The 53,802-nt window shown below is 61.7% G+C and carries 67 protein-coding genes and 1 tRNA gene (1 of these 68 only partly in view); 13 read left to right on the top strand and 55 right to left on the bottom strand.

The window, feature by feature from the left end:
• The 10 genes from ribA to nrdR form a co-directional block, all read right to left on the bottom strand.
• Positions 1–54: the 5' portion of a GTP cyclohydrolase II gene (gene ribA / locus HMPREF3173_RS13965; RefSeq protein ID WP_043210209.1), read on the bottom strand. Its footprint begins 561 nt before the window's first position; 54 of the gene's 615 nt are visible here — the first part of the coding sequence; its start codon is at positions 52–54; its stop codon lies off the left edge, out of view.
• Between the two features lie 141 nt (positions 55–195).
• Entirely contained in the window at positions 196–945 is a 750-nt protein-coding gene (locus tag HMPREF3173_RS13960) for a substrate-binding periplasmic protein (protein ID WP_070573937.1), read from the bottom strand.
• Between the two features lie 15 nt (positions 946–960).
• Positions 961–1,464 (bottom strand): phosphatidylglycerophosphatase A family protein, encoded by a 504-nt coding sequence (locus tag HMPREF3173_RS13955; RefSeq protein ID WP_070573935.1) that lies wholly within the window; start codon positions 1,462–1,464, stop codon positions 961–963.
• Positions 1,461–2,423, bottom strand: a complete 963-nt coding sequence (gene thiL / locus HMPREF3173_RS13950; RefSeq protein ID WP_070573933.1) for a thiamine-phosphate kinase — start codon at positions 2,421–2,423, stop codon at positions 1,461–1,463. Before thiL ends, HMPREF3173_RS13955 begins: the two co-directional genes overlap by 4 nt.
• 18 nt (positions 2,424–2,441) lie before the next feature.
• Positions 2,442–2,942 (bottom strand): transcription antitermination factor NusB, encoded by a 501-nt coding sequence (gene nusB / locus HMPREF3173_RS13945; RefSeq protein WP_043210218.1) that lies wholly within the window; start codon positions 2,940–2,942, stop codon positions 2,442–2,444.
• Entirely contained in the window at positions 2,939–3,415 is a 477-nt protein-coding gene (gene ribE / locus HMPREF3173_RS13940; protein WP_043210219.1) for a 6,7-dimethyl-8-ribityllumazine synthase, read from the bottom strand. The genes nusB and ribE overlap by 4 nt, the downstream gene beginning before the upstream one ends.
• 91 nt (positions 3,416–3,506) lie before the next feature.
• Positions 3,507–4,598, bottom strand: coding sequence for a bifunctional 3,4-dihydroxy-2-butanone-4-phosphate synthase/GTP cyclohydrolase II (gene ribBA, locus HMPREF3173_RS13935; RefSeq protein ID WP_043210223.1), 1,092 nt, complete (start codon positions 4,596–4,598; stop codon positions 3,507–3,509).
• Between the two features lie 18 nt (positions 4,599–4,616).
• Entirely contained in the window at positions 4,617–5,282 is a 666-nt protein-coding gene (locus HMPREF3173_RS13930) for a riboflavin synthase (protein WP_043210224.1), read from the bottom strand.
• Between the two features lie 43 nt (positions 5,283–5,325).
• The gene (gene ribD, locus HMPREF3173_RS13925) at positions 5,326–6,456 is read right to left on the bottom strand and encodes a bifunctional diaminohydroxyphosphoribosylaminopyrimidine deaminase/5-amino-6-(5-phosphoribosylamino)uracil reductase RibD (RefSeq protein ID WP_070573931.1); all 1,131 of its coding nucleotides are present in this window, start codon (positions 6,454–6,456) and stop codon (positions 5,326–5,328) included.
• A gap of 2 nt (positions 6,457–6,458) precedes the next feature.
• The gene (gene nrdR, locus HMPREF3173_RS13920; protein WP_043210325.1) at positions 6,459–6,923 is read right to left on the bottom strand and encodes a transcriptional regulator NrdR; all 465 of its coding nucleotides are present in this window, start codon (positions 6,921–6,923) and stop codon (positions 6,459–6,461) included.
• A 105-nt stretch (positions 6,924–7,028) separates the two neighbouring features.
• Between nrdR and HMPREF3173_RS13915 the strand changes: the two genes are divergently transcribed.
• Genes HMPREF3173_RS13915 through trxA form a run of 3 tightly spaced genes read left to right on the top strand, consistent with a single transcriptional unit; the run spans position 7,029 to position 9,048 of the window.
• A complete protein-coding gene (locus HMPREF3173_RS13915) occupies positions 7,029–7,484 on the top strand; it encodes a hypothetical protein (RefSeq protein WP_070573929.1) in 456 nt (151 codons plus the stop codon).
• A complete protein-coding gene (locus HMPREF3173_RS13910; RefSeq protein ID WP_070573927.1) occupies positions 7,485–8,144 on the top strand; it encodes a class I SAM-dependent methyltransferase in 660 nt (219 codons plus the stop codon). It begins immediately after the preceding gene.
• 31 nt (positions 8,145–8,175) lie between these two features.
• Complete coding sequence (gene trxA / locus HMPREF3173_RS13905; RefSeq protein WP_070573925.1) at positions 8,176–9,048, top strand: thioredoxin; 873 nt, start codon at positions 8,176–8,178, stop codon at positions 9,046–9,048.
• Positions 9,049–9,150: 102 nt separating this feature from the next.
• On the opposite strand, the gene HMPREF3173_RS13900 is transcribed toward trxA, so the two are convergent.
• Entirely contained in the window at positions 9,151–9,495 is a 345-nt protein-coding gene (locus tag HMPREF3173_RS13900; RefSeq protein WP_070573923.1) for a hypothetical protein, read from the bottom strand.
• Between the two features lie 134 nt (positions 9,496–9,629).
• On the opposite strand from HMPREF3173_RS13900, the gene HMPREF3173_RS13895 reads away from it, so the two are divergent.
• The 5 genes from HMPREF3173_RS13895 to HMPREF3173_RS13875 all read left to right on the top strand — a co-directional run bounded on the left by HMPREF3173_RS13895 (position 9,630) and on the right by HMPREF3173_RS13875 (position 13,493).
• The gene (locus tag HMPREF3173_RS13895) at positions 9,630–10,202 is read left to right on the top strand and encodes a DUF2796 domain-containing protein (RefSeq protein ID WP_070573921.1); all 573 of its coding nucleotides are present in this window, start codon (positions 9,630–9,632) and stop codon (positions 10,200–10,202) included.
• Positions 10,203–10,913, top strand: a complete 711-nt coding sequence (locus HMPREF3173_RS13890) for an ABC transporter ATP-binding protein (RefSeq protein ID WP_043210239.1) — start codon at positions 10,203–10,205, stop codon at positions 10,911–10,913.
• Positions 10,913–12,178, top strand: a complete 1,266-nt coding sequence (locus tag HMPREF3173_RS13885; protein WP_070573919.1) for an ABC transporter permease — start codon at positions 10,913–10,915, stop codon at positions 12,176–12,178. The genes HMPREF3173_RS13890 and HMPREF3173_RS13885 overlap by 1 nt, the downstream gene beginning before the upstream one ends.
• Before the next feature lie 9 nt (positions 12,179–12,187).
• Complete coding sequence (locus HMPREF3173_RS13880; protein ID WP_070573916.1) at positions 12,188–12,700, top strand: DUF3299 domain-containing protein; 513 nt, start codon at positions 12,188–12,190, stop codon at positions 12,698–12,700.
• Positions 12,701–12,809: 109 nt separating this feature from the next.
• On the top strand, positions 12,810–13,493 hold the full coding sequence (locus HMPREF3173_RS13875) for an OmpW/AlkL family protein (RefSeq protein WP_043210247.1): 684 nt from the start codon (positions 12,810–12,812) through the stop codon (positions 13,491–13,493).
• On the opposite strand, the gene HMPREF3173_RS13870 is transcribed toward HMPREF3173_RS13875, so the two are convergent.
• On the bottom strand, positions 13,481–14,698 hold the full coding sequence (locus HMPREF3173_RS13870; protein WP_070573969.1) for an MFS transporter: 1,218 nt from the start codon (positions 14,696–14,698) through the stop codon (positions 13,481–13,483). The genes HMPREF3173_RS13875 and HMPREF3173_RS13870 overlap by 13 nt on opposite strands.
• A 136-nt stretch (positions 14,699–14,834) precedes the next feature.
• Here HMPREF3173_RS13870 and HMPREF3173_RS13865 point away from each other — a divergent pair, with 136 nt between their 5' ends.
• Positions 14,835–15,281, top strand: coding sequence for a winged helix-turn-helix transcriptional regulator (locus HMPREF3173_RS13865; protein ID WP_070573914.1), 447 nt, complete (start codon positions 14,835–14,837; stop codon positions 15,279–15,281).
• Between the two features lie 26 nt (positions 15,282–15,307).
• On the opposite strand, the gene HMPREF3173_RS13860 is transcribed toward HMPREF3173_RS13865, so the two are convergent.
• The 3 genes from HMPREF3173_RS13860 to HMPREF3173_RS13850 all read right to left on the bottom strand — a co-directional run bounded on the left by HMPREF3173_RS13860 (position 15,308) and on the right by HMPREF3173_RS13850 (position 18,087).
• Complete coding sequence (locus HMPREF3173_RS13860; protein WP_070573913.1) at positions 15,308–16,240, bottom strand: NAD-dependent epimerase/dehydratase family protein; 933 nt, start codon at positions 16,238–16,240, stop codon at positions 15,308–15,310.
• Positions 16,233–17,117 (bottom strand): sugar nucleotide-binding protein, encoded by an 885-nt coding sequence (locus HMPREF3173_RS13855; RefSeq protein WP_043210252.1) that lies wholly within the window; start codon positions 17,115–17,117, stop codon positions 16,233–16,235. Before HMPREF3173_RS13855 ends, HMPREF3173_RS13860 begins: the two co-directional genes overlap by 8 nt.
• 157 nt (positions 17,118–17,274) lie before the next feature.
• Complete coding sequence (locus HMPREF3173_RS13850) at positions 17,275–18,087, bottom strand: helix-turn-helix domain-containing protein (protein ID WP_070573912.1); 813 nt, start codon at positions 18,085–18,087, stop codon at positions 17,275–17,277.
• Positions 18,088–18,261: 174 nt separating this feature from the next.
• Here HMPREF3173_RS13850 and HMPREF3173_RS13845 point away from each other — a divergent pair, with 174 nt between their 5' ends.
• Positions 18,262–19,704: an alanine/glycine:cation symporter family protein gene (locus tag HMPREF3173_RS13845; RefSeq protein WP_043210256.1), complete on the top strand. Its 1,443-nt coding sequence runs from the start codon at positions 18,262–18,264 to the stop codon at positions 19,702–19,704.
• Between the two features lie 70 nt (positions 19,705–19,774).
• Positions 19,775–20,764, top strand: a complete 990-nt coding sequence (locus HMPREF3173_RS13840) for an asparaginase (protein ID WP_070573910.1) — start codon at positions 19,775–19,777, stop codon at positions 20,762–20,764.
• 73 nt (positions 20,765–20,837) lie between these two features.
• Here the strand turns inward: HMPREF3173_RS13840 and HMPREF3173_RS13835 are convergent.
• The 8 genes from HMPREF3173_RS13835 to HMPREF3173_RS13795 form a co-directional block, all read right to left on the bottom strand.
• Positions 20,838–20,933: transfer RNA gene (locus HMPREF3173_RS13835), tRNA-Sec, on the bottom strand.
• A 6-nt stretch (positions 20,934–20,939) separates the two neighbouring features.
• Positions 20,940–22,862: a selenocysteine-specific translation elongation factor gene (gene selB / locus HMPREF3173_RS13830; RefSeq protein ID WP_070573908.1), complete on the bottom strand. Its 1,923-nt coding sequence runs from the start codon at positions 22,860–22,862 to the stop codon at positions 20,940–20,942.
• Positions 22,859–24,286 (bottom strand): L-seryl-tRNA(Sec) selenium transferase, encoded by a 1,428-nt coding sequence (selA, locus tag HMPREF3173_RS13825; RefSeq protein WP_070573906.1) that lies wholly within the window; start codon positions 24,284–24,286, stop codon positions 22,859–22,861. The genes selB and selA overlap by 4 nt, the downstream gene beginning before the upstream one ends.
• A 141-nt stretch (positions 24,287–24,427) precedes the next feature.
• Complete coding sequence (fdhE, locus tag HMPREF3173_RS13820; RefSeq protein ID WP_070573904.1) at positions 24,428–25,348, bottom strand: formate dehydrogenase accessory protein FdhE; 921 nt, start codon at positions 25,346–25,348, stop codon at positions 24,428–24,430.
• A 4-nt stretch (positions 25,349–25,352) separates the two neighbouring features.
• Positions 25,353–26,009, bottom strand: a complete 657-nt coding sequence (locus HMPREF3173_RS13815) for a formate dehydrogenase subunit gamma (protein WP_070573902.1) — start codon at positions 26,007–26,009, stop codon at positions 25,353–25,355.
• Positions 26,006–26,956 carry a formate dehydrogenase subunit beta gene (gene fdxH / locus HMPREF3173_RS13810; protein WP_070573899.1) on the bottom strand — a complete coding sequence of 317 codons (951 nt, stop codon included), beginning with the start codon at positions 26,954–26,956 and terminating at the stop codon, positions 26,006–26,008. The genes HMPREF3173_RS13815 and fdxH overlap by 4 nt, the downstream gene beginning before the upstream one ends.
• Entirely contained in the window at positions 26,956–30,024 is a 3,069-nt protein-coding gene (fdnG, locus tag HMPREF3173_RS13805; protein WP_139146855.1) for a formate dehydrogenase-N subunit alpha, read from the bottom strand. The genes fdxH and fdnG overlap by 1 nt, the downstream gene beginning before the upstream one ends.
• 165 nt (positions 30,025–30,189) lie before the next feature.
• Entirely contained in the window at positions 30,190–30,960 is a 771-nt protein-coding gene (locus tag HMPREF3173_RS13795; RefSeq protein ID WP_070573893.1) for an SDR family NAD(P)-dependent oxidoreductase, read from the bottom strand.
• Positions 30,961–31,233: 273 nt separating this feature from the next.
• On the opposite strand from HMPREF3173_RS13795, the gene HMPREF3173_RS13790 reads away from it, so the two are divergent.
• Positions 31,234–32,616, top strand: coding sequence for an aminotransferase-like domain-containing protein (locus tag HMPREF3173_RS13790; RefSeq protein ID WP_070573890.1), 1,383 nt, complete (start codon positions 31,234–31,236; stop codon positions 32,614–32,616).
• 85 nt (positions 32,617–32,701) lie between these two features.
• On the opposite strand, the gene HMPREF3173_RS13785 is transcribed toward HMPREF3173_RS13790, so the two are convergent.
• Together HMPREF3173_RS13785 and HMPREF3173_RS13780 are read right to left on the bottom strand one after the other, a co-directional pair.
• Positions 32,702–33,247 (bottom strand): single-stranded DNA-binding protein, encoded by a 546-nt coding sequence (locus HMPREF3173_RS13785; protein ID WP_043210277.1) that lies wholly within the window; start codon positions 33,245–33,247, stop codon positions 32,702–32,704.
• A gap of 9 nt (positions 33,248–33,256) precedes the next feature.
• A complete protein-coding gene (locus tag HMPREF3173_RS13780; protein ID WP_070573888.1) occupies positions 33,257–34,651 on the bottom strand; it encodes an MFS transporter in 1,395 nt (464 codons plus the stop codon).
• Positions 34,652–34,780: 129 nt separating this feature from the next.
• Between HMPREF3173_RS13780 and uvrA the strand changes: the two genes are divergently transcribed.
• Positions 34,781–37,615, top strand: coding sequence for an excinuclease ABC subunit UvrA (uvrA, locus tag HMPREF3173_RS13775; protein WP_070573886.1), 2,835 nt, complete (start codon positions 34,781–34,783; stop codon positions 37,613–37,615).
• A gap of 74 nt (positions 37,616–37,689) precedes the next feature.
• On the opposite strand, the gene bfr is transcribed toward uvrA, so the two are convergent.
• The 30 genes from bfr to rpsJ form a co-directional block, all read right to left on the bottom strand.
• Complete coding sequence (gene bfr, locus HMPREF3173_RS13770) at positions 37,690–38,154, bottom strand: bacterioferritin (protein WP_012316512.1); 465 nt, start codon at positions 38,152–38,154, stop codon at positions 37,690–37,692.
• A 164-nt stretch (positions 38,155–38,318) separates the two neighbouring features.
• A complete protein-coding gene (locus tag HMPREF3173_RS13765) occupies positions 38,319–39,758 on the bottom strand; it encodes a catalase (RefSeq protein ID WP_070573884.1) in 1,440 nt (479 codons plus the stop codon).
• Between the two features lie 170 nt (positions 39,759–39,928).
• Positions 39,929–40,315 carry a 50S ribosomal protein L17 gene (gene rplQ / locus HMPREF3173_RS13760; RefSeq protein WP_043210290.1) on the bottom strand — a complete coding sequence of 129 codons (387 nt, stop codon included), beginning with the start codon at positions 40,313–40,315 and terminating at the stop codon, positions 39,929–39,931.
• A gap of 42 nt (positions 40,316–40,357) precedes the next feature.
• Positions 40,358–41,359: a DNA-directed RNA polymerase subunit alpha gene (gene rpoA / locus HMPREF3173_RS13755; RefSeq protein ID WP_003255452.1), complete on the bottom strand. Its 1,002-nt coding sequence runs from the start codon at positions 41,357–41,359 to the stop codon at positions 40,358–40,360.
• A 22-nt stretch (positions 41,360–41,381) separates the two neighbouring features.
• Positions 41,382–42,002: a 30S ribosomal protein S4 gene (rpsD, locus tag HMPREF3173_RS13750; protein ID WP_043210292.1), complete on the bottom strand. Its 621-nt coding sequence runs from the start codon at positions 42,000–42,002 to the stop codon at positions 41,382–41,384.
• Positions 42,003–42,017: 15 nt separating this feature from the next.
• Positions 42,018–42,407, bottom strand: coding sequence for a 30S ribosomal protein S11 (gene rpsK / locus HMPREF3173_RS13745; RefSeq protein WP_003255454.1), 390 nt, complete (start codon positions 42,405–42,407; stop codon positions 42,018–42,020).
• An 18-nt stretch (positions 42,408–42,425) separates the two neighbouring features.
• Entirely contained in the window at positions 42,426–42,782 is a 357-nt protein-coding gene (gene rpsM / locus HMPREF3173_RS13740; RefSeq protein ID WP_003255457.1) for a 30S ribosomal protein S13, read from the bottom strand.
• Positions 42,783–42,913: 131 nt separating this feature from the next.
• Positions 42,914–43,030: a 50S ribosomal protein L36 gene (gene rpmJ, locus HMPREF3173_RS13735; RefSeq protein WP_011531897.1), complete on the bottom strand. Its 117-nt coding sequence runs from the start codon at positions 43,028–43,030 to the stop codon at positions 42,914–42,916.
• A gap of 28 nt (positions 43,031–43,058) precedes the next feature.
• Positions 43,059–44,390 (bottom strand): preprotein translocase subunit SecY, encoded by a 1,332-nt coding sequence (secY, locus tag HMPREF3173_RS13730; RefSeq protein WP_043210294.1) that lies wholly within the window; start codon positions 44,388–44,390, stop codon positions 43,059–43,061.
• Positions 44,391–44,825, bottom strand: coding sequence for a 50S ribosomal protein L15 (rplO, locus tag HMPREF3173_RS13725; protein ID WP_003257107.1), 435 nt, complete (start codon positions 44,823–44,825; stop codon positions 44,391–44,393).
• A 3-nt stretch (positions 44,826–44,828) separates the two neighbouring features.
• Entirely contained in the window at positions 44,829–45,005 is a 177-nt protein-coding gene (rpmD, locus tag HMPREF3173_RS13720) for a 50S ribosomal protein L30 (RefSeq protein ID WP_009397493.1), read from the bottom strand.
• Between the two features lie 2 nt (positions 45,006–45,007).
• Positions 45,008–45,508 carry a 30S ribosomal protein S5 gene (gene rpsE / locus HMPREF3173_RS13715; RefSeq protein WP_023382626.1) on the bottom strand — a complete coding sequence of 167 codons (501 nt, stop codon included), beginning with the start codon at positions 45,506–45,508 and terminating at the stop codon, positions 45,008–45,010.
• A gap of 3 nt (positions 45,509–45,511) precedes the next feature.
• On the bottom strand, positions 45,512–45,862 hold the full coding sequence (gene rplR / locus HMPREF3173_RS13710; protein WP_011531893.1) for a 50S ribosomal protein L18: 351 nt from the start codon (positions 45,860–45,862) through the stop codon (positions 45,512–45,514).
• A 10-nt stretch (positions 45,863–45,872) separates the two neighbouring features.
• Positions 45,873–46,406 (bottom strand): 50S ribosomal protein L6, encoded by a 534-nt coding sequence (gene rplF, locus HMPREF3173_RS13705; protein WP_043210302.1) that lies wholly within the window; start codon positions 46,404–46,406, stop codon positions 45,873–45,875.
• Between the two features lie 12 nt (positions 46,407–46,418).
• On the bottom strand, positions 46,419–46,811 hold the full coding sequence (gene rpsH / locus HMPREF3173_RS13700; protein WP_043210304.1) for a 30S ribosomal protein S8: 393 nt from the start codon (positions 46,809–46,811) through the stop codon (positions 46,419–46,421).
• Positions 46,812–47,021: 210 nt separating this feature from the next.
• Positions 47,022–47,327: a 30S ribosomal protein S14 gene (rpsN, locus tag HMPREF3173_RS13695; protein WP_013970638.1), complete on the bottom strand. Its 306-nt coding sequence runs from the start codon at positions 47,325–47,327 to the stop codon at positions 47,022–47,024.
• Positions 47,328–47,340: 13 nt separating this feature from the next.
• Complete coding sequence (gene rplE, locus HMPREF3173_RS13690; protein WP_043210306.1) at positions 47,341–47,880, bottom strand: 50S ribosomal protein L5; 540 nt, start codon at positions 47,878–47,880, stop codon at positions 47,341–47,343.
• A 20-nt stretch (positions 47,881–47,900) separates the two neighbouring features.
• Positions 47,901–48,215, bottom strand: coding sequence for a 50S ribosomal protein L24 (gene rplX, locus HMPREF3173_RS13685; RefSeq protein WP_013970637.1), 315 nt, complete (start codon positions 48,213–48,215; stop codon positions 47,901–47,903).
• An 11-nt stretch (positions 48,216–48,226) separates the two neighbouring features.
• A complete protein-coding gene (gene rplN / locus HMPREF3173_RS13680) occupies positions 48,227–48,595 on the bottom strand; it encodes a 50S ribosomal protein L14 (protein WP_008089810.1) in 369 nt (122 codons plus the stop codon).
• Positions 48,596–48,618: 23 nt separating this feature from the next.
• Complete coding sequence (rpsQ, locus tag HMPREF3173_RS13675; protein ID WP_070573882.1) at positions 48,619–48,885, bottom strand: 30S ribosomal protein S17; 267 nt, start codon at positions 48,883–48,885, stop codon at positions 48,619–48,621.
• Positions 48,886–48,887: 2 nt separating this feature from the next.
• Positions 48,888–49,079 (bottom strand): 50S ribosomal protein L29, encoded by a 192-nt coding sequence (rpmC, locus tag HMPREF3173_RS13670; RefSeq protein ID WP_002555481.1) that lies wholly within the window; start codon positions 49,077–49,079, stop codon positions 48,888–48,890.
• Positions 49,079–49,492, bottom strand: coding sequence for a 50S ribosomal protein L16 (gene rplP, locus HMPREF3173_RS13665; RefSeq protein ID WP_009397508.1), 414 nt, complete (start codon positions 49,490–49,492; stop codon positions 49,079–49,081). Before rplP ends, rpmC begins: the two co-directional genes overlap by 1 nt.
• A gap of 12 nt (positions 49,493–49,504) precedes the next feature.
• Positions 49,505–50,191 carry a 30S ribosomal protein S3 gene (gene rpsC / locus HMPREF3173_RS13660; RefSeq protein WP_003255481.1) on the bottom strand — a complete coding sequence of 229 codons (687 nt, stop codon included), beginning with the start codon at positions 50,189–50,191 and terminating at the stop codon, positions 49,505–49,507.
• A gap of 13 nt (positions 50,192–50,204) precedes the next feature.
• Positions 50,205–50,537: a 50S ribosomal protein L22 gene (rplV, locus tag HMPREF3173_RS13655; protein WP_003103908.1), complete on the bottom strand. Its 333-nt coding sequence runs from the start codon at positions 50,535–50,537 to the stop codon at positions 50,205–50,207.
• Between the two features lie 11 nt (positions 50,538–50,548).
• Positions 50,549–50,824 carry a 30S ribosomal protein S19 gene (gene rpsS, locus HMPREF3173_RS13650; RefSeq protein WP_010486981.1) on the bottom strand — a complete coding sequence of 92 codons (276 nt, stop codon included), beginning with the start codon at positions 50,822–50,824 and terminating at the stop codon, positions 50,549–50,551.
• A 16-nt stretch (positions 50,825–50,840) separates the two neighbouring features.
• Positions 50,841–51,665 carry a 50S ribosomal protein L2 gene (gene rplB / locus HMPREF3173_RS13645; protein ID WP_043210313.1) on the bottom strand — a complete coding sequence of 275 codons (825 nt, stop codon included), beginning with the start codon at positions 51,663–51,665 and terminating at the stop codon, positions 50,841–50,843.
• A gap of 14 nt (positions 51,666–51,679) precedes the next feature.
• Positions 51,680–51,979, bottom strand: a complete 300-nt coding sequence (gene rplW / locus HMPREF3173_RS13640; RefSeq protein ID WP_003255484.1) for a 50S ribosomal protein L23 — start codon at positions 51,977–51,979, stop codon at positions 51,680–51,682.
• Positions 51,976–52,578, bottom strand: coding sequence for a 50S ribosomal protein L4 (rplD, locus tag HMPREF3173_RS13635; RefSeq protein ID WP_043210315.1), 603 nt, complete (start codon positions 52,576–52,578; stop codon positions 51,976–51,978). The genes rplW and rplD overlap by 4 nt, the downstream gene beginning before the upstream one ends.
• A 12-nt stretch (positions 52,579–52,590) precedes the next feature.
• Positions 52,591–53,226: a 50S ribosomal protein L3 gene (gene rplC / locus HMPREF3173_RS13630; RefSeq protein ID WP_043210317.1), complete on the bottom strand. Its 636-nt coding sequence runs from the start codon at positions 53,224–53,226 to the stop codon at positions 52,591–52,593.
• A gap of 81 nt (positions 53,227–53,307) precedes the next feature.
• On the bottom strand, positions 53,308–53,619 hold the full coding sequence (gene rpsJ / locus HMPREF3173_RS13625; protein ID WP_003186070.1) for a 30S ribosomal protein S10: 312 nt from the start codon (positions 53,617–53,619) through the stop codon (positions 53,308–53,310).
• Between the last annotated feature and the right edge of the window lie 183 nt (positions 53,620–53,802).

Genomic DNA, 53,802 nt, shown 5'->3' with positions numbered 1-53,802 from the left:
GAAGATCGCGAAGGGAGTCGGGAGTTTCGAGGCGGCGACAAAGACGACGGGCACGTTGTGCTCCTAAAAGTAGGCAATTTTCAATGGCCCGATTGTATCAGCAGGCTGCAGAGCATGCGCAGGCTGAATATCGCCGCTTAAGATCGAAAAGTTCGATGTTCAGACGCCGGCGCTCTCACAGCGTCTCACGCCATATCAGTACGGCTGGCTCTCTGGCGTGAAAGGGTACGGCTGCTGCCAGCGCTCGAAAATAGGCTTGAGCTCGCCGCTGCGCACCAGTTCCTGCATGCGCCGGTCGAACAGTTCGCTCAGCGCCTTGGCCTTGTCGTTGCGAGCGAAGGCAAGGTACAGCGGCAGCTCCGCAACATGGGTACGACGCCAGCGGTCAGGATCAGGTGCCCGGTCCAAGACATAGTCGACCTCGGTCAAGGCATCGATGTAGAAGTCCACACGATCGTGCTCGAGCATCGGCAGGATACCTTCGCGGCGCTGGACCTCGCGGTACCTTTTGACATGAGGCAGGTAGTTCTGGAATTCATAGCCGCGTACCCAGGCCAGCCGGTACTGGCCGATGCTCTCGGGCGTCGGCACAGGCTTGCTGACCAGGCCCAGGGCATAGATGTGATCCACATCGAAATGCCAGCGGGGATAGAGGTTGTCGTCGTTTTCCTCGTGGTAGGAGCCCACCCAGGCATCGGCTTCGCCGCGCTTGACCAACCCTACCGCCCGGCTGTAAGGCGCGCTCTGGGTCAGTACCTTCACGCCTGCCGGTTCGAAGACCTTGCGCAGCACATCCCACGCCACGCCGGTGCCATCGGCGTTGGTGTAGTCGAGCCACTCTTCGCTGACCAGATGGATCTGCCTGGGCAGGCTTTCAGCCATGACCGCGCTCGCCCCTGGGCCAAGCAGCAACACCATTGCCAGCAGCACCGTCCTTATGCCCATGACCCGCTCCTTAAGTCAGGCAACCACCCATACCAACACCTGCATGCCCAGCCAGGCGAACACACCAGCCAGGATGTCGTCGAGCATGATCCCGACACCGCCGTGCACGTGACGGTCGACCCAGCGGATCGGCCACGGCTTGAGGATGTCGAAGAAGCGGAACATCAAGAACCCCGCCAATAGCCATAGCCAGCCTTCTGGCACCAGCCACAGGGTGATCCACATCCCGACCATTTCGTCCCAGACAATGCCCTCATGGTCGTGCACCCGCAAGTCATTGGCGACTTTTCCGCACAGCCAGAAGCCAAACAGCATGGTGATGCCCAGCAATAGCCAGTAACCCCAGTCCGGCAGCATCTGCCACAGCGGGATGAACGGCAAGGCGACCAGCGAGCCCCAAGTGCCGGGCGCCTTGGGCAAAGTGCCGGAACCGAAGCCAAAGGCAATGAAATGCCAGGGGTTGCGCCAGACCGAAGGCGGAACGAACTCCGCAGGCACCTGGTTGGGGTGGTCGGTCACGGTGTCTCCCTAAAATGTTGATAGCCCCGTTGCGTCGGGGTGATGTCCTGGCCCTGCCGGTCGCGCAGGCTCACACCCTGCCCTTCGCGCACGCGGCCGATGACATGGATGACGCCCGTTTCAGGCAAGGATGAAAGAAGTGCTTCAGGCAGGGTGAACGCCAGTACGTAGTCGTCACCGCCGGTGAGCGCGGCGTACAGGGCCGCCTCGCGCCCCAGAAAGGCTTCCAGGGCCGGCGAGACGGGCACCTGCTCGGCGTCCACCTCCAGGGCAACGCCCGAAGCCTTGGCGATGTGGCCGCAGTCGGCGAGCAGCCCATCGGAGATATCCAGTGCTGCCGTGGCCCGACCGCGCAGCTGCCGGCCCAAGACAAGCTGAGGCATCGGCGACCAGTAGTGGGCAAGCAGCGGCTCGGCGACCTCGACCGGCGCCTGGCGCTGGCCCAGCACCAGCGGCAAGGCACCTGCGGCATTGCCCAGGTGACCGCCGACACACAGCAAATCGCCCGGCCGGGCGCCGCTGCGGCGCAGGGCCTGCCCGGCGGGCACTTTGCCGAACACGGTGACGGTGATGCTCAAGGGGCCGCGGGTGGTGTCGCCGCCGATCAGGCTGACACCGCATCGGTGGGCCATGAGGTTGAGGCCGTCGGCAAACTGCCTGAGCCAGTCGGCGCCAACCCCGGGCAATGTCAGGGCCAGAGTGACACCGATCGGGTCGGCGCCCATGGCCGCCAAGTCGCTGACGGCTACCGCCAGGGAACGCTGGCCAAGCAGCAGCGGATCGCAGGCCGCAGGGAAATGCACGCCTTCGACCAGGGTGTCGGTGGACACCGCCAACTGCTCGCCGACCGGTAGTTCCAGCAGGGCGCAGTCGTCGCCGATGCCAAGGACCACGCCTTCGCCGCCCTGCGCACAGGACGCAGCGGCGAAGTAATGGCGGATCAGCTCGAACTCACCCATGGTCGGAAAGCGCCGCGATCAGCGCTTGTTCGCCTTGACTTCCGCGTCACGCAGCGTCGGAGCCAGCTTGTCCAGCACACCGTTGACGAACTTGTGGCCATCGGTGGCGCCGAAGACCTTGGCCAGTTCCACGCCCTCGTTGATCACGACGCGGTACGGCACGTCGACGCGCTTGATGAACTCCCAGGTGGACAGGCGCAGCACCGCGAGCTCGACCGGGTCGAGTTCCTCAAGCGGCAGGTCCAGGCACGGAGCCAGGGCCTTGTCGATCTCGCCCTTGATTGCCGGAACCCCATGCAGGATCTCGCGGAAATAGGCGCCATCGATATCGGAGAAATCGTTGTCGACCCGGAACTGAGCCTCAATTTCGTTCAGCGAATGCTGGGCCATGTGCCACTGATACAGCGCCTGGGTCGCGAGCTTGCGGGCTTCGCGGCGCTTGGCGCTTTTCGAGGGCTTGCCGGCATCCGCCGCGCGTGGCTCGCGCGGGTTGAAACGATCGCTTTCGTCGCTAATCACTTGGCCTCCAACTGCGCCAGCAGGCTGACCATTTCCAGGGCGGACAGGGCAGCTTCGGCACCTTTGTTGCCGGCCTTGGTGCCGGAACGCTCGATGGCTTGCTCGATGGAGTCGACGGTCAGAACACCGAAGGCCACCGGAACACCGAACTCCATGGACACCTGGGCCAGGCCCTTGGTGCACTCGCCCGCCACGTATTCGAAGTGCGGGGTACCGCCGCGAATCACCGCGCCCAAGGCGACGATCGCGTCGTATTCGCCTTGTTGGGCGACTTTCTGTGCAACCAGCGGGATCTCGAAGGCGCCCGGGGCACGAATGATGGTGATGTCGCTTTCGCTGACACCATGGCGTACCAGGGCATCAACGGCACCGCTCACCAGGCTTTCGACGACGAAGCTGTTGAAGCGGCCAACCACCAAAGCATAGCGACCTTTGGGGGCGATGAAGGTACCTTCGATGGTCTTCAGGGTCATTCCGGTGTTCTCATCTTAAAGAGCGAGGCCGCGCACACGCGGCCTGCGGGAGGGTTTGGACACGAGCGGCAGGACGACAGTTACGCCTGTGTCACTCGGAGGGCACGTATTCTACAACTTCCAGATCGAATCCGGATATCGCGTTGAACTTCATCGGCGAGCTCATCAGGCGCATCTTGCGCACGCCCAGGTCACGCAGGATCTGCGAGCCGGCACCGACGGTGCTGTAGGTGGTCGGGGTCTTGGGCTGGGCGTCACCGGCGCTTTCACGGATGTGCGCCAGCAGCACGTCACCATCCAGCGGGTGGCCCAGCAGCAGTACCACGCCACTGCCGGCCTCGGCCACGGCACTCATCGCGGCACGCAAGCTCCAGCGGCCCGGTTGCTTGACCATCAGCAGGTCACGCAGCGGGTCCATGTTGTGCACGCGCACCAGGGTCGGCTCCTCGGCGCAGATGGTGCCCAGGGTCAGGGCCATATGCACATCGCCTTCCACCGCGTCGCGGTAGGTGACCAGATTGAACTGACCCAGCTCGCTGTCCAGCGGCTGTTCGGCGATACGCTGCACGGTGCGCTCGTGGATCATGCGGTAGTGGATCAGGTCGGCGATGGTGCCGATCTTCAGGCCGTGCTCGGCGGCGAAGGCCTCGAGCTCCGGACGACGAGCCATGGTGCCGTCGTCGTTCATCACTTCGCAGATCACACCGCTGGGCTCGAACCCGGCCATGCGCGCCAGGTCGCAGGCCGCTTCGGTGTGCCCGGCGCGGGCCAGGGTGCCGCCGGCCTGGGCCATCAACGGGAAGATATGGCCTGGGCTGACGATGTCGTCGGCCTTGGCATCGCGAGCGGCGGCCACCTGCACGGTGCGTGCGCGGTCGGCGGCGGAGATGCCGGTGGTAACGCCTTCGGCCGCTTCGATCGATACGGTGAACTTGGTACCGAAGCCCGAACCGTTGCGTGGTGCCATCAGCGGCAGCTTGAGCGTTTCGCAGCGCTCGCGGGTCATCGGCATGCAGATCAGGCCACGGGCGTGCTTGGCCATGAAGTTGATGTGCTCGGCCTGGCAGCACTCGGCGGCCATGATGATGTCGCCTTCGTTCTCACGGTCTTCGTCGTCCATGAGAATGACCATTTTGCCCTGGCGGATGTCTTCCACCAGCTCTTCGATGCTGTTGAGCGCCACTCGGCACCCCCTTCTCAATCAGGATTTCAGGTAGCCGTTGGCGGCCAGGAAGCTTTCGGTGATGCCACTGCCCTTGCTCGACTCAGCAGCCTTGTCGCCCAGCAGCAGACGCTCCAGGTAACGGGCCAGCAGGTCGACCTCAAGGTTGACCCGACGACCTGCGCGGTAGTCGGCCATGATGGTTTCGGACAGGGTGTGCGGGACGATGGTCAGCTCGAACTCAGCGCCATCGACCTCATTGACCGTCAGGCTGGTGCCGTCGACGGTGATCGACCCTTTGTGGGCGATGTACTTGGCCAGCTCCTTGGGCGCACGCACGCGGAACTGGATAGCGCGCGCGTTATCGCTGCGCGAAATGATCTCGCCGACGCCGTCGACGTGGCCGCTGACCAGATGACCGCCCAGGCGGGTGGTGGGGGTCAGGGCTTTTTCCAGGTTGACCCGACTGCCGCTTTTGAGATCGACCATGGCGGTGCGCTTGAGCGTTTCGACGCTGACATCGGCCCAGAAGCCGTCACCTGGCAGTTCCACGGCCGTCAGGCAGACGCCGTTAACGGCGATGCTGTCGCCGAGCTTGACGTCGGCCAGGTCAAGCTTGCCGGTCTCTACATAGACACGCACGTCACCGCCTTTGGGCGTCAGGCTGCGGATGGTGCCGATGGATTCGATGATGCCGGTGAACATGGTGTCCTCCTCGGGAACAGGGCTGCGCGTGGCAAGCCAGGCATTATACGCCGGACGCCGGCAAGGGAATGGCCGTGATCCGCCAGTCATCGCCGACTGCGCGCACCTCGGTGATTTTCAGACGCGGGGCCTCGCTCATCGTTGCCAGCGGCCAGTCCAGCAGCGGGCGAGCACTGCTGCCCAGGAAGGTGCCGGCGACGAACAGCTGGAATTCATCCACCAAACCCAGGCTCGCGAAAGCGCCGACCAGGCCAGCGCCGGCCTCCAGCAGGATTTCGTTGACACCACGGGCAGCCAGGGCCCGCAGCAAGGCTGGGAGATCGACCCGGCCGTGCTCGCCTGGCAGGCTCAGCAACTCGTGGCCAGCCTGGGCGTAGCGAGGGTCGTCGGCGACGGCGGTCACCACCAAGGCCGGGCCAGCCTGGAAGAACGGAGCGTCCAGCGGCAGGCGCAGGCGTCCGTCGATCAGCACACGCAGTGGTGGGCGCGACAGGGCCAGGGCGGCGGTGTCCGGGTCCAGGCCCAGTTCGGCGCCGCGCACGGTCATGCGGGCGTTGTCGGCCAGCACGCTTTCGGCGCTGGTCAGCACCACGCTGGAACGGGCGCGAAGGCGCTGTACCGCGGCGCGCGCGGCAGGGCCGGTGATCCACTGGCTCTCGCCGCTGGCCATGGCAGTGCGACCGTCCAGGCTCATGGCGAGCTTGGCCCGTACGAATGGCAGTCCATGCTCCATGCGCTTGAGAAAGCCCGGATTGAGCGCCCGGGCCTCAGCTTCGAGCACGCCGCTGCTGACCTCGATGCCGACCTCGGCCAGGCGACGCAGGCCTTTGCCTGCCACCTGCGGGTTGGGGTCCTGCATCGCCGCCACGACCCGGGCCACGCCAGCCTGCACCAACGCCTCGGCGCATGGGGGGGTGCGGCCATGGTGGCTGCAAGGCTCGAGCGTCACGTAGGCACACGCACCTCGTGCGCGCTCGCCGGCCTGGCGCAGGGCATGGACTTCTGCATGGGGTTCGCCGGCGCGCACGTGCCAGCCTTCGCCGACCACCTCGCCGTCCCGCACGATCACACACCCCACACGCGGGTTGGGATGGGTGCTGTACAGGCCCTTGCGGGCCAATTCCAGGGCTCGCGCCATGTAGTAGGCATCGAGAATGGCGGTTTGGCTTGGCATGGTCATTCTTTGGCGGGCTCTCGGGCCAGGCGGTCGATTTCTTCGCGGAACTCGTCGAGATCCTGGAAGCGCCGGTAGACCGAAGCGAAACGGATGTAGGCGACTTCGTCGAGCTTGCGCAGCTCGGCCATCACCAGTTCGCCCACCACCAGCGACTTGACCTCGCGCTCACCGGTGGCGCGTAGCTTGTGCTTGATGTGCGCCAGCGCCGCTTCCAGGCGCTCGACACTGACCGGACGTTTTTCCAGCGCTCGCTGCATGCCAGCGCGCAGTTTTTCTTCATCGAAGGGCTGGCGGGTGCCGTCCTGCTTGATCAGCCGGGGCAAGACCAGTTCGGCGGTCTCGAAGGTGGTGAAGCGCTCGCCGCAGGCGACGCATTCACGGCGGCGGCGCACCTGTTCGCCCTCGGCGACCAGGCGCGAGTCGATGACCTTGGTGTCGTTGGCACCGCAAAAGGGACAGTGCATGGTGGCAGGCAACAAAAAAAGGGAGGGCCATGGTAGCGCATCCCACTGGCAAGACAAGCCAAAGGGGTTACCATCCATGGAATTCTGCCTGCGAAGGATTACCCCATGCATTACCGAGCGCTCGTCGTGCTGTGCCTCACCGGCCTGCTCGCCGCCTGCGGCAGCGACCAACCCAAGCCCGAGCAAACTGTCACCGCGCCCCCGGCCAAGGCCGTGAAGAAAAAAGGCGAGGAGCTGGGCCCGCTGCCGGCCTATCAGCGCGAACTGAGCGGCACCTTGCTACAAGTGCCGGCCGGCGCCGAAGTGGAACTGGCGCTGCTGGTCATCGATGAGCGTGGCCGCCCGCAGCGCCTGCTGGCGAGCAGCAACCTCACCGGTACCGGACAGGACCTGCCCTACCGCCTGCGCTTCAGCCCCGAAGCCTTCCCTGCCGGCGCTCGCGTGGAGTTGCGCGGCCGGGCCAGTCGCTCTGGGCAGTTGATCTTGCACCTGCCACCTCTGCGTATCGCCCAGGCCACCACCCAGGCCACTGGTCCCCTGCGCTTCGAGAAGGCGCCCTAGATGCCCCCATTGCATCTGCAGCGGGCCCTGAGCGGTCTGATCGGCGAGGCGCGTCTGGTCGAGAGCGAGCTACCTGACTGCGAACTGAAGCTGTGGCTGATCGACGCCGACAACATGGACCGCGCCTTCAGCCCCGAGGAAACCCGGCGCATCCTCGACGAACCGCCGTACTGGAGCTTCTGCTGGGCCAGCGGCCTGGCCATGGCCCGCTACCTGGCCGAGCAACCGCACTGGGTACGCGGTAAGCGGGTGCTGGACTTCGGCGCAGGCTCAGGTATCGCCGGTATCGCCGCCGCACGTGCAGGCGCACTGGAAGTCGTGGCCTGCGACCTCGACCCATTGGCACTGGATGCCTGTCGCGCCAATGCCGCACTCAACGGCGTGAAACTTGGCTACAGCGGCGATTTCTTCGCAGAACAAGACCGCTTCGACCTGATCCTCGTCGCCGACGTGCTCTATGACCGCGCCAACCTGCCACTGCTCGATGAATTCCTCAGCCGCGGTCGCCAGGCCTTGGTGGCCGATTCCCGGGTGCGCAACTTCGATCATCCGCGCTATCAGGCGCTTGGCGTGCTCGAGGCGCTGACCCTGCCGGACCTGGCCGAGCCACACGAATTCCGCCGGGTCAGCCTGTACCACGCCAGCCGCGAGCCTTTATAGTGGTGCCATTCAAGGATTTGCGAGAGTCGCGATGAACCAAGACACGCCGTACATTTTCGATGCCAGCGATGCCACCTTCCAGCAACTGGTCATTGAGAATTCTTTTCACAAGCCGGTGCTGGTAGATTTCTGGGCCGAATGGTGCGCGCCGTGCAAGGCGCTGATGCCGTTGCTGGCCAAGATCGCCGAGGGTTACCAGGGCGAGTTGCTGCTGGCCAAGGTCAATTGCGATGTGGAGCAACAGATCGTCGCCCAGTTCGGTATCCGCAGCCTGCCGACCGTGGTGTTGTTCAAGGACGGTCAGCCGGTCGACGGTTTTGCCGGCGCCCAGCCTGAGTCGGCCATCCGCGCGATGCTCGAACCCCACGTGCAAATGCCCGCCGCACCGACCGCCTCGCCGCTGGAGCAGGCCAAGGCACTGTTCGCCGAAAGCCGCTTCAGCGAAGCCGAAGCGCTGCTCCAGGCGCTGCTGAGCGAAGACAACGGCAACGTCGAGGGGCTGATCCTCTATGCCCGTTGCCTGGCCGAGCGAGGCGAGCTGGGGGAAGCCCAGGTGGTGCTGGATGCGGTCAAGACCGACGAGCACAAGGCCGCCCTGGCCGGCGCCAAGGCCCAGCTGACCTTTCTGCGTCAGGCCGCCAGCCTGCCGGAAGTTGCCGAGCTCAAGAGCCGCCTGGCGCAGAACCCGAAGGATGACGAAGCAACCTACCAGCTGTGCATCCAGCAATTGGCTCGCCAGCAGTACGAGCCAGCGCTCGAGGGTCTGCTCAAGTTATTCCAGCGCAACCGCGGCTACGAAGATGGCCTGCCACAGAAGGCGTTGCTGCAGGTGTTCGAGCTGCTGGGCAATGATCATCCGCTGGTGAGCGTTTACCGGCGTAAGCTGTCGGCGGCGATGTTCTGATCGTCATTGCGGCTGTTTTGCAGCCCAAGCGCAGGCTACGCCAGCTCCCAATGTGTTGTCGGGATGGCGAAAGCCTGCGATGGGCCGCACAGCGGCCCTCGCTCATCCTACCCAGTAATACACCGGCGCGTCCGGGCCGCTTTCCACCTTCACCTCATTGCTGTGGCGCAAACGCACCAACAGCCGCTTGCCCGCTGCCGTGCTGCCGGCGAGTCCTTCCAGGCGCCCCAGCAACTCCGGCCCGCTGATCTGCACGGCCTGACGCAGCAGCTCACAGGCAGCCAACCATTGCCCATCGTCCTGCTGTGGTGTGGTGGTTGCGTTCGTAGCCGCCGCTTCGGCAACGGCCGGTGCCTCCAGTTGACGTCCCAACTGCGCCCACTCCGCAGGCTCCAGCTCGATGGTCAGGTCCACCGGCCAATCGCCGATTTGTCCACGTATTCTCACGCTACCTTCCTTACCTACAGGGTCGATGGCTTCATGCTCCCATGAACATGAAACCTGCGCCAGGCAGGTGGTCAGCGCCGAAAAACTTGTTATAACATTACGAAACCATTTATTGCCCGCCCCTGGAGTCCTCCATGCGCCGCTTGCTTCTCGCCCTACCCTTCGCCCTGCTTCCCTTGGTTGCAGCCCAGGCCCACGATGATCACGATCATGCCCACGGTACCCTCGGCGCCCATGAACATGGTGTGGCCACACTCAACGTGGTGCTCGATGGCAACACCCTGGAACTGGAGCTGGACAGCCCGGCGATGAACCTGGTCGGCTTCGAGCATGCGGCCACCCGCGACACCGACAAGGCCAAGGTCGCCGCCGTACGCCAGCAACTTGACCAACCGTTGAAGTTATTCGGCGTGGATCAGGCCGCCGGTTGCACGGAGGACGCCCAGGAACTCGGCAGCCCGCTGTTTGGCGATGCACCACACGCTCACGGCGATGACGAGCATGGTCACGAGCACGGGCATGAACACGCCGACGTCAACGCCCATTACCAATTCAAATGCGTAGCGCCTGGCAAGCTCGCCCAGGTAGACCTCGCCCCGCTGTTCCGGGCTTTCCCGGCGACCCAGAAGATCAATGTGCAATTGATTGGCCCGAACGGCCAGAAAGGCCTTCAAGCCTCCCCCACCAACAGCGTGGTCGCGTTCTGAATGAGCCAGGCGCTGATCGACCTGCAAGGGCTGCGGTTCGCCTGGCCCGGCCAGCCACCTTTGCTGGACATCCCCGCGTTTCGCCTGCAAGCCGGTGAAGCGCTGTTCCTCAAGGGCCCTAGCGGTAGCGGCAAGACTACATTGCTCGGCTTGCTGGGCGGGGTGAATCGCCCCGATCAAGGCCGGATCCTGCTGCTCGGCCAGGACCTCGCCGCCTTGGGCCAGGGCGCCCGTGATCGGTTTCGGGTCGACCACACCGGCTATATCTTCCAGCAGTTCAACCTGCTGGCGTTTCTCTCGGTACGGGAGAACGTCGAGTTGCCCTGCCGCTTCTCACGCAGCCGCGCCGCACGGGCGGTCCAGCGCCATGGCAGCATCGACCAGGCGGCCGCCACGCTGTTGGCCCACCTGGGCCTGACTGACCCGGCGCTACTTGCCCGGCGCGCAGACAGCCTGTCAATCGGCCAGCAGCAGCGGGTCGCCGCCGCCAGGGCGCTGATTGGCCAGCCCGAGCTGGTGATCGCCGACGAGCCCACCTCGGCGCTGGATGCCGATACCCGCGAGGCGTTCATCCGCCTGTTGTTCGACGAATGCCGTGCGGCCGGCTCCAGCCTGCTGTTCGTCAGCCATGACCAGAGCCTGGCTCCGCTGTTCGACCGTCATTTGTCCTTGGTCGAACTCAATCGCGCGGCCAAGCCCCAGGAGGCCTGATGTACTTGCTCCGCCTTGCCCTGGCCAGCCTGGCCAACCGCCGCTTCACCGCCTTCCTGACGGCCTTCGCCATCGCACTGTCGGTGTGCCTGTTGCTGGCTGTGGAGCGCGTGCGCACGGAGGCCCGCGCCAGCTTCGCCAGCACCATCAGCGGCACCGACTTGATCGTCGGCGCCCGCTCGGGGTCGGTGAACCTGTTGCTGTACTCGGTGTTTCGCATCGGCAATGCCACCAACAACATCCGCTGGGACAGCTTCGAACACTACGCCAAGGACCCGCGGGTGAAATGGGCCATCCCGATTTCCCTCGGCGACTCCCATCGCGGCTATCGGGTGATGGGTACCACAGGCGATTACTTCGACCATTACCAGTTCGCACGCCAGCAACATCTGGTCCTGAGCCAGGGCCGGCCCTTCGCAGCGGACCCGTTCGAAGTGGTGCTGGGCGCCGAAGTGGCCGAGGCGCTGCACTACAAACTCGGTGACAAGCTGGTGCTGGCCCACGGCGTGGCCGCCATCAGCCTGGTCAAGCACGACGACAAACCCTTTACCGTCGTCGGCATCCTCGAACGCACCGGCACGCCGGTGGACCGCACCCTGCACATCAGCCTGGCCGGCATGGAGGCAATCCACGTCGATTGGCACAACGGCGTTCCAGCCCGTGGCGCCGGACGCATCAGCGCCGACCAGGCGCGCGGCATGGACTTGCAACCTGCCGCGATCACGGCGTTCATGCTGGGCCTGAACAACAAGATCGCCACCTTCAGCCTGCAGCGAGAAATCAACGAATTCCGTAGCGAGCCGCTGCTGGCAATCCTCCCTGGGGTTGCTCTGCAGGAACTCTGGAGCCTGATGGGCACAGCCGAACAGGCATTGTTCGTGGTGTCGCTGTTCGTGGTACTGACGGGTTTGATCGGCATGCTCACGGCGATCCTCACCAGCCTCAACGAGCGCCGCCGGGAAATGGCCATTCTGCGCTCGGTGGGCGCGCGCCCCTGGCACATAGCCGGGCTGTTAGTGCTCGAAGCGCTCGCCCTGGCACTGGCCGGTATCGGTGCCGGGCTAGGCTTGCTGTATGCGGGAATCGCCCTGACCCAAGGCTACGTGCAGGCCAACTATGGCCTCTACCTGCCGCTGGCTTGGCCGAGCGCCCATGAATGGACGCTGCTGGCGATCATCCTGGGTGCCGCGCTGCTGATGGGCAGCGTGCCGGCCTGGCGTGCCTATCGTCAGTCTTTGGCCGATGGCCTGTCGATCCATCTCTGAGAACCGTTCATGCGTCGAAAACTTGTGCTGTTGCTGCTGTTCATTCTGTCCCCTGCCTGGGGCGACGAGCCCAGAACCCTGGACTGGCCTGCCTTGATCCCGGAGGGGACGCCGGCGGTCCCAGCCCAGATGGCACCGCTGCATGATCTGTCACAACTGGGTAACGCCCTGGCCGAATCAGCCCCTGCCGCGCGCCAGCAGGCGCCCCACGCTCCGGTGGTCAAGGCGCTGGATGGCCAGTGGGTCAAGCTGCCCGGCTACATCGTGCCGCTGGAAGTGAGCGAGGAAGGCCGTACCACCGAGTTCCTCCTGGTGCCCTATTACGGCGCCTGCATCCACGTGCCGCCGCCACCGCCGAACCAGATCGTGCATATCGTCAGCGAGATGGGCGTGCGCATCGAAGACCTCTACCAGCCCTACTGGATCGAAGGCCGGATGCAGGTCAAAGCCACCAGCAGTGAACTGGCCGATGCCGGTTACCAGATGGAAGCTGAAAAGATCTACGCCTACGAGCTTCAATGAGCGCTGTTTAGGCGTTGTGACACGTCTTCGTTGAGCTGAATCAACAGTTCGTTTCGGCCGGCTCCTTACCATTGGACTACTCGATTACTTACGTCCTTTGGGAGCTTCCATGAACAAGTCCTTGCTCGGCGCCTCGCTCATTGCCCTGGCGCTCGCTGCCCCCGTCGCCCATGCCCACCAGGCCGGTGACTTCATCATGCGTGCCGGTGCCATCACCGTAGCGCCGAACGAAGACAGCAGCGACCTCAAGCTCGATGGCACCAAGGTATCGGGCACCAAGGCGACCCTGGACAGCGACACCCAGCTGGGCCTGACCTTCGCCTACATGCTCACCGACCACGTCGGCCTGGAGCTGCTGGCTGCCACGCCGTTCAACCACACCGTGGCTGTCAAAGGCCTTGGCCCTGGCCTGGATGGCAAGCTGGCCGACATCAAGCAACTGCCGCCGACCCTGTCGCTGCAGTACTACCCGATGGAGCCTTCCTCGAAGTTCCAGCCTTACGCGGGCGTTGGCATCAACTACACCACCTTCTTCGATGAAGACCTCAGCAGCTCCCGCAAGAAGCAAGGCTTCAGCAACCTGAAGCTGCAAGACTCGGTGGGCCTGGCTGCCCAGCTGGGCATGGACTACATGCTCACCGAGAATCTGCTGGTCAACGCCTCGGTCTGGTACATCGACATCGACACCAAGGCCACCGTGGACGGCCCAAGCGCCCTGAGCGTGGGCAAGACCAAGGTCGACGTGGATGTCGATCCGTGGGTCTACATGGTGGGCCTGGGCTACAAGTTCTGATCCCCACCCGACATGGCGGCCTCGGCCGCCATGTCACGCTTCACGCTCCCGCCAAACTCCAGGCACCCCCAGTAGCCCAAGGCCAAAGCGCTGATCGATGCGCCCAGGCCACACACCGCCAGCCAGCCCCATCGGGCATATACCCAGGTCGCGGCCACCGCCCCTAACCCACTGCCGATCGAATAACAGCACATGTAAGCGCCGATCAGCCGACTCGCCATTTCGCCACGTCCGGCCAGCAGCAGGCTCTGGTTGGTCACATGCACCGCCTGCACAGCTAAATCCAGGATCAACACCCCCACCACCAAGGCCCATAGTGAGTGCTCGAGCAGGGCGCTCGGCAGCCATGACAACGCCAGCAGCCCCAATGCCAGACCAGTGGTACGGTTGCCCAGCCCGCGATCGGCCAGGCGTCCAGCGCACGACGCCGACAAAGCACCGGCCAGGCCCGCCAGACCGAACAGGCCAACCTGGGTAGGGCTCAGGGCCAAGGGCGCAACGCTCAGGGGCAATACCATGGCGCTCCAGAACACGCTGAAGACGGCGAAGACCAGCAACGCGAACAGGCCACGCTGGCGTAACAGCCGATCATGCCGATACAACCCGACCAGCGAGCCCAGCAGTCTCCAGTACCCCGGCCCCTGTTGATTGCGCGCGACAGCAGGCAACGCCCGCCACAACAGCAACGCCATCGCCAGCGACAAGCCGGCCGCCCCGACATAGACACCACGCCAGCCGGTCAGGTCGGCAAGGCCACCTGCGACCAGACGCGCCAGCAGAATACCCACCACCACGCCACTGGTGACCGTGCCCACCACCTGCCCTTGTCTGGACGGCGAAGCCAAGGTTGCGGCATGAGCGACTATCACCTGAACCACCACCGCCATCAGCCCGACCATTCCCATGGCTGCCAGCAGCACGGCCCAGTCCCAGGCCATGCTCACTGCCAGCAATGCCAACGCCGACATCAACAACTGACCAAGAATCAGGCGCTTGCGATCAAGCAGATCGCCTAACGGAACAATCAGTAGCAAGCCAATGGCGTACCCCGCCTGGGTCGCGCCCACCACTAAGCCGATGTAGGCCTGGGGTATCGCCAGGCTGCGCGCCATGGATTCGAGTAAAGGTTGGGCGAAGTACACCGTCGCGACCGCCAGGGCACAGGCGGCCGCGAGCAGCAAGGTCAGCGCCCGGCTTGGCTGCATGTGGCCAGGCGACGCGGATGTCAGGGAAGGCATGGCAAGCTCCTCAGGCAATCTGGTTTCAAATAGAAACCAGCTACTGGCTATTTAGCAAAGCTGGTTTTAATCTGCAACCAGTTATCCCGCACAGAGTACGCCCATGCCCGACGAGAAAAACGACCCCTGCCCGGTGGCCCGTGCCCTGGACGTAATCGGCGACCGTTGGTCGATGATGATCCTGCGAGACGCCTTCGATGGCCTGCGACGTTTCAGTGAGTTCCAGAAAAACCTGGGACTGGCGAAGAACATCCTGGCCTCGCGGCTGAAGCTGCTGGTGGAAAGCGGATTGCTCGAACTGCGGCCGGCGTCCGATGGCAGTGCCTACAAGGAATACGTGCTGACCGAGCAAGGGCGCGCGGTCTTTCCTGTGGTCATTGGCTTACGCCAGTGGGGGGAGCGCTTCCTGTTCAAGGCGGGGGATGAGCGCTCGGTACTGCTTGACAACGCCAACGGCCAACCCATCGAACGCCTGCAGGTGCGGGCCAAGGATGGCCGTTTACTCGGCCCGCAGGACTGTCATCGCCGGCGCGTACGCCATGGGCAATGACCCGTGACGCGCGCTGATCAAGAAGATCAGGCTTTGCCCAACAGCCGGGCCAATCCGTCGACCATCGAGGTAGGCTGCGGGAAGTCGAAACGCGCCAGCAGACGGGAGTTGTCCGCCCGTGAATGGCGGATGTCGCCCGAGCGCGCCGGCCCGTGGTGGATGGCAGGCAAACTGCCGACCACCTTTTCCAGCGCCGCCAGCAACTGGTTCAGCGAGGTCGCCTGGTTCAGGCCGATGTTCACCGCGCCTTCCTCGACCTGTTCAAGTTCCAGCGCCTGGACCATCACCTGGACCAGATCGCCCACGTATAGGAAGTCTCGCGTTTGCTCGCCATCGCCGAAGACCGTGATCGGCAGGCCTTGGGTAGCACGTTCGCAGAAGATACTGATGACCCCGCTATAGGGCGAAGATGGATCCTGGCGCGGCCCGAAGATATTGAAGAAACGGAACACCACCGGCTCCAGCGCGTGCTGACGACGATAGAAGTCCAAGTACTGCTCGCTGGCCAGCTTGTCCACCGCATAAGGGGTCAACGGCGCCTTGGGCGTGTCCTCGGCAATCGATTGGCCCTCGCCGTTGTTGCCATAAACCGCCGCGCTGGAGGCGAACAACACACGCCGCACGCCTTCCAGGCGCATGGCTTCGCAGACATTGAGGGTACCGATGAAGTTGCTTTGGTGGGTACGCACCGGGTCTTCGACCGACGCCTGTACCGACGCGACCGCGGCAAGGTGCACCACAGCGCGACAGCCTGCCGTGGCCCGGCGTACCAGTTCGGCATCGGCGACGTCGCCTTCGATCAGGTCCAGGCCGGGATGGTCCAGACGCAGGTTGGCGCGCTTGCCGGTGGAGAGGTCATCGAGCACCCGTACCGCATAGCCTTTGTCCAGCAACGCATCGCACAGGTGGGAGCCAATGAAGCCGGCACCGCCGGTGATCAGGATGGGGGCGTCAGCCATGTCGGTAGAACCGGTCCAGTAGAGACGGCAAGCCGGCGCGCCAGGCGCGGGGCTTGATGCCGAAGGTGTGAAGAATCTTTTTGCAGGCCAGCACCGCGTTCTGCGGTTCCTCGCTGGCATCGGGGCGCGCGGCATGGGCCTGGGGCGTAGGTGCCTGCACGGCCAGCTTGTGCCACTGCGCCGCCTCGCCGAGGATCGCCTGGCCCAGCGCCAGCGGCGTGGTCGCCTCGTTGCCGGCGTAGTGGTAGGTACCCCACAGCGGTGCGTCGCAATCGAGCTGCTTGAGCACCGAGAGAATCACCCGTGCGGCGTCGTCGACCGGCGTCGGATTGCCGCGGCGGTCATCGGCCAGCAGCAGCTCCTGGGGTTGCTCGGCACGGGTGAGGAAGCGGCCGAGCACGCCGTCGATGCTTTCGTCGAGCACCCAGCCAAAACGCAGCAGCACATGCTGCGGACAGGTCGCCCGAACGCTCTGTTCGATCCGCCAGAGCGCCTGGCCACGCAGGCCCAAGGGCACCGGCTCATCCTTTTCGCTGTAGGCCGTGGCCCTTGAGCCATCGAACACTCGGTAGCTCGAAGGCTGCACGAGAATGATCTGGTGGTGCTGGCAGAGCTCGGCCAGCCGCTCAACGGCCCGCTCCTGCAACGCCAGGCGTTGTTCGCTGACCGACTCGGCCTGGAACCAGTCGAAATAGTACGCCAGGTTGACCACGACATCGGGACGGTGATCGTCAAGCAATTGCGTAAGACTGGCCGGTCCCCAGCCGTTCTCCGGTGGGCGCGGCGCCAGGAATCCGATGTCCTCTTCGGCCCCGAGACGAATCAGCGCTTGCCCGAGGGCATTGCCACCACCCAACAGCATCAGGCGCATACGCATAGAGTCAGCAGATCCGAACAGGTTGATAGAAAGAAGCGGACATTTTGCGGGTTCCTCTCGGGGAAGTCCAACCACAGCACATGCCTGGGCGTGACAGGACATCCGGCGTCGATGACGAATTGCTAAGCAGCGCGGCGCATGCGTCGCGGGACCGCGCTCACTCGATCTCGAACAAGCCGTTGCTGATCGGCCCTGCCTTCAGGCGCTCGCGTACGTCGTCATCAATGCGCGGGTCCTCCGGGCGGTACAGCCTCACCTGGCGGTAGGCGTTGATGCGGTTGATCTCCTCGCCCAGGTACTCCCATACCACGCGGGTACAGGCCGGGTTGCGCCGATCCCCACTGGAGACTCCGGTCTTCAAACCGTTGAGCCGGGTGATGCGGCTCTTGAAGCTGGGGATGAGCACGGTCTGGCTCATCTCGTTGAGCGTCAGTGATTCGTAGTCGATCAGAAAGACCCGGTCCTGCAACTGGAAGGCTGCGCCGAGGTAGCGGCAACGTACCTCTGCATGCAGATCGGTGGCACTGGAGCGCTCCTGTCGCTCCTGGCGCTCGAACAGAAAGCTGCCGCGCTCCTCCCACAGGTGCACCAGCGACACCAGAATCGAGCCTGGGACCGACATGCAGTTGGAATATTCGAAGTAATAGCCGCAATAACGCGACAGATTGCCCGCATGGGCATGCAGCGGCTTGAACAGCTCGCTGATCGGGTCGTTCTGCGGTCCGGATTCGGCCGACAGATTGCGAGCCCCGATCAGGCGGGCGAACTGCTCGGGCGGCAGACCCAATTCGTATTCCTCGACACCGAAGAAGTCGCCGATGCGCTTGAGGTTGTAAGCCGTCGGACGGCTCTGGCCGCTGAGGTACTTGTTGAACTGCGCGCGGTTGATCGAAAGCTGTCGGCAAACCTCTGAAATAGAGCGGTAATGACTGCACGCCAGTTTGAGATTGATAGCGAAATGATCGCCCATGAGAAGGGTCCAGATGATGCGAGTGGTGCAAGTTTAGCATCAAGTCGCATCAATTCAGAGCAACACGCGAAATTGTAACCGTTGTTGTCATGGCCAACCATGCGCCCCCAATAGCGGTGCACTGCCGCCCGCTGGTCTTTCCACACGAACAATAAGAATCGAGGTCATTTTTCAATGCTCGAAGCACTCAACGATTTCCTTTCCGGGAAACTCCTCATCGTGCTGATCGTCGGACTCGGCGGTTACTTCACCATCCGCTCTCGGTTCGTCCAGTTCCGTCATTTCGGCCACATGTTCGGGGTCTTCAAGGAATCCCTCCGCGGCCAGGCAGGCCAACTGAGCTCGTTCCAGGCCCTGATGCTGAGCCTTGCCGGCCGTGTAGGCGCCGGTAACATCGCGGGCGTCGGCATCGCCGTGACCCTCGGTGGCCCAGGCGCCGTGTTCTGGATGTGGGTCACCGCGCTGGTGGGCATGTCCAGCAGCTTCTTCGAATGCACCCTGGCCCAGGTCTACAAGCGCGCCGACGGCGACGGCCTGTACCGCGGCGGCCCGGCGTACTACATCCAGCACGGCCTGAAGCTCAAAAGCATGGCGATCGTGTTCTCGATCCTGCTGCTGGTCACCTACGGCTTCGCCTTCATCGGCCTGCAGTCGTACACCGTGACCCACTCGCTGCAGAACGCCTTTGCCTTCGATCCAAAGCACACCGGCATCGTCCTGGCCGTGCTGCTGGCCATTACCTTCATCGGCGGCATCAAGCGCATCGCCGCGGTGTCGGACCTGCTGGTTCCGATCAAGACCCTGGCCTACATCGGCGTGACCCTGTACGTGATCGGCACCCAGATCGAACACGTCCCAGCCATGCTGGAAACCATCTTCAAGAGCGCCTTCGGCCTCGACCCTGCGTTCGGCGGCCTGCTCGGCAGCGCCATCGTCATGGGTGTGAAGCGTGGCGTGTTCGCCAACGAAGCGGGCCTGGGCAGTGCGCCGAACGTCGCCGCCGTGGCCGCCGTGAAGCACCCGGGCGCCCAGGGCGTGGTCCAGGCCTTCAGTGTGTTCCTCGATACCTTCGTGATCTGCACCTGCACCGCGCTGCTGATCCTGCTGTCGGGCTTCTACACCCCGGGCTTCGAAGGTGATGGCATCGTCCTGACCCAGAACTCGCTGGCCGCCGTGGTCGGTGACTGGGGCCGTCTGTTCGTCAGCATCGCCCTGTCGCTGTTCGTCTTCACCTGCATCCTCTACAACTACTACCTGGGCGAGAACAGCCTGCAGTTCCTCAGCCGCAACCGTGTCGTGCTGATGATCTTCCGCGGTCTGGTACTGGCGCTGGTGGTATGGGGCTCGATGCAAGACCTGTCGACCGTGTTCGCCTTCGCCGATATCACCATGACCTGCCTGGCGTTCGTCAACCTGATCGCTCTGGCCCTGCTGTTCAAGGTCGGTCTGCGCGTGATGCGCGACTACGACGAACAGCGCCGCGCGGGCATCGATCAGCCGGTGTTCGACTCCAGCAAGTTCGCTGACCTGGACCTGGACCGCAACGCCTGGCCGGCCAATCCTCAGGCTGAAACCGCCGCTGACAAAGCCGTCGCCCAAGCTCAGCCACAGCGCTGATATCCTCTGCTGCCCAGCCGCCCCGTCCGGGGCGGCTTTCCTTCTCCGCTCATCGCTACGGATGCTTTCCATGCGTGCAGTCAAGAATCTTCTCGTCCTCTATACCGGTGGCACCATCGGCATGCTGCAGACCCCTGAGGGCCTGGCGCCGGCCAGCGGCTTCGAGGCGCGAATGCGCGAGCACCTGGCGCTGCACGCCGTGGCGCCCCGCCTTCAGTGGTCGCTGCGCGAGCTCGACCCATTGATCGACAGCGCCAACATGCAACAGGCCAATTGGCTGGCCATGCGCGATGCCATCGTCGAGGCGGTGGAACACGACGGCCATGACGGTGTGCTGGTGCTGCATGGCACCGATACCCTGGCCTACAGCGCGGCGGCATTGTCGTTCCTGCTGCTGGGCTTGCCTGTACCGGTGTTGCTGACCGGCTCGATGCTGCCGGCCGGTGCGCCGGACAGCGACGCCTGGGACAACCTGCTTGGCGCCCTGAATTTGTTCGAAAGCGGCCTGGGCGATGGCGTGCAGTTGTACTTCCATGGCCAATTGCTGCATGGCTGCCGGGCCTCGAAGCTGCGCAGCGAAGCCTTCGATGCCTTCGCAGCCCTGCCCCGCCACCGCGAAGGCGAGCGCGCCACGGCGCTCCCGCCGACACTGGACTATCGCCAACGCCGCCAGCCGGTGCGCCTTGCGGTGCTGCCGGTTGTGCCTGGCCTGCAGGCCAGCTTCGTACAGGCGATGCTCGCTACCGGCGTGCAGGGCCTGGTGCTGGAATGCTATGGCAGCGGCACCGGCCCTTCGGATGACCAGGCGCTGCTGGACGCGCTGCACGAAGCCCGCACATGCGGGGTGATGATCGTTGCGATCAGCCAGTGCCCTGAAGGTTCGGTAGTCTTCGATACTTATGCCGCTGGCAGCCGCCTGCGCGATACCGGGTTGGTCAGCGGCGGTGGCATGACCCGCGAGGCGGCGCTGGGCAAGCTGTTCGCACTGCTGGGCGCAGGGTTGGATGTGCAGGCGGCAGAGCACTGGTTTGCCCTGGACCTGTGCGGTGAGCGGGCCTGAAGGCCGCCCAGACTGACGCATTCGCGGCGGTTCGACGCCTCGATAAACCCGCTCCCAGAGGTTCTCGGAGAAATGGCGGAAGGCAGCGGGAGTCGAACCTGCCCGGGAACGGATGCCGTCCCCAACCGGGTTTGAAGCCCGGCCGCGCCACCGGGCGCGATTGCCTTCCTTGTAGTCAGTGCCTGGTCTGCTGCTCGGCCAGTGCACTGTCGGCTCGGATGTAACGCTGGTCGGCGACCCTCCGGGTCAGGCCGATTCGGTCGAAGTATTCGAGGATCTGAACACTGCGTTTGCGACCGATGCCCAACATATCGCGAAACGCGGCCACCTGCACTATCGGCGTGCTGGCCGACAGCTGCAAAAGCATGTCTGCCATGCGCCGGACAGTCGCTTCAGGGTAAAAAAGATCGCGCACTACCTGGTGCACCAGCCCCAGCCGGGCCAGCTTGCGCAGCAACAGGCGCACGTCGGCTTCATCGCGTCCTTGCGCCGCGGCCAACGTCCTGACCCAGGGCGGATCGTACTCCCCCCTCGACAACTCAGGCTCCAGCAACGCCCACAAGGCAGCGTCGGCGTCGCTCAATTGCACTTTGTGTTCCGGCAAATGCAACCACGGCCCGCTACTGACGACTTTGCCGGCTTCGAGCAACTCCTCCAGCAAACTGACGAACGCCGGCCGCTCCGTGGGCAACGCCGCGAACCTGCGCAGGCGGTCGCGATCCGGCCCGAGCTGGTCAGGCTCCTGCTCATGGAACAGCGCCAACTGCATCGTGACCCGCTCTTTCAGCGCCTGCCAGTGGTGCCTGGCGAATAGCAATGGCCCTTGCCGCGTGGCGATGACCTGGACCGTTTCAGGTAATGCCCAGGTTTCGCGTTGTCGGTTGAACTGACGCTCCAAGCGTTGCGGATCCAGCCCGCCAGGAGCGGCATCGAGCAAGGCCGGCAAGGCCTGCTCCAAGGCCTCGGCCTCGCTGAGGGCCTGCAACTGCCGCAGGCGCATTTCACTTCGACGTTGCCGGCTCGGGGCAAAGGGATCGAGCACACGCCCACCGCCCAAGGTACGTTGGGCGCGCTGATCCCTGAGCACCAGCCGATCGCCATGCACCGCCTGCAAAGGTGCGTTGAGTAGCAACTGGGCGAACATCCGTTGCCCTGCCTGCAGTTTCTCCCCCTCGAGCAGCGCGACGCGCGCCGTGACATCCTGAGTGCCCAGATGCACGTGCACGGCGCTGAAATGCTCGAAGGTCCGCGTCTCGCTGGGCAATAACGTAAGATCGATATCCACCCGCATGCTGGGTGCATGCAGCCAGTCCGGTACCAGCCAGTCGCCCCGATGGATCTGCTCCAGCGCCAGGCGCTCGGCGTGGAGGTTAAGCGCCACTCGCTGGCCAGCCTGGGCCACCAACGCGGCCTGGTTCTGCGCGTGCAGCCCGCGCACCCGCACCGGCTTGCCGGCCTTGCCCAGCAGCAAGGTATCGCCCGCGCTGACCTGCCCGGCCAAGGCGGTGCCGGTGACCACGATGCCGGCGCCGGCCACGGCAAACGCCCGATCCACGGCCAGACGGAAACCGCCGCGTGCGCTGCGTTGACCTACAGCCTGTTCAGCGTCCAGCAGCGCCTGGCGCAACGCCTCGACGCCCTCCCCGGTGACGCTGGACAAGGGGAACTGCTTCGCCTGCGCGTAAGGCCCGGGCGCCAGCAGCGCCGATACCTGAGCTTGGACCTGCGTCACCCTCTGCGGCTCGACCCGGTCGCACTTGCTGATCGCCACCAAGGCCTGGGGGATGCCCAGCAGCTCGATGATCGCCAGGTGCTCGCGGGTCTGCGGCATGACGCCGTCGTCCGCGGCCACCACCAGCAACACCAGGTCGATGCCCTGGGCACCGGCGAGCATGTTGTGGATGAAGCGCTCGTGTCCGGGGACGTCGATGAAACCCGTCAAGGGCGCCCCCTCGGCAAGCGCAGCATAGCGGTAGCCGAGATCGATGGTCATGCCCCGGGCGCGCTCTTCCTGGCGATGGTCACCGGCCTGGCCGGTCAGGGCCTGGAGCAGTGCAGTCTTGCCATGGTCGATATGGCCGGCGGTGCCGACGATCACTGGACCGGCCCCAGGCGCAGTGCTGGCAGTTGCGCCAGCCAGTGGGCCTCGTCGTCGAGCTGACGCAGGTCGAGCCACAGGGCGTCGTCATCGATGCGTCCGAGCACCGGCACCGGCAGATCGCGCAAGGCACGCTCCAGCACGTGCAAACTGCGCCCACGCAGCTTCTTCGACACCTGCGGACGCAGGCACAGGGCGGCGCTGGGCAGACGCGCCACCGGCTGGCTACCACTGCCGATCATGCCCAAGGCTGGCTCGACGCTCACGGTCCATTGCGCCCCCAGGCAGGCTGCGAGCGCCGGAGCCAGGCGCTCGGCTTGGGCCGCAATCTCTTGCTGAGGGCGAGTCAACAGGCGCAGGCTGGGCAAGCGCTCGGCCAGCCGATCCGGATTGCGGTACAGCGCCAGCACGGCCTCCAGCGCGGCCAAGGTGATCTTGTCGACCCGCAGAGCGCGCTTGAGGGGGTTCTTCTTGATCTTGGCGATCAGTTCCTTACGCCCAACGATGATGCCGGCCTGGGGTCCACCGAGTAGCTTGTCGCCACTGAAGGTGACGATGTCGGCGCCGTCGGCCAGGGCCTGGCGCACCGTGGGCTCGGCCGGCAGGCCCCAACGGGTAAGGTCGAGCAGGCTGCCGCTGCCCAGGTCCTCCAGCAGAGGCAAACCATGGGCGTGGGCGATGGCTGCCAGCTCGGCGGTCGGTACCTGGGTGGTGAAGCCTTGGATGCTGTAGTTGCTGCAATGCACCCGCATCAGCAAGCCGGTACGCGGGTTGATCGCACCTTCGTAGTCACGGGCGTGGGTGCGGTTGGTGGTGCCGACCTCATGCAGGCGGACACCAGCGCGGGCCATGATGTCGGGGATACGGAAGGCGCCGCCGATTTCGATCAGCTCGCCCCGGGAGATGATGCCCTCCTTGCGCGCGCCCAGGCTGTTGAGTGCCAGCAGCACGGCAGCGGCATTGTTGTTGACCACCGTCACGGCCTCGGCCCCGGTGAGCTCGCGGATCAGGCCTTCGATCAGGTCGTCGCGATCACCCCGTTTGCCGGTGGCCAGGTCGAACTCCAGGTTCAGCGGGTGGCGCGCGGCGATCTGCATGGCCTCCACCGCCTCCTCAGGCAACAGCGCTCGGCCCAGGTTGGTGTGCAGCACCGTGCCGGTAAGGTTGAAAACACGGCGGACCTGGCTGCGCTGCTGGATGGCCAGGCGTTCGCCGGCGCGGCCATTGAGGACATCCGGCGCCAGCTCGACTGCACTCATCTGGCCAAGGCGAACGGGTTCGCGCAGATCGCCAAGCAGCTGACGCAGGGTGGCTAGCACGGCCTCGCGGCCATGGCGCTCGATCAGCGGCTCGCAGGTGCGGTGGCGTAGCAGGGTGTCGATGGACGGCAGGCGTGGGGTGTCGCTGGCGGGGCTCGAGGACATGCAGTACTACCTTAAACTGATCCTTAGTCTGGTGTGCCCTGCTAGCGGGCAAACCCGCTCCCACCGCAATGCGCTAAACCTTGTGGGAGCGGGCTTACCCGCGAACAGGGCAACTCGATGTTGCAGTGTAGACACTCTCCTCTATCCCGGCGCCAGCATCAGGTTCGGCGCCAGCCGCTGGAAGCCCTCCTCGTCCAGGCGGATATCCAGCGCCAGGCTCGCCAGGTCATCGGCCAGCGGCTCGGCCGCGGCGTCGTTTTCCAGGTAACTCTGCTTCAGGTAATGCTGGCATCCTGGGCAGCATTCGGCGCGCAGTGGCGCCTTGCCCGGCGCGTGCCGGTCATCCTCCAGGTTGGTGTAACGCAGGTCCTTGCTCGACTCGCAGTACACACACTTGACCCGCACCACATGCCACTCGCAGGCACACAGTGAACAGACCAGGTATCGCAGGCCATTATGCTTGCCGCGGTTGCGCACCACCCCGGCCATGGCCGGTGATCCACAGGCCGGACACTGGGCCAGGCTGTCGGCGGGCTTGAGTTCAGGCTCCGGCAGCGCCAGCAGCCAATAGGACCAGGCCGCCTGCAGCGCCGCGCCGATGAAGGGCACCAGCGCCGCCGGTACGGCATCGTATTGACCGGCCAGCAGGGCGATGGCCCAGCCTTTGCGCTGGCTGTCGTCGCTTTCCCGCAAGGATCGCAGCGCCTCGCCCAAGGGCCCGTCGGACGCCTCATCGAAGTACTCGAGCAGCGCCTGCAGCCAAGCCAACCAGGGCCCCTCGCGTACCAGGCTGTCGGCTGCCAGCGGCGGCAAGCCATGACTTATGCACAGCCGCTGGCGCTCGTCTGCCACCGGCAAGTCACCGGGCGGGTTATCCACAAGCTGCTGCTGGAGGCGGCACAACCGCGCGACCAGCATCAGGTACTGGCCAAGGGCATTGCCCTCGGCCAGGTGCTCCAGGCGCTCGGCGCGCCGTTCGAACAGGTTGGCGGGCGGCAGGTTCAGAAACGGCGGCGCCACGGCCGACGCTTCGATCTGCCCAGGTTCAAGTATCGTGCTCAAGCGCTCATCCTTCTTTTCGTCCGTGATTGCCCGGTGTCTTGTCGCCGGTCACGTCGCGATACCACAACTCATGGTGCTTGCGTGCCCAGGCGCGGCTGACCGAGCCGTGCAGCATGGCGCCTACCGAGCCTTTGATCCAGATGCCAGCATAGATGTGCACGATGATGCTGAGGATCAGCACGAACGCCGCCAGCGCATGAAGCAAGGTCGCCAGGCGAATCGCTCCGATGTCGAAGTACTGGCTGAACCAAGCGCGCCAGATCACCACGCCACTGACCAGCAGCACCAGCATGCACAGCAGCAAGGTCCAGAACAGCAGCTTCTGCCCAGCGTTGTACTTGCCGATCGGTGGAACGCCCTCCTCCTCGTTGCGCATCACCCGGTCGATGCGGCGCAGCCACAAGCGATCGTTGGCGGTGATGAAGTTGGCGCGCCAGAACCGTAGCACCAGCCCCAGGAAGAACACGAACATCGCCACGCCCAGGAACGGGTGCAGGATGCGCGTCCACGGACCACCGCCGAACAGATGGCTGAGCCAGAACAACGCCGGATGGAACAGCGCCAGCCCAGACAGCCCGGCCATCACGAACAGGATCGCGACGATCCAGTGGTTGCTGCGCTCATTGGCGTTGTAGCGCAGGATCGGTTTGTTGTCGCTCATGGCCGCGGCCCCCCTTGCCCGCCGGGCTTGGTCGGATCATAGACATGCACCGACGGGTCCACCTGATGCACGCTGTCATCGGCAGGCGCCAGGGCATCGTCCTCCTCGACCCGCTGCGGGCCGACCCGCACATAGTGGAAGAACCCCGCCAGCACTGCCGCGCCCATCGCCAGCAGCGCCAGCGGTTTGCTGATGCCTTTCCACAGCCCCACCAACGGGCTGATCACCGGCGCATCCGGCAGCCCGGCGTACAACTTGGGCGTATCGGCGTGGTGCAGCACATACATCACGTGGGTACCGCCGACGCCGTCCGGGTCATACAAGCCGGCCTTGTCGAAGCCCCGGGACTTCAGGTCTACGATGCGCTCGGCGGCATGCACCTTCATTTCATCCTTGCTGCCGAAGACGATCGCCCCGGTCGGGCAGGTCTTCACGCAGGCCGGTTCCAAGCCCACGGCCACACGGTCGGAACACAGGCTGCACTTGTAGGCCTTGTGGTCTTTCTGCGAAATCCGCGGGATGTTGAACGGGCAGCCGGTGATGCAGTAACCGCAGCCGATGCAGTGATCCTGGTTGAAATCGACGATGCCGTTGGCGTGCTTGATGATCGCCCCTGGGCTCGGGCAGGCCTTCAGGCAACCTGGCTCGGCGCAGTGCATGCAGCCATCCTTGCGGATCAGCCACTCCAGGTTGCCATCGTCGCGCTCGTGCTCGGTGAAGCGCATCAGGGTCCAGGTTTCGGCGGTCAGGTCCTGGGGGTTGTCGTAGGTGCCGTGGTTGTGGCCGACCTCGTCACGCAGTTCGTTCCACTCCGAGCACGCCACCTGGCAGGCCTTGCAGCCGATGCACTTGGTCGTGTCGATCAGCTTGGCGACTTCCTGCTGCTGGCGCACCGAAGACGGTACGGTCGTGGTGGCCGAGCGGGCGATGATGTCTTGCTGGGCCATTAGATTTTCTCCACGTTGACGAGGAACGACTTGGATTCCGGCGTCTGGGTATTGCCATCACCCAGGAACGGCACCAGGGTGTTGGTCAGGTAGCCATGCCGGGTGATGCCGGTGAAACCCCAGTGCAGCGGAATGCCAATTTGGTGAACGGTCTGGTTGTTGACCTTCAGTGGACGGATCCGCTTGGTCACCACCGCCACCGCCTCGATATACCCACGCTTGGAGCTGACCCGCACCCGGTCGCCCGCCTTGATGCCTTTCTCGTTGGCCAGCACCTCGCCGATCTCGACGAACTGCTCGGGCTGGGCGATGGCGTTGAGGCGGCAGTGCTTGCTCCAGAAGTGGAAGTGCTCGGTCAATCGGTAGGTGGTCGCCGCATAAGGGAACTCGTCGGCCTTGCCCAGGGTGTCCCACACCGAGTCGAACACGCGCCCGGCCGGGTTGCTGATGGCCTTCTTGTTCTGCGGGTTGAGCGGGTTGATGCCGATGGGCGTCTCGAACGGCTCGTAGTGCTCGGGGAACGGACCCTCGGCCATCTTGTCGATGGCGAAGAACCGCGCTACCCCCTCGGGGTTCATGATGAACGGGTTCATCCCCGCTTCCGGCGGCGAGTCGACCTTGAAGTCCGGCACGTCGGTCCCCGTCCAGGCCTTGCCGTTCCACCACACCAGGCGTTTTTTCTCCGGATCCCAAGGCTTGCCTTGCGGGTCGCTGGAAGCGCGGTTGTAGAGGATGCGGCGGTTGGCAGGCCAGGCCCAGGCCCAGTTCTGCACCTGATGCATGCCGTAGGGGTCGCTGTTGTCGCGCCGAGCCATCTGGTTGCCCTGCTCGGTCCAACTGCCAGCGAAGATCCAGCAGCCTGACGCCGTACTGCCGTCGTCCTTGAGCTGGCCGAAGCCTGCCAGTTGCTGGCCGGCCTTGAGCGTGGCGCCGGTAGGGTCGGTGAAGTCGCTGACCGCCCAGCCGTTCATTTCCTTAGCCAACTCCTCAGGCGAAGGCTCTTCGGGAATCTTGTAAGGCCAGTTGATGTTGAGCAGCGGATCCGGATACGCACCGCCCTCGGTCTTGTAGCGATGACGCAAGCGCAGGAACAGCTCGCTCATGATCTGCACGTCGGTGCGGGTCTCGCCCGGCCCGTCGGCGCCCTTCCAGTGCCACTGCAGCCAACGGCTACTGTTGACCAGCGAGCCATCCTCCTCGGCAAAGCAGGTGGTGGGCAGGCGGATCACCTCGGTCTGGATGTTGGCGGTATCGACATCGTTGAAGGGGCCTGCATTGCGCCAGAACTCGGACGTCTCGGTGGCCAGCGGATCCATGATCACCAGCCACTTGAGCTTGGCCAGTGCAGCGGTGACGCGGTTCTTGTCCGGCAACGCGGCGATCGGGTTGAAGCCCTGGCAGAAGTAGCCGTTGACCTTGCCCTGGCTCATCATCTCGAACATGCGCAGCACGTCGTAGGCCCCCACATCGAGCTTGGGCAGCCAGTCATAGCCCCAGTGGTTCTCGGCGGTAGCGTTGGGGCCGTACCAGGCCTTCATGAGGCTGACGTGGAACTTGCCGTAGTTCTGCCAGTAGGACAACTGCCCCGGGCGCAGCGGTTTGGAGGCGCGCTTGTCGATAAAGGCGGCGTAGTCCTGCTCGGCATCGCCGGCCAGGGTCAGGTAACCGGGCAGCGAGTTGGACAGCAGCCCCAGGTCGGTCAGGCCCTGGATGTTGGAGTGACCGCGCAGGGCGTTGACCCCGCCACCCGGCATGCCGACGTTGCCCAGCAGCAGCTGGACCATGGCCGCGCTGCGGATGATCTGCGCACCGATCGAATGCTGCGTCCAGCCCAGCGCATAAAGGATCGTCATGGTCTTGCCCGGCTGCGAGCAGGTGGCGATCTCTTCCCACACCTTCATCATGGCGTCCTGGGGCATGCCACAGGTCATGCTCGCCACTTCCGGGGTGTAGCGGCTGTAGTGCTGCTTCATCAACTGGTAGACGCAACGCGGGTGCTGCAGGGTCGGATCGACCTTGGCAAAACCATCCTCGCCCAACTCATAGCCCCAGCCGGACTTGTCGGCGTAGATGCGTTTGTCCGCATCATAGCCACTGAACAGCCCGTCCTCGAAGCCATAGCCTTCTTTGACGATGAACGACACGTCGGTGTAGTTGCGCACGTATTCGTGCTGGATCTTGTCGTTGCTCAGCAGGTAGTTGATCAACCCGCCCATGAAGGCGATGTCGGTTCCGGTACGGATCGGCGCGTAGTAGTCCGCCACCGAGGCGGTACGCGTGAACCGCGGGTCGACCACGATCAGCCGCGCCTTGTTGTGCGCCTTGGCCTCGGTCACCCACTTGAAGCCGCACGGGTGCGCTTCTGCTGCGTTGCCACCCATCACCAGGACCAGATTCGCGTTGGCGATATCGGACCAGTGGTTGGTCATGGCACCACGGCCGTACGTCGGGGCAAGACTTGCCACCGTCGGGCCGTGTCAGACACGCGCTTGGTTATCGAACCCCAGTACACCCAATGAACGGACGACCTTGTGCGTCAGATAGCCCGCTTCGCTGGAAGCGGCGGACGCTGCGAGAAAGCCCACGCTGAGCCAACGGTTGACCGTCTGCCCTTGGGCGTTCTTCTCGATGAAGTTGGCGTCGCGGTCCTTTTTCACGAGATCGGCGATGCGATCGAGCGCCTCGTCCCAACTGATCCGGGTCCACTCCTTGCTGCCAGGCTTGCGTACCTCGGGGTATTGCAGGCGGTTCGGGCTGTGGATGAAGTCCAGCAGGCCCGCGCCTTTCGGGCACAAGGTCCCGCGGTTGACCGGATGGTCCGCGTCGCCCTCGATGTGGATGATGTTCTGTTTGACGTTCTTGCCCGCATCGCCCTGGCTGTACATGATCAGGCCGCAGCCGACCGAGCAGTAGGGGCAGGTGTTACGGGTTTCTTTGGTGTGCGCCAGCTTGAAGTGGCGCACCTGCTCGGCGAACGCGGGGGTCGGGGCCATGCCCAACGCCGCAAGGCTCGAGCCTCCAAGGCCGATCGCGGCGACCTTGAAGAACTGCCGACGGTTGAGGTCCATCGTGCACTCCTGATCAGGTTCTGGACGTCGGGACATCGCCGACGCCTCAAGGACTTCACGGTGGCGGCCAACGGATGGCCACCAACCCTAACTCTAGCCAAGAATCCTGAATACGCGATGACATGGCTCAAAGGACTGTTTCATCAATGAAACAGCCTTTGCTCCTCACACTTGCGCGGTACGAGGCAGATTACGCACCACGTTCAGCCCCGCGCTGCTTTGCGCCACCGGCATGATCTCGATGGTGTTGATGTTCACATGCGCCGGTTGGGCTGCGATCCAGGCTACGGTGGCGGCGATGTCCTCGGGCAGAAGCGCCTCGACGTCGCGGTACAGCGCTTCCACGGCGTCCAGGTCGCCCTTGAGTCGAACCACCGAGAAGTCGGTACCCGAACACAAGCCCGGCTCGATGTTGCTCACCCGTACCCGGGTTCCGGCGAGGTCGGCGCGCAGGTTGAGGCTGAACTGTCGGACGAATGCCTTGCTGGCGCCATACACGTTACCACCCGGGTACGGATAGGTGCCGGCGATGGAGCCGATGTTGACGATCAGGCCGCTGTCGGCCTCGACCATGCGGGGGAGGATTCTGTGTGTGACCATCGTCAGGCCGGTGATGTTGGTGTCGATCATCCGCTGCCAGTTCTCGGCACTGGCCTGCTGCGCCCGATCAACGCCCAGCGCCAGCCCGGCATTGTTCACCAGCACATCGATATTCAACGAGGCCTTGCCGATCCACTCGACAGCCGCGTCCACCGAGGCCGGATCAGTGACATCCAGCGCCAGCGGGATGAACGAGTCGCCTAGTTCGCCCTCGAGCTCCTTGAGTTTGTCCATGCGCCGAGCGCCACCGATGACCCGGTAGCCCTCGGCGACCAGCGTACGGCAGATGGCGCGGCCAAAGCCTGCGGAAGCGCCAGTTACAAATGCGGTTTTCATAAGGATCTCCAGAGGTCGAACATCAGGTCAGGTGCTTGTCACGTCAAGATTGCATCGATCCAATGATGGTAATCATGAAAATATCATCGATTCAATTACTTTATTTTCTTGACCTTGATAATGCGCACAACCATCTGATTTATAAGTAATTATTATCTGTACGGGTGAAATAACGTGACTTTATGTAATGGACTTTGGGAGTAATTCACCTTGATTACACCCTTATTGCATTCATGCTAGGCTTGCCCGCTCACCCTATACTGGTGCCATTTCATGTGGGTTCCTCATTACAGCGCCCTGACGCAACCGGTTTACCTGATGATCGCCGATGCCCTTGAACAGGACATTGCCAGCGGGAAGCTGGTAGCCGGCGACCGATTGCCGACACTCAAGGACTTGGCCGAGCGCCTGAGCGTGACGCCCGGCACCATTGGCCGAGCTTATGATGAGGCGGCCAAGCGGGGTCTGGTGATCGGCGAAGTAGGACGCGGCACCTTTGTACGCCCCTCAAAAGTCCCTGCTGCCCCGGCAACTCGCAGCACGGGCATCAGCAATGAAAACGGCCAGATCGATTTGTCGATCATCAAGCCAAACGACGCCCACATGACACAGTGGTTGCGCGGCTCGCTCCACGAGCTGGCCGACTCCGCCGACCTGATCCAGGCACTCGATTACGTCACCGACGGTGGTCATGCCGTCCACAAGGAAGCGGGCGCGGCCTGGATCAGACGCTGGCTGCCGGATGCCAGCTGGCAGCAGGTGGTCTTGACCTCCGGCGCCCAGCACGGCCTACTGGTCGCCCTCAGCAGCCTGTCGAAAACCGACGATGTGATTCTGTGCGAATCCTTCTGCTACCCCGGCATCATTTCCTTGGCCCACAGCCTAGGCCGACGCCTTCAGGGCGTGGCCGTGGATGAGCACGGCCTGATTCCTGAGGCGCTGCGCGCCGCCTGCCTCGAGCATCGCCCTACCCTGCTGGTTTGTGTAACTACACACCAGAACCCGACCAACTCGATCATGCCCCACGCCCGGCGTGAGGCCATCGCCGCTATTGCCCGCGAGTTCGACCTGGTCATCATCGATGACGACATCTACGGATTCCTGGCGCCGACGTCCAGCTACAAGCCCCTGGCCGCCTATGCACCGGAGCGTTCCATTTACCTGACCAGCCTGTCCAAGAGCGTGTTGCCGGCGCTGCGCATCGGTTATCTGTATGCACCGCCACACATGTTGTCGCGCTTGTCCTCGATGGTGCGCAGCAGCGTCTGGATGCCCTCGCCCTTGATGGCCCAGCTCGCCAGCAACTTGATCAACAGCGGCAGGGCGGACCAACTGTTAAGAACCCAGCAGGAGGAAGCCGCCGCACGCCAGCAGATGGCCAAGAGCATTCTCGGCAAGTACTCGATCCGCAGCCAACCCCACAGTTTCCATCTCTGGCTCGAACTCCCAGCCCCTTGGACCAGCGATGAATTCGCCCACCTGGCACGTAGCAACGGCGTAACTGTCGTCAGCGGTAGCCAGTTCCTGCCTCAACGCAGCGACGCGCCCAACGGCGTGCGCATTGCGCTAATGGCCCCCACCCGGGACGAGCTCGCCTTTGCGCTGACCAAACTGGCCAGCTTGCTGGCCTCACCAGAGCCACGATTGTTCTATTGACTTCCGTTTTAGAGCGCGCATGAAAAAGCCGCAGCCAGTTGCCTGGCTGCGGCTTTTTTTCGAGTACTGAGCGGGCAGCGATCCGTTAGAACGGAATATCGTCGTCGAAGCTGTCGAAGTCAGCGGCCGGTTGCGGAGCTGGCTGCTGTGGCGCAGGACGCTGTGGAGCCTGCTGTGGACGCGGAGCCTGCTGGCGTGGCGCCTGGTTGTACTGCTGCTGGCCACCACCTTGGTTGTAGTTGCCACCACCTTGGTTGTACGGGTCGCCGCCCTGTTGCTGGTTCTGCGGACGACCGCCCAGCAGCTGCATGGTGCCTTGCATGTCGACGATGATTTCGGTGGTGTAGCGCTTGATGCCGTCTTTTTCCCACTCGCGGGTCTGCAGCTTGCCCTCGATGTACACCTGGGAACCTTTGCGCAGGTATTCGCCAGCGATTTCGGCGACTTTGCCGAACATGGCAACACGGTGCCACTCGGTGCGCTCGACTTTCTGGCCGGACTGCTTGTCGGTCCACTGCTCGCTGGTGGCCAGGCTCAGGTTGGTCACGGCGTTACCGTTGGGCAGGTAGCGGACTTCGGGATCCTGACCGCAAGTGCCGACCAGAATGACTTTGTTAACCCCACGGGCCATAACGTTCTCCTAGGCTTCGCACGCCGAAGACGCTGGGTTCACCAGACGCTCAAGGGTCGCACGGTCCAAAATTTTCGTATCCAGTTTGATATAGACGGCGGCTTCTTCCGCCACCACTACGGCGTCGGTCACACCCGGCACAGCCAGCAGGCGTTCGGTCAGCCCGGCTTCCCGGACACCTTCAGGCGACAGCGGCATGCGCAGGCTGGTTACATACGGCGGCTCGTTCATGCTCAATGCCGTGGCCAACCAGATGGCGCACAGCCCTGCGCAACCGAGGAACACCATGCCCAGACCACCGTGCTGGAACAACCAGCCACCGATGATTCCTCCCAGTGCGGCACCCAGGAACTGACTGGTGGAATATACCCCCATGGCCGTCCCTTTGCCGCCTGCGGGCGACACTTTGCTCACCAGCGAAGGCAGCGATGCCTCCAGCAGGTTGAATGCCGTAAAGAATACCACGGTGCCGATCACCAGTCCGCGCAAGTTGTCAGCCCACTGCCAGAAGAACACCTCGACCATCAGCAGCACACTGACCGCGCCGAGCAACACCCGTTTCATCTTGCGCTTCTTCTCGCCATAGATGATGAAGGGGATCATTGCAAAAAATGAAATGAGCAACGCGGTCAGGTACACCCACCAATGCTGCTCTTTCGGCAGGCCGCCACGCTCGACGAAGGCCAAGGGCAGCGCGACGAAGCTGGCCATGAGGATGGCGTGGAGGATGAAGATGCTCACATCCAGGCGCAGAAGGTCCGGATGACGCAGCGTCGGGCCGAGCGCCTTGCGGGCCACGCCCGACTCTCGGTGCTGCAGGGCACTGTGTGCGCTAGGCACGACGAAGGCGATGAGCACGATACCCACCAGGGCAAGTCCTGCCGTGGCAAGGAACAATCCTGACAGGCCGAAGGCACGAGTCAGCAACGGGCCAACGACCATGGCAACCGCGAACGACAGGCCGATGCTCATGCCGATCATGGCCATTGCTTTGGTGCGGTGCTGTTCACGGGTCAGGTCGGACAACAGCGCCATGACGGCGGCCGAAATCGCCCCGGCACCTTGCAGGATGCGACCGGCGATCACGCCCCAGATGGAGTCCGCCTGGGCCGCCAGCAAACTGCCGAGAGCGAACACCACCAACCCGAGGTAAATGACCGGACGGCGGCCGATGCGGTCGGAAATCATCCCGAACGGGATCTGCAAGACAGCCTGAGTCAGGCCATAGGCCCCGATGGCCAGGCCAATCAGCGCCGGTGTGGCACCGGCCAGGTCCATGCCGTAGGTCGCCAGCACCGGCAGGACCATGAACATGCCCAGCATACGAAAGGCAAAGACCAGGGCCAGGCCGCCAGCAGCGCGGGTTTCGCTGCCACTCATGCGCTCGTTGTGCGTGTCGTGCATGGAATAACCTCGTGTGAACCGGCGGCGATTCTATCAGTCCGACAGCGTAACGGCATCTACGCGACGCTTTGCCGCGTACTGGCAGCGCGCCTTATACTCCCTTGTTTATGCCCGCCGAGCGAGGCCGCAGTGGACAAGATCCTGATTCGTGGGGCACGTACCCACAACCTGAAGAACATCGACCTGACCCTGCCCCGGGACAAGCTGATCGTGATCACCGGCTTGTCCGGCTCCGGCAAGTCGTCCCTGGCGTTCGATACCCTCTACGCCGAGGGCCAGCGGCGCTATGTAGAATCCCTGTCGGCCTATGCCCGGCAGTTCCTGTCGATGATGGAAAAACCTGACGTCGATACCATCGAAGGCCTGTCGCCGGCCATCTCCATCGAACAGAAGTCGACCTCCCACAACCCACGCTCCACTGTCGGCACCATCACCGAGATCTACGATTACCTGCGCCTGCTCTATGCCCGCGTCGGCACGCCACGCTGTCCGGACCACGACATTCCGCTGGAGGCGCAAACGATCAGCCAGATGGTCGACTTGGTGCTCGAGCGCCCGGAAGGTACCAAGCTGATGCTGCTGGCGCCGGTGGTGCGCGAACGCAAGGGCGAACATCTGGCGGTGTTCGACGAACTGCGCGCCCAGGGGTTCGTGCGCGCCCGGGTCAACGGCAAGCTCTACGAGCTGGACGAGCTGCCCAAGCTAGATAAACAGAAAAAGCACAGCATCGATGTGGTGGTGGACCGTTTCAAGGTCCGTGAAGACTTGCAGCAGCGCCTGGCCGAGTCGTTCGAGACCGCCTTGAAGCTGGCCGACGGCATTGCCCTTGTGGCGCCGATGGATGACGAGACCGGCGAAGAGATGATCTTCTCGGCGCGCTTCGCCTGCCCGGTGTGCGGACATGCCATCAGCGAGCTCGAGCCGAAGCTGTTCTCCTTCAACAACCCGGCCGGCGCCTGCCCGACCTGCGACGGCCTGGGGGTCAAGCAGTTCTTCGACACCAAGCGCCTGGTCAACAATGAACTGACCCTGGCCGAGGGCGCCATTCGTGGCTGGGATCGGCGCAACGTCTATTACTTCCAGATGCTCGGCTCCCTGGCGGCGCACTACGGTTTCAGTCTCGAACTGCCATTCGGTGAGCTGTCGGCCGAGCACCAGAAAGTCATTCTGCACGGCAGCGGCAAGCAAAGCGTCGACTTCAAGTACCTCAACGACCGTGGCGACATCGTCAAGCGCTCGCACCCGTTCGAGGGCATCGTGCCCAACCTGGAGCGGCGTTATCGCGAGACCGAATCAGCCACCGTGCGCGAAGAGTTGGCCAAGTACCTGGGCACCCAACCCTGCCCGGATTGCCGCGGCACCCGCCTGCGTCGTGAAGCGCGTCACGTGTGGGTGGGCGAGAAGACCTTGCCGGCCGTCACCAATCTACCGATCGGCGAAGCCAGCGACTACTTCAGCGACCTGACCCTGACAGGCCGACGCGGCGAAATCGCGGCGAAGATCCTCAAGGAGATCTGCGAGCGACTGCAGTTCCTGGTCAACGTCGGCCTCGACTACCTCACCCTGGACCGCAGCGCCGAGACCCTCTCCGGCGGCGAAGCCCAGCGCATCCGCCTGGCCAGCCAGATCGGCGCTGGCCTGGTGGGGGTGATGTACATTCTCGACGAACCCTCCATTGGCCTGCACCAGCGCGACAACGACCGCTTGCTGGCGACCCTCAATCACCTGCGGGACCTTGGCAATACCGTGATTGTGGTGGAGCACGACGAGGACGCGATCCGTCTGGCCGACTATGTAGTGGACATCGGCCCTGGCGCGGGTGTGCACGGAGGGAAGATCGTCGCGGAAGGCTCGCCTGAGGAAGTCATGGCTCACCCCGACTCGCTCACAGGCAAATACCTGTCCGGGCGCAAGAAAATTGTCGTGCCGGCCAAGCGCACCCCCCGCGACAAGAAACTTGCCCTCAAGCTCAAAGGCGCCCGCGGGAACAACCTGCAGAACGTTGATCTCGAAGTGCCGATCGGCCTGCTGACCTGCGTCACCGGGGTTTCCGGCTCGGGCAAATCGACACTGATCAACAATACCCTGTTCCCACTGGCGGCCACGGCGCTCAATGGCACCAGCAGCCTGGAAGCGGCTGCTCATACCAGCCTCGACGGCCTGCAACACCTGGACAAGGTGGTCGATATCGACCAGAGCCCCATCGGCCGCACGCCGCGCTCCAACCCGGCGACCTACACCGGTATCTTCACCCCGATCCGCGAGCTGTTCGCCGGCGTGCCGGAGTCCCGCGCCCGCGGCTATGGCCCAGGGCGCTTCTCGTTCAACGTCAAGGGTGGTCGCTGCGAAGCCTGCCAGGGCGATGGTCTGATCAAGGTGGAAATGCACTTCCTGCCGGACATCTATGTGCCGTGCGATGTGTGCAAGAGCAAGCGCTACAACCGCGAGACGCTGGAGATCAAGTACAAGGGCAAGAACATCCACGAGGTCTTGGAAATGACCATCGAGGACGCCCGCGAATTCTTCGACGCGGTCCCCGCCCTGGCGCGCAAGCTGCAAACGCTGATGGATGTCGGGCTTTCCTACATCAAGCTCGGGCAATCGGCTACAACGCTATCCGGCGGCGAAGCGCAGCGGGTCAAGCTGTCCCGAGAGCTGTCCAAGCGCGACACCGGCAAGACGCTCTACATCCTCGACGAGCCGACCACGGGCCTGCACTTCGCTGACATCCAGCAACTGCTCGATGTGCTGCACCGCTTGCGCGATCACGGCAACACCGTAGTGGTGATCGAGCACAACCTGGATGTGATCAAGACCGCCGACTGGCTTGTGGACCTTGGACCGGAGGGAGGCTCGAAGGGCGGGCAAATCATCGCCTGCGGTACGCCTGAAGAACTGGCCGAGATGAAACAGTCCTATACCGGCCACTACCTCAAGCCGCTGCTGGAGCGTGACCGAGTGTGATGAAAAAAGCCCCTGGCATGTTGATGCCAGGGGCTTTTGCTTGGCGCCACCTCCTCGCGGAAGGCGTGGGGCATTTACATCTGCGACTGCAGGTAGTTCTCCAGGCCGATCGCTTTGATCAGGCCTTGCTGTTTCTCCAGCCAATAGGTGTGATCTTCTTCAGTATCGGCCAGTTGCGCACGCAGAATGTCGCGACTGATGTAGTCCTTGTGCAGCTCGCACAATTCGATGCCTTTGCACAGTGCGGCACGCACCTTGTACTCGAGCTTCAAATCGGCCTCGATCATCTCCGGCACGGTGCTGCCGACCTCCAGATCGTCGGCGCGCATGTCGGGCGTACCTTCGAGCATGAGGATCCGACGCATCAGAGCATCGGCGTGCTGCGTCTCCTCTTCCATCTCGTGGTTGATTCGCTCGTAGAGCTTGGACAGGCCCCAATCTTCATACATGCGAGAGTGGATGAAGTATTGATCGCGTGCTGCCAGTTCGCCCTTCAGCAACGTGACGAGGTAGTTGATTACGTCCGGGTGACCTTGCATCGCCCTGCTTCTCCCTGTGAAAACGGCTTATGGCTCATAGTTTGAACCAGGATTTGTCTATGGTCACGGACAAAGGCGCAATTAGAAGCAAAAAATCGGTTAAACAGTAGTGATATTCATTGAAAAACCGCCCAAATGAGGGCGGTTCTTCTTATCACTTCGACTTAGGCGAGATTGACGCCCAGAGCCTTTGCAACGCCCTCGCCATAGGCAGGATCCGCCTTGAAGAAGTACTGCAACTGACGTTGCACTACATCATCGCTAACCCCCGCCATCGCCCCAGCGATATTGCTGATGAGCAGAGCCTTTTGCTCGTCACTCATCAAGCGGAACAGAGCACCGGCGTGACTGTAGTAGTCCGTGTCTTCACGGTGATCATAGCGGTCAGCGGCGCCTTGCAGGGCCAGTGCCGGCTCGGCGTGACGAGACGACTGTTTGGGCGCATCACTGTAGCTGTTGGGCTCGTAGTTCGGCGCACTGCCATAGTAACCGACGGCCATCGCGCCATCGCGCTGGTAGCTGTGCACAGGGCAACGCGGCGCATTGACTGGCAGCTGCTGATGGTTGGTGCCAACGCGATAGCGGTGGGCATCGGCATAGGCGAACACGCGCCCTTGCAGCATCCGATCCGGCGAGAGGCCCACACCTGGAACCATGTTGCTCGGGCCAAAGGCGGCCTGCTCGACTTCAGCGAAATAGTTGAGCGGGTTACGGTTGAGCTCCAACACACCAACTTCGATCAGCGGGTATTCCTTCTGCGACCAAGTCTTGGTCACATCAAAGGGGTTTTCCTCCCGAGCTGCTGCCTCTGCCTCGCTCATCACTTGGATGCATACAGTCCAGCGCGGGTAATCACCACGCTCGATAGCCTCGAACAGGTCACGCTGAGCGTAGTCTGGGTCTGTACCTGCCAGACGGGCGGCCTCGACAGGCGACAGGTTCTTGATGCCTTGCTGGGTCTTGAAGTGCCATTTGACCCAGGTGCGCTCGCCCTTGGCGTTGATCAGGCTGTAGGTATGACTGCCAAAGCCGTGCATGTGGCGGTAGCCATCCGGAATGCCTCGATCAGAGAACAGAATGGTGACCTGGTGCAGCGCCTCCGGCGAATGAGACCAGAAGTCCCACATCATTTGGGCATTCTTCAAATTGGACTGCGGGTGCCGCTTTTGGGTATGGATGAAGTCCGGGAATTTCAGCGGATCGCGAATGAAGAATACAGGTGTGTTGTTGCCAACGATGTCCCAATTGCCTTCCTCGGTATAGAACTTCACTGCAAAGCCACGCGGATCACGCTCAGTGTCCGCAGAGCCGCGCTCTCCGCCTACGGTGGAGAAACGCAGGAAGGTCTCTGTTTCCTTGCCGATACGCTCGAACAGCTTGGCGCTGGTGTATTGGGTGATATCGCGAGTGACAGTGAAGGTACCGTATGCGCCAGAGCCCTTGGCGTGTACACGGCGTTCCGGGATGTTCTCCCGGTTGAAGTGGGCGAGTTTCTCGATCAGATGGAAATCATCGAGCAACAGCGGGCCGCGCGGCCCGGCCGAACGGGAATTCTGGTTGTCTGCTACTGGGGCACCGCTGGCGGTGGTGAGAATCTTGCTCATGGGCTCTCCTTATCAGTTTTTAGCTGCCGCTGATCGGCGTGCTGACAAGTATGGGCAACCCTGGTTACAAGAACTAATTCATTGATTGATTCACATCAATAGAAATTGATAATCCGTGCAAGCACAAAAAACCGGGCACTAGGCCCGGTTTCTTGTAGCAGACTGACGTCTTACTCGGCGGCTTCTACAGCACCACCGACCGGACGATCAACCAGCTCGACGTACGCCATAGGCGCGTTGTCGCCAGCGCGGAAACCGCACTTCAGGATACGCAGGTAGCCGCCCTGACGGGTGGCGTAGCGCTTGCCCAGATCATTGAACAGCTTGCCAACGGCAGCTTTCGAACGGGTACGGTCGAAAGCCAGACGGCGGTTGGCGACGCTGTCTTCCTTGGCCAGGGTGATCAGCGGCTCGGCAACGCGGCGCAGTTCCTTGGCTTTCGGCAGGGTGGTTTTGATCAGCTCGTGCTCGATCAGCGACACTGCCATGTTCTGGAACATAGCCTTGCGGTGAGAGCTGGTACGGCTCAGGTGACGTCCACTTTTACGATGACGCATGATTCATTCCTTACCAAACACTACGTTCGGTGATTACGACGATCAGGCGGTCGCCTTGTCGTCTTTCTTAAGACTTGCAGGCGGCCAGTTGTCGAGGCGCATGCCGAGAGACAGACCACGAGAGGCCAGGACGTCCTTGATTTCAGTCAGGGACTTCTTGCCCAGGTTAGGAGTCTTCAACAGCTCTACTTCGGTACGCTGAATCAGGTCGCCGATGTAGTAGATGTTCTCCGCCTTGAGGCAGTTGGCCGAACGTACGGTCAGTTCCAGATCGTCAACCGGACGCAGCAGGATCGGATCGATCTCGTCTTCCTGCTCGACTACAACAGGCTCGCTGTCACCTTTGAGGTCGACGAACGCGGCCAGCTGCTGTTGCAGGATGGTCGCGGCGCGACGGATAGCCTCTTCAGGGTCCAGGGTGCCGTTGGTTTCCAGATCGATGACCAGCTTGTCCAGGTTGGTACGCTGCTCAACACGGGCGTTCTCGACCACATAGGCGATACGACGCACCGGGCTGAACGAAGCGTCCAACTGCAGACGGCCGATGCTGCGGCTTTCGTCTTCGTCGGTTTGACGGGAGTCGGCCGGCTCGTAACCGCGACCACGAGCTACGGTGAGCTTCATGTTCAGGGCGCCGTTGGACGCCAGGTTCGCGATTACGTGATCGGGATTGACGATCTCGACATCGTGATCCAGCTGAATATCGGCAGCGGTAACCACCCCCGAACCCTTTTTCGACAAGGTCAGCGTAACTTCGTCACGACCGTGCAGCTTGATAGCCAGGCCTTTGAGGTTCAACAGGATTTCAATGACATCTTCCTGTACACCTTCGATCGCGGAGTACTCGTGGAGTACGCCATCGATCTCGGCCTCGACTACTGCACAGCCAGGCATGGAGGACAACAGGATGCGGCGCAGCGCGTTGCCCAGGGTATGGCCGAAACCACGCTCGAGAGGCTCGAGCGTGATCTTGGCGCGGGTCGGACTGACAACCTGCACATCAATGTGGCGGGGTGTCAGGAACTCATTTACCGAAATCTGCATGGATGCACCTATTTTCTAGCCCTTACTTGGAGTAGAGCTCGACAATCAGGTTTTCGTTGATGTCGGCGGACAGGTCGCTGCGAGCAGGAACGTTCTTGAAAACGCCCGACTTCTTAGCAGCATCCACGTCAACCCACTCAACGCGGCCACGCTGGGCGCACAGTTCAAGGGCTTGAACAATGCGCAGCTGGTTCTGCGACTTCTCGCGAACCGCGACCACGTCACCCGGACGAACTTGGTAGGATGGAATGTTTACGGTCTTGCCGTTGACGCTGATTGCCTTGTGCGAAACCAGCTGACGCGATTCCGAACGAGTGGAACCGAAGCCCATACGGTAGACAACGTTGTCCAGACGGCACTCGAGCAGTTGCAGCAGGTTTTCACCGGTAGCGCCTTTTTTCGAGGCAGCAGTCTGGTAGTAACCGCGGAACTGACGCTCCAGTACACCGTAGATACGACGAACTTTTTGCTTCTCGCGCAGCTGGGTACCGTAGTCGGACTGACGGCCACGGCGCTGACCGTGGATACCTGGGGCTGCTTCGATGTTGCACTTCGATTCCAGAGCGCGAACGCCGCTCTTCAGGAACAGGTCGGTGCCTTCACGACGAGACAGTTTGCATTTTGGACCAATGTAACGTGCCATTTATCTGTCTCCTGATTACACGCGACGCTTCTTCGGCGGACGGCACCCGTTGTGCGGGATTGGCGTCACGTCGGTGATGCTGGCGATCTTGTAGCCGCAGCTGTTCAGTGCACGAACGGCGGACTCACGACCTGGACCTGGACCCTTGACGTTGACGTCGAGGTTCTTCAGGCCATATTCCAGCGCAGCTTGACCAGCACGCTCAGCAGCGATCTGGGCTGCGAACGGGGTGGATTTGCGCGAACCACGGAAACCCGAACCACCGGAAGTAGCCCAGGACAGTGCGTTGCCCTGGCGGTCGGTGATGGTCACGATGGTGTTGTTGAAAGACGCATGGATGTGGGCGATGCCATCAACCACTGTCTTTTTGACTTTCTTACGAGGACGAGCAGCAGGTTTTGCCATGTCTATATTCCTGGGCGATTACTTGCGGATCGGCTTACGCGGGCCCTTACGGGTGCGTGCGTTGGTCTTGGTGCGCTGACCGCGAACCGGCAGACCTTTACGATGACGCAGGCCGCGGTAGCAACCCAGGTCCATCAAGCGCTTGATCTTCATGTTGATGTCACGGCGCAGGTCACCTTCGGTGGTGAACTTCGCGACTTCGCCACGCAGGGTTTCGATTTGCTCGTCGCTCAGATCCTTGATCTTAGCGGCTGGATTTACACCAGCGTCTGCACAGATCTTCTGTGCAGTTGTGCGACCGACACCATAGATGTAGGTCAGCGAGATAACAGTGTGCTTGTTATCTGGAATGTTGACGCCTGCAATACGGGCCATTCAGTGGGACTCCAATTGACAGCTACCTACGCCCCGGAAGCCAAGAAATAGGGCGCGAGATAATATCGCTGTAGAAACGAATAATCAACCCAGCAGCACACTAGCTGCTGGGTTTGAAGCGCGGATCACACTCAGCCTTGGCGCTGCTTGTGACGCGGTTCCGCGCTGCAGATCACGCGCACGATACCTTCGCGACGAATGATCTTGCAGTTGCGGCACAGCTTTTTCACCGATGCACGAACTTTCATTACCGACTCCTCGAACCTTAGGGGACTATCAGCGCAGCAGGCCGCTGCCACCGTAGCCTTTCAGGTTGGCTTTCTTCATCAGGGATTCGTACTGGTGCGAAACGAGGTGCGATTGTACTTGGGACATGAAGTCCATCACAACCACTACCACAATCAGCAACGAGGTCCCGCCAAGGTAGAACGGCACGTTTGCTGCCACCACCAGGAACTGGGGCAGAAGGCAGACGGCCATCATGTAAAGAGCACCGAACATGGTCAAACGAGTCAGAACGCCATCGATATAGCGCGCCGACTGCTCACCAGGACGGATACCCGGAATAAAGGCACCGGACTTCTTCAGGTTTTCCGCTACGTCTTTCGGATTGAACATCAATGCTGTGTAGAAGAAGCAGAAGAAAATGATCCCTGCACTAAACAGCAGAATGTTCAACGGCTGACCAGGAGCGATCGACTGCGAGATGTCTTGCAGCCAGCCCATACCTTCGGACTGACCGAACCAGGCACCCAGCGAAGCCGGGAACAGCAAAATGCTGCTGGCGAAAATAGCCGGGATGACCCCCGCCATGTTCACCTTGAGCGGCAAGTGGCTAGTCTGTGCAGCAAAGACCTTACGGCCCTGCTGACGCTTGGCGTAGTGAACGGCAATACGACGCTGACCACGCTCAATGAACACCACGAAGCCGATAATCGCTACTGCCAGCAAACCGATAGCGACCAGGGCGAAAATGTTGATATCGCCTGTACGCGCAGACTCGAAAGACTGCCCGATTGCTCTCGGAAGACCGGCAACGATACCCGCGAAGATCAACATCGAGATACCGTTGCCCACACCGCGCTCGGTGATCTGCTCGCCCAGCCACATCATGAACATCGCGCCGGCCACGAAGGTGGCAACGGCGACAACATAGAAGCTCAGGCCTGCAGAAAACGCCACGCCCTGGTTGGCCAAGCCGATGGACATGCCAATGGCTTGAACCAGTGCCAGGATAACGGTGCCGTAGCGGGTGTACTGGCTGATCTTGCGACGGCCAGCTTCACCTTCCTTCTTCAACTGCTCCAGTTGTGGGCTGACCGCGGTCATGAGCTGCATGATGATCGATGCCGAAATGTACGGCATGATCCCCAGTGCAAAGATGCTCATGCGCTCCAGCGCACCACCGGAAAACATGTTGAACAAGCTAAGAATGGTCCCCTCATTCTGCCGAAACAGATCCGCCAGACGGTCCGGATTGATGCCAGGCACCGGGATATGCGCGCCAATTCGATAGACGATGATCGCCATGAACAGAAAGCGCAGACGAGCCCAGAGTTCCGACATCCCGCCCTTACCGAGCGAAGAGAGAGCACCTTGCTTAGCCATTTATTCCTCGAACTTGCCGCCAGCTGCTTCGATAGCCGCACGCGCACCCTTGGTGGCTGCGATACCCTTGATGGTGACTGCGCGAGTGACTTCGCCCGACAGCATGATTTTCACACGCTGTACGTTCTGGCCGATCACGTTGGCATCCTTCAGGGATTGCACGGAGATCACGTCGCCTTCCACCTTGGCCAGCTCGGACAGACGCACTTCAGCGCGATCCATAGCTTTCAGGGAAACGAAGCCGAACTTCGGCAGACGACGGTGCAGCGGCTGTTGACCGCCTTCGAAGCCCGGAGCGATCGAACCACCGGAACGGGAGGTTTGACCTTTGTGGCCGCGGCCACCGGTCTTGCCCAAACCGCTACCGATACCACGACCCGGACGATGCTTCTCGCGACGGGAACCCGGCGCTGGACTCAGATCATTGAGTTTCATCGATTAACCCTCGACGCGCAGCATGTAGTAAGCCTTGTTGATCATCCCGCGGTTTTCGGGAGTGTCTTGGACTTCTACAGTGTGACCGATGCGACGCAGACCCAGACCCTTAACGCACAGTTTGTGGTTAGGCAGGCGGCCGGCGGTGCTTTTGATCAGCGTTACTTTTACGGTTGCCATGATCAGATGATCTCCTCAACGCTCTTGCCGCGCTTGGCAGCAATGGACTCAGGAGATTGCATGGCTTTCAGACCCTTGAAGGTGGCGTAAACCACGTTCACTGGGTTGGTCGAACCGTAGCACTTGGCCAGAACGTTCTGGACACCAGCAACTTCCAGGACAGCACGCATTGCGCCGCCGGCGATGATACCGGTACCTTCCGAGGCAGGCTGCATGTAAACCTTCGAGGCGCCGTGGGCGGCCTTGGTGGCGTACTGCAGGGTAGTGCCCTTCAGGTCAACCTGGATCATGTTGCGACGGGCAGCTTCCATGGCTTTCTGAATCGCAGCAGGTACTTCGCGCGACTTGCCACGGCCGAAGCCGACACGGCCCTTGCCATCACCTACCACGGTCAGCGCGGTGAAGGTGAAGATACGGCCGCCTTTGACGGTTTTTGCAACGCGGTTAACTTGAACCAGCTTCTCGATGTAGCCTTCGTCGCGCTTTTGGTCGTTATTTGCCATAACTTAGAACTCCAGCCCGCCTTCACGAGCAGCATCAGCCAGCGCCTTGACGCGGCCGTGGTACTTGAAGCCAGAACGGTCGAAAGCAACTTGAGAGACGCCGGCGGCTTTCGCGCGCTCAGCTACCAGCTTGCCAACCTTAGTGGCCGCGTCGATGTTGCCGGTGGCGCCATCACGCAGTTCTTTGTCCAAGGTAGAGGCGCTTGCCAGAACCTTGCTGCCGTCGGCCGAAATGACCTGGGCGTAGATGTGCTGCGAGGAGCGGAACACGCAGAGACGCACGGCTTCGAGCTCGTGCATTTTCAGGCGTGCTTTGCGAGCGCGACGCAGTCGAGTAACTTTTTTGTCGGTCATTTGCTAGGCCCTACTTCTTCTTGGCTTCTTTACGACGGACTACTTCGTCCGCGTAACGCACACCCTTGCCTTTGTAAGGCTCTGGCGGACGGAAGTCGCGGATTTCAGCGGCCACCTGACCAACCAGCTGCTTGTCGATACCCTTGATCAGGATGTCGGTCTGGCTGGGAGTTTCAGCGGTGATGCCGGCTGGCAGTTCGTAGTCCACTGGGTGCGAGAAGCCCAGAGCCAGGTTCAGGACGGAGCCCTTGGCCTGTGCTTTGTAACCAACACCGATCAGCTGGAGCTTACGCTCGAAGCCTTGGCTTACGCCCTGAACCATGTTGTTGACCAGAGCACGGGTGGTACCGGCCATGGCGCGGGCTTGCTGGTCACCGTTGCGAGCGGCGAAACGCAGCTCACCAGACTCTTCGGTAACTTCAACAGACGAGTGAACGTTCAGTTCGAGAGTGCCTTTGGCACCCTTAACCGAAAGCTGTTGGCCGGCGAATTTGACTTCGACGCCAGCTGGCAGCTTAACGGGGTTCTTAGCGACGCGAGACATGCCTATCTCCCCTTAGAACACTGTGCACAGAACTTCGCCGCCGACACCGGCAGCGCGCGCAGCGCGATCAGTCATCACACCTTTGTTGGTGGAGACGATAGACACGCCCAGGCCGCCACGTACTTTCGGCAGGTCTGCGACGGACTTGTACTGGCGCAGGCCTGGACGGCTGGAGCGCTTCAGTTCCTCGATGACCGGACGGCCTTCGAAGTACTTCAGTTCGATCGACAGGGAAGGCTTGGCCTCACCAGTTACCTGGTAGCCAGCGATGTAACCTTCGTCCTTCAGAACTTTGGCAACCGCGACCTTCAGGGTGGAGGAAGGCATGCTTACGACGGACTTTTCAGCCATCTGGGCATTACGGATGCGAGTTAGCATGTCCGCTAACGGGTCCTGCATACTCATGGGCTAGATGCTCCTGATACAAGAATTATTAGCCTTGCGGCTATCACAACCACCCGAGCGGGCAGGGTAAAAAAACCCAGGCTCAGGTGAGCCGGTCATTCTAGACACAAGGCAGAAACGAAACAAGCCCCATGAAGGGGCTTGTTCGTTGGCGAAGTTACCGACGGTCGGAAGATCGCTCCTCTTCCGCCGGTTCTACACCTGCAGCGATTACCAGGAGGCCTTGACCAGACCCGGTACGTCGCCACGCATTGCAGCTTGACGCAGCATGTTACGGCCCAGGCCGAACTTACGGTATACACCGTGAGGACGACCGGTCAGGCGGCAACGGTTACGCAGGCGCGAGGCGCTAGCGTCGCGTGGCTGCTTCTGCAGAGCGACTACGGCAGCGAAACGCTCTTCAGGAGAGGCGTTCAGGTTGACGATGGTCGCTTTCAGCTCAGCACGCTTCTTAGCGTACTTGGCTACCGTGAGCTGACGCTTCAGCTCGCGGTTCTTCATGCTCTTCTTGGCCATTTTCCTACTCCAATCAGTTGCGGAACGGGAATTTGAAAGCACGCAGCAGAGCGCGACCTTCGTCATCCGTACGAGCAGTGGTGGTCAGGGTGATGTCCAGACCGCGCAGAGCATCGATCTTGTCGTAGTCGATTTCCGGGAAGATGATCTGCTCTTTCACGCCCATGCTGTAGTTGCCACGACCGTCGAAGGACTTGGCATTCAGGCCGCGGAAGTCGCGAACCCGAGGCAGGGAGATCGCCAGCAGGCGGTCCAGGAATTCGTACATACGATCACGGCGCAGGGTTACCTTGACGCCAATCGGCCAACCTTCACGAACCTTGAAGCCCGCAATCGACTTGCGAGCGAAAGTCACAACGGCTTTTTGGCCGGTGATCTTTTCCAGGTCGGCAACGGCGTTCTCGATGACTTTCTTGTCACCGACCGCTTCGCCCAGACCCATGTTCAGGGTGATCTTGGTTACGCGAGGAACTTCCATCACGTTCGCCAGCTTAAGTTCTTCCTTAAGCTTGGGAGCGATTTCGTTCCGGTAAATCTCTTTCAGTCGTGCCATTGTCTTCTACCTAGCAGTGTTCAAGCATCAACCGCTTTCTGGGTCGACTTGAAGACACGAATTTTCTTGCCGTCTTCAACCTTGAAGCCAACGCGGTCAGCCTTGTTGGTTTCACCATTGAAAATGGCAACGTTGGAAGCGTGCAGAGGCGCTTCTTTCTCGACGATACCGCCCTGGACGCCCGCCATCGGGTTAGGCTTGGTATGACGCTTGACCAGGTTGACACCACCAACAACCAGACGGTTGTCAGCGAGAACCTTCAGCACCTTACCGCGCTTACCTTTGTCCTTGCCGGCGATCACGATGATCTCGTCGTCACGACGAATCTTTTGCATGTCGGATCTCCTTAGAGCACTTCAGGGGCGAGCGAGACGATCTTCATGAACTTCTCGGTACGAAGTTCACGGGTCACTGGCCCGAAGATGCGAGTGCCGATCGGCTCTTGCTTGGTGTTCAGCAGAACAGCAGCGTTGCCGTCGAAACGAATGATGGAACCGTCAGCGCGACGCACACCATGACGGGTACGAACGACAACGGCAGTCATCACCTGGCCTTTTTTGACCTTACCGCGAGGAATTGCTTCCTTGACGGTAACTTTGATGATGTCACCGATACCGGCGTAACGGCGGTGGGAACCGCCGAGCACCTTGATGCACATGACGCGACGAGCGCCGCTGTTATCGGCCACATCGAGCATGGATTGAGTCTGAATCATAAAATTTCTCCGACCCTTCGCCCTTAGACTTCAACAGCGCGTTCGATGACTTCAACCAGTGCCCAGGACTTGGTCTTGGCCAGCGGACGGGTTTCACGAATGGAAACCTTGTCGCCGATCTTGCACTGGTTAGTCGCGTCGTGCGCGTGCAGCTTAGTCGAACGCTTAACGTATTTACCGTAGATCGGGTGCTTGACGCGACGCTCGATCAGAACGGTGATGGTCTTGTCCATTTTGTCGCTGACGACACGGCCAGTCAGCGTACGGACGGTTTTTTCAGCTTCAGCCATGATCACTTACCTGCCTGCTGGTTGAGCACAGTTTTCACGCGAGCGATGTCACGCTTAACTTGCGAGAGCAGGTGCGACTGCCCCAACTGGCCAGTTGCCTTCTGCATACGCAGATTGAACTGGTCGCGCAGCAAGCCGAGCAGTTGCTCATTCAGTTGCTGTGCCGATTTTTCACGAAGTTCATTCGCTTTCATCACATCACCGTCCGCTTAACAAAGGAGGTGGCGAGTGGCAGCTTTGCAGCAGCCAGGGCGAAGGCCTCGCGCGCCAGCTCTTCAGAAACACCCTCGATCTCGTACAGGACTTTGCCTGGCTGAATCTGGGCAACCCAGTATTCCACGGAGCCCTTACCTTTACCCATACGAACCTCGAGAGGCTTCTTGGTAACCGGCTTGTCCGGGAAGACGCGGATCCAGATCTTGCCGCCACGTTTTACGTGACGGGTCAGGGCACGACGTGCCGACTCGATCTGACGGGCGGTGAGACGACCGCGAGCAACAGCCTTCAGGGCGAATTCGCCGAAGCTGACCTTGCTACCGCGCAGTGCCAGACCACGGTTGTGGCCGGTCATCTGCTTACGGAATTTTGTACGCTTTGGTTGCAACATTTGGCGTACCCCTTACTTAGCAGCTTTTTTACGAGGCGCTGGTGCTTGAGGCTTCAGCTCTTCCTGGCGACCACCAATAACTTCGCCTTTGAAGATCCAAACCTTCACACCGATCACACCGTAAGTGGTGTGAGCTTCGTAGGTGTTGTAGTCGATATCGGCACGCAGGGTGTGCAGAGGCACACGACCTTCGCGATACCACTCAGTACGAGCGATCTCGGCACCGCCGAGACGACCGCTAACCTGGATCTTGATGCCCTTGGCACCAATACGCATGGCGTTCTGAACGGCGCGCTTCATGGCGCGACGGAACATTACGCGGCGCTCCAGCTGCTGAGCTACGCTCTGGGCAACCAGCATTGCGTCGAGTTCCGGCTTGCGGATCTCTTCGATGTTGATGTGCACAGGCACACCCATCTGCTTGGTCAGGTCCTGACGCAGCTTCTCAACGTCCTCACCCTTCTTGCCGATAACGATACCGGGACGAGCGGTGTGGATGGTGATGCGTGCAGTTTGGGCCGGACGATGAATATCGATACGGCTTACGGACGCGCTTTTTAGTTTGTCCTGGAGGTACTCACGCGTTTTCAGATCCTTCAACAGGTAATCTGCGTAAGTAGCGCCGTCTGCATACCAGACGGAGGTGTGCTCCTTGACGATTCCCAGGCGAATGCCAGTGGGATGTACTTTCTGACCCATCTGATCGACTCCGTTACTTGTCCGCAACCTTGACAGTGATATGGCAAGACCGCTTGACGATGCGATCAGCGCGGCCTTTGGCACGCGGCATGATGCGCTTCAGCGAACGCCCTTCGTTGACGAAGACGGTGGAGACCTTCAGGTCATCAACGTCTGCGCCTTCGTTGTGTTCGGCGTTGGCTACGGCCGACTCGAGGACTTTCTTCATGATTTCAGCGGCTTTTTTGCTGCTGAAGGCCAACAGGTTGAGCGCTTCGCCCACCTTCTTCCCGCGGATCTGGTCGGCGACCAAGCGGGCTTTCTGGGCGGAGATTCGAGCGCCCGACAACTTAGCGGCTACTTCCATTTCCTTACCCCTTAACGCTTGGCTTTCTTGTCAGCCACGTGCCCGCGATAGGTGCGGGTACCGGCGAACTCGCCCAGTTTGTGGCCGACCATGTCTTCGTTCACGAGAACTGGGACATGCTGGCGACCGTTATGTACCGCGATGGTCAGACCGACCATTTGTGGCAGGATCATCGAACGGCGCGACCAGGTTTTAACTGGTTTGCGATCGTTCTTCTCCACCGCCACTTCGATCTTCTTCAGAAGGTGAAGATCGATAAAAGGACCTTTTTTCAGAGAACGTGGCACTGTCGTATCCCTCTAGTTACTTGCGACGACGGACGATCATATTGTCGGTACGCTTATTACCACGGGTCTTCGCACCCTTGGTCGGGAAGCCCCATGGCGATACCGGATGACGACCACCGGAGGTACGACCTTCACCACCACCATGTGGGTGGTCAACCGGGTTCATGGCAACACCACGAACGGTTGGGCGAACGCCGCGCCAGCGTTTGGCACCAGCTTTACCCAGCGAACGCAGGCTGTGCTCGGAGTTCGAGACTTCGCCCAGGGTCGCACGGCACTCAGCCAGTACTTTACGCATTTCACCAGAGCGCAGACGCAGGGTCACGTAAGCGCCTTCGCGAGCGATCAGCTGAGCCGAAGCACCAGCGGAACGAGCGATCTGAGCACCTTTGCCCGGCTTCAGTTCGATGCCGTGAATGGTGCTACCTACTGGGATGTTGCGCAGTTGCAGGGAGTTACCGGCCTTGATTGGGGCCAGAGCGCCTGCGATCAGCTGGTCGCCAGCAACAACGCCTTTAGGGGCGATGATGTAGCGACGCTCGCCGTCTGCGTAGCACAGCAGGGCGATGTGAGCAGTACGGTTCGGGTCGTATTCGATACGCTCGACGGTGGCTGGGATGCCATCTTTGTCGTTGCGACGGAAGTCAACCAGACGGTAATGCTGCTTATGACCACCACCAACGTGACGAGTGGTGATGCGGCCATTGTTGTTACGACCACCAGACTTCGATTTCTTCTCGATCAGCGGTGCGTGAGGAGCGCCTTTGTGCAGCTCCTTGTTGACCACCTTGACCACGAAACGGCGGCCAGGGGAAGTCGGTTTGCATTTAACGATTGCCATGATGCACCCCTTCCTTACTCAGCACTGCTGCTGAAATCGAGATCTTGGCCTGGCTGAAGGGAGACGATCGCCTTCTTCCAGTCATTACGCTTGCCCAGACCACGTGCGGTACGCTTGGTTTTACCCAGAACGTTAACAGTCGACACGTTTTCAACTTTTACGTTGAACAGGCCTTCGACAGCTTTCTTGATTTCCAGCTTGGTTGCGTCAGTAGCAACCTTGAATACGAACTGGCCTTTCTTCTCAGCCAGAACGGTAGCCTTCTCGGAAACGTGCGGGCCAAGGAGGACTTTAAATACGCGTTCCTGGTTCATCCCAGCAGCTCCTCGAATTTCTTCACGGCCGAGACAGTGATCAACACTTTCTCGTATGCGATCAGACTGACCGGATCGGAACCTTGAACGTCACGTACGTCGACGTGCGGCAGGTTACGAGCAGCCAGGTACAGGTTCTGATCAACAGCGTCGGAAACGATCAGTACGTCGTTCAGACCCATGCCGTTCAGCTTGTTCAGCAGGTCTTTGGTCTTCGGAGCTTCAACAGCGAAGTCCTGAACTACGACCAGACGCTCGCTACGTACCAGCTCGGAGAGGATGGAGCGCAGAGCTGCGCGATACATCTTCTTGTTGAGCTTCTGCGAGTGGTCCTGCGGACGAGCTGCGAAGGTGACACCACCGCCGCGCCAGATTGGGCCGCGAGTGGTACCGGCACGAGCGCGGCCGGTGCCTTTCTGACGCCACGGGCGCTTGCCGCCACCAGCTACGTCGGAACGGGTCTTCTGCTGCTTGGTGCCCTGACGGCCGCCGGCCATGTAGGCCACGACTGCTTGGTGTACCAGCGTCTCGTTGAATTCGCCACCGAAAGTCAGTTCGGAAACTTCGATCGCCTGAGCGTCATTTACATTAAGTTGCATGTCAGTTTCCCCTTAACCGCGAGCCTTGACAGCTGGACGCACAACCACGTCGCCGCCAGTAGCGCCTGGAACGGCACCCTTGACCAGCAGCAGGTTGCGTTCTGCGTCTACGCGTACTACTTCCAGGGACTGAACAGTCACGCGCTCGGCGCCCATGTGACCGGACATCTTCTTGCCCTTGAATACACGACCAGGAGTCTGGCACTGGCCGATGGAGCCAGGGACACGGTGCGATACAGAGTTACCGTGGGTGTTGTCTTGACCACGGAAGTTCCAACGCTTGATGGTACCGGCGAAGCCTTTACCTTTGGACTGACCGGTTACGTCTACCAGCTGGCCTGCAGTGAAGAGTTCAGCTTTGATCAGATCGCCAGCCTGGAAATCGCCTTCTTCAAGACGGAACTCCCAGACACCGCGACCAGCGGCAACGTTAGCCTTGGCGAAGTGACCTGCCTGAGCGGCAGTCACGCGCGAAGCACGACGCTCACCAACAGTGACTTGCACTGCACGGTAGCCATCGGTTTCTTCAGTTTTGAACTGGGTGACGCGATTCGGCTCGATCTCGATGACCGTGACCGGAATGGAGACACCTTCTTCGGTGAAAATGCGGGTCATACCGCACTTGCGACCGACTACACCAATAGTCATGTTGTAAACCTCATGAGTGTACGGGGCTTTCACCCGCTATGGCCGCCCATTTCAGAGCGTTACACGACTCAGACCGAAGTCTTAGCCGAGGCTGATCTGTACTTCCACGCCTGCCGCAAGGTCAAGCTTCATCAGCGCGTCAACGGTTTTATCCGTTGGCTGGACGATGTCCAGAACACGCTTATGAGTGCGGATCTCGTACTGGTCACGCGCGTCTTTGTTGACGTGCGGGGAAACCAGAACGGTGAAACGCTCTTTGCGGGTTGGCAGTGGAATTGGACCACGCACTTGTGCACCAGTACGTTTCGCGGTTTCCACGATTTCCTGGGTGGATTGGTCGATCAGGCGATGGTCAAAAGCCTTCAACCTGATACGGATTTGCTGATTTTGCATTGGATTTCAGACTCCAGGCTGTTCCCATCGGGCGCACTACGCCCGTTAAAAGGAGGCGTGATTCTATAGACGCCCCTATTTAGTGTCAACCCAATAAAAAAAGCCCCCGCTGAGCGGGGGCTTTTTCAATCGACCGAGTGATTACTCGATGATTTTTGCTACGACGCCGGCGCCGACGGTACG

Source organism: Pseudomonas sp. HMSC08G10, from assembly GCF_001808425.1.
Lineage (GTDB): Bacteria > Pseudomonadota > Gammaproteobacteria > Pseudomonadales > Pseudomonadaceae > Aquipseudomonas > Aquipseudomonas guariconensis.
Note: the sequence above shows the minus strand (reverse complement) of the source record. Positions and strands in the feature narration are given on the sequence as shown.

Bases quoted from the DNA above. Each gene is read 5' to 3' on its own strand.
- HMPREF3173_RS13780 (WP_070573888.1), bottom strand. From the start codon at position 34,651: ATGCACGACACGCACAACGAGCGCATGAGTGGCAGCGAAACCCGCGCT.
- rplE (WP_043210306.1), bottom strand. From the start codon at position 47,880: ATGGCACGACTGAAAGAGATTTACCGGAACGAAATCGCTCCCAAGCTT.
- rpsM (WP_003255457.1), bottom strand. From the start codon at position 42,782: ATGGCCCGTATTGCAGGCGTCAACATTCCAGATAACAAGCACACTGTT.
- rplW (WP_003255484.1), bottom strand. From the start codon at position 51,979: ATGAACCAGGAACGCGTATTTAAAGTCCTCCTTGGCCCGCACGTTTCC.
- rpmJ (WP_011531897.1), bottom strand. From the start codon at position 43,030: ATGAAAGTTCGTGCATCGGTGAAAAAGCTGTGCCGCAACTGCAAGATC.
- ribE (WP_043210219.1), bottom strand. From the start codon at position 3,415: ATGACCCTGAAGACCATCGAAGGTACCTTCATCGCCCCCAAAGGTCGC.
- rpsC (WP_003255481.1), bottom strand. From the start codon at position 50,191: ATGGGTCAGAAAGTACATCCCACTGGCATTCGCCTGGGAATCGTCAAG.
- rpsQ (WP_070573882.1), bottom strand. From the start codon at position 48,885: ATGGCTGAAGCTGAAAAAACCGTCCGTACGCTGACTGGCCGTGTCGTC.
- ribD (WP_070573931.1), bottom strand. From the start codon at position 6,456: ATGCCAAGCCAAACCGCCATTCTCGATGCCTACTACATGGCGCGAGCC.
- rpsJ (WP_003186070.1), bottom strand. From the start codon at position 53,619: ATGCAAAATCAGCAAATCCGTATCAGGTTGAAGGCTTTTGACCATCGC.
- HMPREF3173_RS13860 (WP_070573913.1), bottom strand. From the start codon at position 16,240: ATGGCTGACGCCCCCATCCTGATCACCGGCGGTGCCGGCTTCATTGGC.
- selA (WP_070573906.1), bottom strand. From the start codon at position 24,286: ATGTCCTCGAGCCCCGCCAGCGACACCCCACGCCTGCCGTCCATCGAC.
- HMPREF3173_RS13785 (WP_043210277.1), bottom strand. From the start codon at position 33,247: ATGGCCCGTGGGGTTAACAAAGTCATTCTGGTCGGCACTTGCGGTCAG.
- rplN (WP_008089810.1), bottom strand. From the start codon at position 48,595: ATGATTCAGACTCAATCCATGCTCGATGTGGCCGATAACAGCGGCGCT.
- HMPREF3173_RS13845 (WP_043210256.1), top strand. From the start codon at position 18,262: ATGCTCGAAGCACTCAACGATTTCCTTTCCGGGAAACTCCTCATCGTG.
- HMPREF3173_RS13880 (WP_070573916.1), top strand. From the start codon at position 12,188: ATGCGTCGAAAACTTGTGCTGTTGCTGCTGTTCATTCTGTCCCCTGCC.
- rplB (WP_043210313.1), bottom strand. From the start codon at position 51,665: ATGGCAATCGTTAAATGCAAACCGACTTCCCCTGGCCGCCGTTTCGTG.
- HMPREF3173_RS13910 (WP_070573927.1), top strand. From the start codon at position 7,485: ATGCCCCCATTGCATCTGCAGCGGGCCCTGAGCGGTCTGATCGGCGAG.
- fdxH (WP_070573899.1), bottom strand. From the start codon at position 26,956: ATGGCCCAGCAAGACATCATCGCCCGCTCGGCCACCACGACCGTACCG.
- rplC (WP_043210317.1), bottom strand. From the start codon at position 53,226: ATGACTATTGGTGTAGTCGGTCGCAAGTGCGGTATGACCCGCATTTTC.
- HMPREF3173_RS13815 (WP_070573902.1), bottom strand. From the start codon at position 26,009: ATGAGCGACAACAAACCGATCCTGCGCTACAACGCCAATGAGCGCAGC.
- rpsE (WP_023382626.1), bottom strand. From the start codon at position 45,508: ATGGCAAATAACGACCAAAAGCGCGACGAAGGCTACATCGAGAAGCTG.
- HMPREF3173_RS13915 (WP_070573929.1), top strand. From the start codon at position 7,029: ATGCATTACCGAGCGCTCGTCGTGCTGTGCCTCACCGGCCTGCTCGCC.
- rpoA (WP_003255452.1), bottom strand. From the start codon at position 41,359: ATGCAGATTTCGGTAAATGAGTTCCTGACACCCCGCCACATTGATGTG.
- rpmD (WP_009397493.1), bottom strand. From the start codon at position 45,005: ATGGCAACCGTAAAAGTAACGCTGATCAAAAGCACCGCCGGCCGCCTG.
- rpsD (WP_043210292.1), bottom strand. From the start codon at position 42,002: ATGGCACGTTACATTGGTCCAAAATGCAAACTGTCTCGTCGTGAAGGC.
- HMPREF3173_RS13960 (WP_070573937.1), bottom strand. From the start codon at position 945: ATGGGCATAAGGACGGTGCTGCTGGCAATGGTGTTGCTGCTTGGCCCA.
- trxA (WP_070573925.1), top strand. From the start codon at position 8,176: ATGAACCAAGACACGCCGTACATTTTCGATGCCAGCGATGCCACCTTC.
- rpmC (WP_002555481.1), bottom strand. From the start codon at position 49,079: ATGAAAGCGAATGAACTTCGTGAAAAATCGGCACAGCAACTGAATGAG.
- rpsN (WP_013970638.1), bottom strand. From the start codon at position 47,327: ATGGCCAAGAAGAGCATGAAGAACCGCGAGCTGAAGCGTCAGCTCACG.
- rplR (WP_011531893.1), bottom strand. From the start codon at position 45,862: ATGACCGACAAAAAAGTTACTCGACTGCGTCGCGCTCGCAAAGCACGC.
- rplX (WP_013970637.1), bottom strand. From the start codon at position 48,215: ATGCAAAAGATTCGTCGTGACGACGAGATCATCGTGATCGCCGGCAAG.
- HMPREF3173_RS13865 (WP_070573914.1), top strand. From the start codon at position 14,835: ATGCCCGACGAGAAAAACGACCCCTGCCCGGTGGCCCGTGCCCTGGAC.
- HMPREF3173_RS13930 (WP_043210224.1), bottom strand. From the start codon at position 5,282: ATGTTCACCGGCATCATCGAATCCATCGGCACCATCCGCAGCCTGACG.
- rplV (WP_003103908.1), bottom strand. From the start codon at position 50,537: ATGGAAGTAGCCGCTAAGTTGTCGGGCGCTCGAATCTCCGCCCAGAAA.
- rpsK (WP_003255454.1), bottom strand. From the start codon at position 42,407: ATGGCAAAACCTGCTGCTCGTCCTCGTAAGAAAGTCAAAAAGACAGTG.
- secY (WP_043210294.1), bottom strand. From the start codon at position 44,390: ATGGCTAAGCAAGGTGCTCTCTCTTCGCTCGGTAAGGGCGGGATGTCG.
- HMPREF3173_RS13765 (WP_070573884.1), bottom strand. From the start codon at position 39,758: ATGAGCAAGATTCTCACCACCGCCAGCGGTGCCCCAGTAGCAGACAAC.
- rplF (WP_043210302.1), bottom strand. From the start codon at position 46,406: ATGTCTCGCGTCGCTAAGAACCCCGTTAAGCTGCCAGCTGGCGTCGAA.
- HMPREF3173_RS13885 (WP_070573919.1), top strand. From the start codon at position 10,913: ATGTACTTGCTCCGCCTTGCCCTGGCCAGCCTGGCCAACCGCCGCTTC.
- HMPREF3173_RS13895 (WP_070573921.1), top strand. From the start codon at position 9,630: ATGCGCCGCTTGCTTCTCGCCCTACCCTTCGCCCTGCTTCCCTTGGTT.
- rplO (WP_003257107.1), bottom strand. From the start codon at position 44,825: ATGAAACTCAATGATCTGAGTCCAGCGCCGGGTTCCCGTCGCGAGAAG.
- HMPREF3173_RS13795 (WP_070573893.1), bottom strand. From the start codon at position 30,960: ATGAAAACCGCATTTGTAACTGGCGCTTCCGCAGGCTTTGGCCGCGCC.
- rplP (WP_009397508.1), bottom strand. From the start codon at position 49,492: ATGTTGCAACCAAAGCGTACAAAATTCCGTAAGCAGATGACCGGCCAC.
- HMPREF3173_RS13875 (WP_043210247.1), top strand. From the start codon at position 12,810: ATGAACAAGTCCTTGCTCGGCGCCTCGCTCATTGCCCTGGCGCTCGCT.
- nrdR (WP_043210325.1), bottom strand. From the start codon at position 6,923: ATGCACTGTCCCTTTTGCGGTGCCAACGACACCAAGGTCATCGACTCG.
- rplD (WP_043210315.1), bottom strand. From the start codon at position 52,578: ATGCAACTTAATGTAAATGACGCTCAGGCGATCGAAGTTTCCGAACTG.
- HMPREF3173_RS13855 (WP_043210252.1), bottom strand. From the start codon at position 17,117: ATGCGTATGCGCCTGATGCTGTTGGGTGGTGGCAATGCCCTCGGGCAA.
- HMPREF3173_RS13840 (WP_070573910.1), top strand. From the start codon at position 19,775: ATGCGTGCAGTCAAGAATCTTCTCGTCCTCTATACCGGTGGCACCATC.
- HMPREF3173_RS13870 (WP_070573969.1), bottom strand. From the start codon at position 14,698: ATGCAGCCAAGCCGGGCGCTGACCTTGCTGCTCGCGGCCGCCTGTGCC.
- HMPREF3173_RS13890 (WP_043210239.1), top strand. From the start codon at position 10,203: ATGAGCCAGGCGCTGATCGACCTGCAAGGGCTGCGGTTCGCCTGGCCC.
- bfr (WP_012316512.1), bottom strand. From the start codon at position 38,154: ATGCAAGGTCACCCGGACGTAATCAACTACCTCGTCACGTTGCTGAAG.
- HMPREF3173_RS13790 (WP_070573890.1), top strand. From the start codon at position 31,234: ATGTGGGTTCCTCATTACAGCGCCCTGACGCAACCGGTTTACCTGATG.
- rpsH (WP_043210304.1), bottom strand. From the start codon at position 46,811: ATGAGTATGCAGGACCCGTTAGCGGACATGCTAACTCGCATCCGTAAT.
- HMPREF3173_RS13850 (WP_070573912.1), bottom strand. From the start codon at position 18,087: ATGGGCGATCATTTCGCTATCAATCTCAAACTGGCGTGCAGTCATTAC.
- thiL (WP_070573933.1), bottom strand. From the start codon at position 2,423: ATGGGTGAGTTCGAGCTGATCCGCCATTACTTCGCCGCTGCGTCCTGT.
- rplQ (WP_043210290.1), bottom strand. From the start codon at position 40,315: ATGCGTCATCGTAAAAGTGGACGTCACCTGAGCCGTACCAGCTCTCAC.